Origin of the sequence: Haloarcula terrestris (assembly GCF_031624315.1) — an archaeon.
GTDB lineage: Archaea > Halobacteriota > Halobacteria > Halobacteriales > Haloarculaceae > Haloarcula > Haloarcula terrestris.
Genome location: NZ_JAMQOM010000009.1, coordinates 57,672 through 115,342 on the forward strand (window position 1 = coordinate 57,672; position 57,671 = coordinate 115,342).

At 61.4% G+C, this 57,671-nt stretch carries 49 protein-coding genes (2 of these 49 cut by a window edge); 21 read left to right on the forward strand and 28 right to left on the reverse strand.

What is annotated here, in order from left to right; translation table 11 throughout:
• Both NDI54_RS17110 and NDI54_RS17115 read left to right on the forward strand, forming a co-directional pair.
• On the forward strand, nt 1–918 hold the 3' portion of the coding sequence (locus NDI54_RS17110) for a hypothetical protein (protein ID WP_310897656.1). 603 nt of this gene lie to the left of the window's left edge; only the last 918 of its 1,521 coding nucleotides appear in the window; its start codon lies beyond the left edge, outside the window; it ends in the stop codon at nt 916–918.
• A gap of 81 nt (nt 919–999) precedes the next feature.
• The gene (locus NDI54_RS17115; protein WP_310897657.1) at nt 1,000–2,244 is read left to right on the forward strand and encodes a mandelate racemase/muconate lactonizing enzyme family protein; all 1,245 of its coding nucleotides are present in this window, start codon (nt 1,000–1,002) and stop codon (nt 2,242–2,244) included.
• 433 nt (nt 2,245–2,677) lie between these two features.
• Here the strand turns inward: NDI54_RS17115 and NDI54_RS17120 are convergent, their stop codons facing one another.
• On the reverse strand, nt 2,678–3,448 hold the full coding sequence (locus NDI54_RS17120) for an IclR family transcriptional regulator (protein ID WP_310897658.1): 771 nt from the start codon (nt 3,446–3,448) through the stop codon (nt 2,678–2,680).
• A gap of 528 nt (nt 3,449–3,976) precedes the next feature.
• On the opposite strand from NDI54_RS17120, the gene rdfA reads away from it, so the two are divergent.
• From rdfA to NDI54_RS17135, 3 genes are all read left to right on the forward strand, one after another.
• Nucleotides 3,977–4,615 (forward strand): rod-determining factor RdfA, encoded by a 639-nt coding sequence (gene rdfA / locus NDI54_RS17125; RefSeq protein WP_310897659.1) that lies wholly within the window; start codon nt 3,977–3,979, stop codon nt 4,613–4,615.
• 625 nt (nt 4,616–5,240) lie between these two features.
• Nucleotides 5,241–6,668, forward strand: a complete 1,428-nt coding sequence (locus tag NDI54_RS17130; RefSeq protein WP_406600198.1) for a family 4 glycosyl hydrolase — start codon at nt 5,241–5,243, stop codon at nt 6,666–6,668.
• 139 nt (nt 6,669–6,807) lie between these two features.
• Complete coding sequence (locus NDI54_RS17135; protein WP_406600199.1) at nt 6,808–7,836, forward strand: SGNH/GDSL hydrolase family protein; 1,029 nt, start codon at nt 6,808–6,810, stop codon at nt 7,834–7,836.
• Nucleotides 7,837–8,418: 582 nt separating this feature from the next.
• Here NDI54_RS17135 and NDI54_RS17140 read toward each other — a convergent pair.
• The 3 genes from NDI54_RS17140 to NDI54_RS17150 form a co-directional block, all read right to left on the reverse strand.
• On the reverse strand, nt 8,419–9,186 hold the full coding sequence (locus tag NDI54_RS17140; protein ID WP_310897662.1) for an IclR family transcriptional regulator: 768 nt from the start codon (nt 9,184–9,186) through the stop codon (nt 8,419–8,421).
• 212 nt (nt 9,187–9,398) lie between these two features.
• Nucleotides 9,399–10,202: a class I fructose-bisphosphate aldolase gene (locus NDI54_RS17145; protein ID WP_310897663.1), complete on the reverse strand. Its 804-nt coding sequence runs from the start codon at nt 10,200–10,202 to the stop codon at nt 9,399–9,401.
• Complete coding sequence (locus NDI54_RS17150; protein ID WP_310897664.1) at nt 10,199–11,233, reverse strand: galactitol-1-phosphate 5-dehydrogenase; 1,035 nt, start codon at nt 11,231–11,233, stop codon at nt 10,199–10,201. The genes NDI54_RS17145 and NDI54_RS17150 overlap by 4 nt, the downstream gene beginning before the upstream one ends.
• 351 nt (nt 11,234–11,584) lie before the next feature.
• Here NDI54_RS17150 and NDI54_RS17155 point away from each other — a divergent pair, with 351 nt between their 5' ends.
• The 6 genes from NDI54_RS17155 (at nt 11,585) to NDI54_RS17180 (ending at nt 18,328) form a co-directional block, all read left to right on the forward strand.
• On the forward strand, nt 11,585–13,009 hold the full coding sequence (locus NDI54_RS17155) for an ABC transporter substrate-binding protein (RefSeq protein WP_310897665.1): 1,425 nt from the start codon (nt 11,585–11,587) through the stop codon (nt 13,007–13,009).
• 36 nt (nt 13,010–13,045) lie between these two features.
• The gene (locus NDI54_RS17160) at nt 13,046–13,978 is read left to right on the forward strand and encodes a carbohydrate ABC transporter permease (RefSeq protein WP_310897666.1); all 933 of its coding nucleotides are present in this window, start codon (nt 13,046–13,048) and stop codon (nt 13,976–13,978) included.
• On the forward strand, nt 13,978–14,856 hold the full coding sequence (locus tag NDI54_RS17165) for a carbohydrate ABC transporter permease (RefSeq protein WP_310897667.1): 879 nt from the start codon (nt 13,978–13,980) through the stop codon (nt 14,854–14,856). Before NDI54_RS17160 ends, NDI54_RS17165 begins: the two co-directional genes overlap by 1 nt.
• Nucleotides 14,857–14,941: 85 nt before the next feature.
• Nucleotides 14,942–16,102: an ABC transporter ATP-binding protein gene (locus tag NDI54_RS17170; protein ID WP_310897668.1), complete on the forward strand. Its 1,161-nt coding sequence runs from the start codon at nt 14,942–14,944 to the stop codon at nt 16,100–16,102.
• A 61-nt stretch (nt 16,103–16,163) separates the two neighbouring features.
• Nucleotides 16,164–16,817 (forward strand): class II aldolase/adducin family protein, encoded by a 654-nt coding sequence (locus NDI54_RS17175; RefSeq protein WP_310897669.1) that lies wholly within the window; start codon nt 16,164–16,166, stop codon nt 16,815–16,817.
• Between the two features lie 35 nt (nt 16,818–16,852).
• On the forward strand, nt 16,853–18,328 hold the full coding sequence (locus tag NDI54_RS17180) for a rhamnulokinase (protein WP_310897670.1): 1,476 nt from the start codon (nt 16,853–16,855) through the stop codon (nt 18,326–18,328).
• 4 nt (nt 18,329–18,332) lie between these two features.
• Here NDI54_RS17180 and NDI54_RS17185 read toward each other — a convergent pair whose 3' ends face one another.
• Entirely contained in the window at nt 18,333–19,106 is a 774-nt protein-coding gene (locus NDI54_RS17185) for an SDR family NAD(P)-dependent oxidoreductase (protein ID WP_310897671.1), read from the reverse strand.
• A gap of 120 nt (nt 19,107–19,226) precedes the next feature.
• Here NDI54_RS17185 and dgoD point away from each other — a divergent pair, with 120 nt between their 5' ends.
• The 3 genes from dgoD to NDI54_RS17200 all read left to right on the forward strand — a co-directional run bounded on the left by dgoD (nt 19,227) and on the right by NDI54_RS17200 (nt 22,920).
• The gene (gene dgoD, locus NDI54_RS17190; RefSeq protein ID WP_310897672.1) at nt 19,227–20,378 is read left to right on the forward strand and encodes a galactonate dehydratase; all 1,152 of its coding nucleotides are present in this window, start codon (nt 19,227–19,229) and stop codon (nt 20,376–20,378) included.
• A gap of 69 nt (nt 20,379–20,447) precedes the next feature.
• Entirely contained in the window at nt 20,448–21,479 is a 1,032-nt protein-coding gene (locus tag NDI54_RS17195; RefSeq protein WP_310897673.1) for an NAD(P)-dependent alcohol dehydrogenase, read from the forward strand.
• Nucleotides 21,480–21,891: 412 nt separating this feature from the next.
• Complete coding sequence (locus tag NDI54_RS17200) at nt 21,892–22,920, forward strand: LLM class flavin-dependent oxidoreductase (RefSeq protein WP_310897674.1); 1,029 nt, start codon at nt 21,892–21,894, stop codon at nt 22,918–22,920.
• Between the two features lie 198 nt (nt 22,921–23,118).
• On the opposite strand, the gene NDI54_RS17205 is transcribed toward NDI54_RS17200, so the two are convergent.
• The 3 genes from NDI54_RS17205 to NDI54_RS17215 all read right to left on the reverse strand — a co-directional run bounded on the left by NDI54_RS17205 (nt 23,119) and on the right by NDI54_RS17215 (nt 27,967).
• Nucleotides 23,119–25,524: a DUF2309 domain-containing protein gene (locus tag NDI54_RS17205; protein WP_310897675.1), complete on the reverse strand. Its 2,406-nt coding sequence runs from the start codon at nt 25,522–25,524 to the stop codon at nt 23,119–23,121.
• Nucleotides 25,514–27,010 carry a proton-conducting transporter transmembrane domain-containing protein gene (locus NDI54_RS17210; protein WP_310897676.1) on the reverse strand — a complete coding sequence of 499 codons (1,497 nt, stop codon included), beginning with the start codon at nt 27,008–27,010 and terminating at the stop codon, nt 25,514–25,516. The genes NDI54_RS17205 and NDI54_RS17210 overlap by 11 nt, the downstream gene beginning before the upstream one ends.
• A gap of 483 nt (nt 27,011–27,493) precedes the next feature.
• Nucleotides 27,494–27,967 (reverse strand): Lrp/AsnC family transcriptional regulator, encoded by a 474-nt coding sequence (locus NDI54_RS17215; RefSeq protein WP_310897677.1) that lies wholly within the window; start codon nt 27,965–27,967, stop codon nt 27,494–27,496.
• Between the two features lie 171 nt (nt 27,968–28,138).
• Here NDI54_RS17215 and NDI54_RS17220 point away from each other — a divergent pair, with 171 nt between their 5' ends.
• Both NDI54_RS17220 and NDI54_RS17225 read left to right on the forward strand, forming a co-directional pair.
• A complete protein-coding gene (locus NDI54_RS17220; RefSeq protein WP_310897678.1) occupies nt 28,139–29,326 on the forward strand; it encodes an ABC transporter substrate-binding protein in 1,188 nt (395 codons plus the stop codon).
• Entirely contained in the window at nt 29,323–30,528 is a 1,206-nt protein-coding gene (locus tag NDI54_RS17225; protein WP_310897679.1) for an ABC transporter substrate-binding protein, read from the forward strand. The genes NDI54_RS17220 and NDI54_RS17225 overlap by 4 nt, the downstream gene beginning before the upstream one ends.
• 319 nt (nt 30,529–30,847) lie before the next feature.
• Here NDI54_RS17225 and NDI54_RS17230 read toward each other — a convergent pair whose 3' ends face one another.
• Together NDI54_RS17230 and NDI54_RS17235 are read right to left on the reverse strand one after the other, a co-directional pair.
• A complete protein-coding gene (locus tag NDI54_RS17230) occupies nt 30,848–31,723 on the reverse strand; it encodes a fructosamine kinase family protein (RefSeq protein WP_310897680.1) in 876 nt (291 codons plus the stop codon).
• A gap of 120 nt (nt 31,724–31,843) precedes the next feature.
• The gene (locus tag NDI54_RS17235; protein WP_310897681.1) at nt 31,844–32,197 is read right to left on the reverse strand and encodes an ArsR/SmtB family transcription factor; all 354 of its coding nucleotides are present in this window, start codon (nt 32,195–32,197) and stop codon (nt 31,844–31,846) included.
• A gap of 148 nt (nt 32,198–32,345) precedes the next feature.
• Here NDI54_RS17235 and NDI54_RS17240 point away from each other — a divergent pair, with 148 nt between their 5' ends.
• Nucleotides 32,346–32,849, forward strand: coding sequence for a GbsR/MarR family transcriptional regulator (locus tag NDI54_RS17240; protein WP_310897682.1), 504 nt, complete (start codon nt 32,346–32,348; stop codon nt 32,847–32,849).
• Nucleotides 32,850–32,874: 25 nt separating this feature from the next.
• On the opposite strand, the gene NDI54_RS17245 is transcribed toward NDI54_RS17240, so the two are convergent.
• From NDI54_RS17245 to NDI54_RS17280, 8 genes are all read right to left on the reverse strand, one after another.
• Nucleotides 32,875–33,426, reverse strand: coding sequence for a hypothetical protein (locus NDI54_RS17245; protein ID WP_310897683.1), 552 nt, complete (start codon nt 33,424–33,426; stop codon nt 32,875–32,877).
• Nucleotides 33,427–33,546: 120 nt separating this feature from the next.
• Entirely contained in the window at nt 33,547–34,590 is a 1,044-nt protein-coding gene (locus tag NDI54_RS17250; RefSeq protein WP_310897684.1) for an ABC transporter permease, read from the reverse strand.
• Complete coding sequence (locus NDI54_RS17255) at nt 34,590–35,663, reverse strand: ABC transporter permease (RefSeq protein WP_406600200.1); 1,074 nt, start codon at nt 35,661–35,663, stop codon at nt 34,590–34,592. Before NDI54_RS17255 ends, NDI54_RS17250 begins: the two co-directional genes overlap by 1 nt.
• A 53-nt stretch (nt 35,664–35,716) precedes the next feature.
• The gene (locus NDI54_RS17260; protein ID WP_310897686.1) at nt 35,717–37,339 is read right to left on the reverse strand and encodes an ABC transporter ATP-binding protein; all 1,623 of its coding nucleotides are present in this window, start codon (nt 37,337–37,339) and stop codon (nt 35,717–35,719) included.
• A 38-nt stretch (nt 37,340–37,377) separates the two neighbouring features.
• Entirely contained in the window at nt 37,378–38,490 is a 1,113-nt protein-coding gene (locus tag NDI54_RS17265) for a BMP family lipoprotein (protein WP_406600201.1), read from the reverse strand.
• A 197-nt stretch (nt 38,491–38,687) separates the two neighbouring features.
• Entirely contained in the window at nt 38,688–39,512 is an 825-nt protein-coding gene (locus NDI54_RS17270; protein ID WP_310897688.1) for a hypothetical protein, read from the reverse strand.
• A 118-nt stretch (nt 39,513–39,630) separates the two neighbouring features.
• A complete protein-coding gene (locus NDI54_RS17275) occupies nt 39,631–41,064 on the reverse strand; it encodes a hypothetical protein (RefSeq protein ID WP_310897689.1) in 1,434 nt (477 codons plus the stop codon).
• Nucleotides 41,057–41,803, reverse strand: a complete 747-nt coding sequence (locus NDI54_RS17280; RefSeq protein WP_310897690.1) for an ABC transporter ATP-binding protein — start codon at nt 41,801–41,803, stop codon at nt 41,057–41,059. Before NDI54_RS17280 ends, NDI54_RS17275 begins: the two co-directional genes overlap by 8 nt.
• A gap of 505 nt (nt 41,804–42,308) precedes the next feature.
• Between NDI54_RS17280 and NDI54_RS17285 the strand changes: the two genes are divergently transcribed.
• Entirely contained in the window at nt 42,309–43,775 is a 1,467-nt protein-coding gene (locus NDI54_RS17285; RefSeq protein WP_310897691.1) for a methyl-accepting chemotaxis protein, read from the forward strand.
• A gap of 93 nt (nt 43,776–43,868) precedes the next feature.
• Nucleotides 43,869–45,197, forward strand: a complete 1,329-nt coding sequence (locus NDI54_RS17290) for a hypothetical protein (protein WP_310897692.1) — start codon at nt 43,869–43,871, stop codon at nt 45,195–45,197.
• Between the two features lie 229 nt (nt 45,198–45,426).
• Here the strand turns inward: NDI54_RS17290 and NDI54_RS17295 are convergent, their stop codons facing one another.
• The 10 genes from NDI54_RS17295 to NDI54_RS17340 form a co-directional block, all read right to left on the reverse strand.
• On the reverse strand, nt 45,427–46,428 hold the full coding sequence (locus NDI54_RS17295; RefSeq protein WP_310897693.1) for a HEAT repeat domain-containing protein: 1,002 nt from the start codon (nt 46,426–46,428) through the stop codon (nt 45,427–45,429).
• A 220-nt stretch (nt 46,429–46,648) separates the two neighbouring features.
• Nucleotides 46,649–47,491, reverse strand: a complete 843-nt coding sequence (gene rhcF / locus NDI54_RS17300) for a 2,4-diketo-3-deoxy-L-rhamnonate hydrolase (protein WP_310897694.1) — start codon at nt 47,489–47,491, stop codon at nt 46,649–46,651.
• Between the two features lie 46 nt (nt 47,492–47,537).
• Nucleotides 47,538–48,296, reverse strand: coding sequence for an IclR family transcriptional regulator (locus NDI54_RS17305; RefSeq protein WP_310897695.1), 759 nt, complete (start codon nt 48,294–48,296; stop codon nt 47,538–47,540).
• 146 nt (nt 48,297–48,442) lie between these two features.
• On the reverse strand, nt 48,443–49,474 hold the full coding sequence (locus NDI54_RS17310) for an LLM class flavin-dependent oxidoreductase (protein ID WP_310897696.1): 1,032 nt from the start codon (nt 49,472–49,474) through the stop codon (nt 48,443–48,445).
• 2 nt (nt 49,475–49,476) lie between these two features.
• Nucleotides 49,477–50,682: an L-rhamnonate dehydratase gene (gene rhcD / locus NDI54_RS17315; protein WP_310897697.1), complete on the reverse strand. Its 1,206-nt coding sequence runs from the start codon at nt 50,680–50,682 to the stop codon at nt 49,477–49,479.
• Between the two features lie 127 nt (nt 50,683–50,809).
• A complete protein-coding gene (gene rhcE, locus NDI54_RS17320) occupies nt 50,810–51,841 on the reverse strand; it encodes a 2-keto-3-deoxy-L-rhamnonate dehydrogenase (RefSeq protein ID WP_310897698.1) in 1,032 nt (343 codons plus the stop codon).
• 30 nt (nt 51,842–51,871) lie between these two features.
• Nucleotides 51,872–53,038 carry an ABC transporter ATP-binding protein gene (locus tag NDI54_RS17325; RefSeq protein WP_310897699.1) on the reverse strand — a complete coding sequence of 389 codons (1,167 nt, stop codon included), beginning with the start codon at nt 53,036–53,038 and terminating at the stop codon, nt 51,872–51,874.
• Between the two features lie 64 nt (nt 53,039–53,102).
• Entirely contained in the window at nt 53,103–54,068 is a 966-nt protein-coding gene (locus NDI54_RS17330; protein WP_310897700.1) for a carbohydrate ABC transporter permease, read from the reverse strand.
• Nucleotides 54,068–54,994, reverse strand: a complete 927-nt coding sequence (locus NDI54_RS17335) for a carbohydrate ABC transporter permease (protein WP_310897701.1) — start codon at nt 54,992–54,994, stop codon at nt 54,068–54,070. The genes NDI54_RS17330 and NDI54_RS17335 overlap by 1 nt, the downstream gene beginning before the upstream one ends.
• A 54-nt stretch (nt 54,995–55,048) precedes the next feature.
• Nucleotides 55,049–56,497: an ABC transporter substrate-binding protein gene (locus NDI54_RS17340; protein WP_310897702.1), complete on the reverse strand. Its 1,449-nt coding sequence runs from the start codon at nt 56,495–56,497 to the stop codon at nt 55,049–55,051.
• Between the two features lie 205 nt (nt 56,498–56,702).
• On the opposite strand from NDI54_RS17340, the gene NDI54_RS17345 reads away from it, so the two are divergent.
• Complete coding sequence (locus NDI54_RS17345; RefSeq protein WP_310897703.1) at nt 56,703–57,224, forward strand: LUD domain-containing protein; 522 nt, start codon at nt 56,703–56,705, stop codon at nt 57,222–57,224.
• A 2-nt stretch (nt 57,225–57,226) separates the two neighbouring features.
• Nucleotides 57,227–57,671 carry the 5' portion of an LUD domain-containing protein gene (locus tag NDI54_RS17350; RefSeq protein ID WP_310897704.1) on the forward strand. It continues 1,736 nt past the right edge of the window, so only the first 445 of its 2,181 coding nucleotides appear in the window; its start codon is at nt 57,227–57,229; its stop codon lies beyond the right edge, outside the window.

Below are 57,671 nucleotides of genomic sequence, written 5' to 3' on the forward strand. Positions count from 1 at the left end.
GTTAACACCGGGAGCGACCTCTACTACGCCGCCGGGGTGCTCGCCGACCTTGCCGAGGAGGACGAGCCCCTGACGTGGGCGAAACGCCTCGCTCGCCGATACATCGAGACCAGACAGGAGCCCGGAATCAGTGGCTACCAGTTCAGCCAGCATGCGAGTTACTGCAAGGGCCCGGAAATCCGCGGAGACCGAGCGCAGTACCAGTTCGCGCCGTACATCCACGGAGACCACCGTATCTTCGAGGGGACGCTGTTCCGCCCGCGGCCAATCGTCCAGCGGCAGCAGCTAGCGCTCGCAGAGCGGTTGGGTGAGCGCGGGTCGGCGTTCGCTCAGTGGGCAATGGAGGAACTTCGGGCCTGGCGGGAGGCGGCGTACCATCCCGACGAGAACGAGTTCGTCCCGATGCTCACGGACGGACTGAGCCTCGAAGGCTTTGTCATCAGACGGGAGGGGTACTTCGGTCCGAAAGGGCGCGTCATCGGTCCTATCGAGGCCGGCCCGGACTTCTTGTGGACGTACGCCCGCGCGTACCGAGTTACCGGGGACGACCTGTGCTATGCGACCACACGGGATATCGCCGCAGGCCTCGGCCTCGGGGACATCGGCACGCCGGAAGAGCGCCCCACTATGGACTTTGACATGGACCCTGTCGCCGTGGGGCCGGAACTGCTGTCTGCACTCCTCGAACTGTATCGGGCGAGCGGAGACGACAGGTATCTCAACGCCGCATCCCGGATCGGTGGTCGCCTGCTCGACAATCGGGAGAGCGGACTGTTTACCGACACCGACGGGATGGCAGTGCTGGACAATCCGACGCCCCTTGCCCTCCTTCGGTTGGCGTCCGCGCGTAAGGGGGACCCCCTCGATACGCTCCCGAAACCCGTTGGAAAACGGCGGTCGCCGAACGGCGGGATATAGCGACAGTTTGCTGGTCGAGTCAGATGAGAGAGCTATCGACAGGGCGGGAGTCTTTATGTGTTTGCGCCCCCCTGGTGACATATGCGCATAACTGATGTCAGTGGCTTCGCCCTCTCCTCTCCGATTGAGCCGGCACAGGACAGACAGTTCCACGGGGGTACCCGTCGCCTGCTGAAACGCGACGTTGTCCTCGCCGTCGTTGAGACCGCCGATGGGCTCCGAGGGGCCGCAACCGCCGGCGCGACGAGTTCCGCAATGCGGGAGTACTTCCAGGGAGACTCGCAAGGAACGTTCGCCGACGTGCTTGAAAACGAGGCCGCGTCCGCTCTCGAAGGCGAGGAGATCTCCGAGATCACCGACGCGCACGACCGGATCGAAGCGACGGATCTCTCGGACCGTCTCAAGACGAAGGTCATCTCAGCGCTCGACGTGGCGCTGTACGACATCCGAGGAAAGGAACTCGGGGCGCCAGTGTACGAACTGCTTCACGATCGGTACGACGATCCGCCGGCACCCACGACCGACCTCCCGCTGTACGCGAGCTCCGGGATGTACATGGAGCCAGAGGGGTTCGCCGAGCAGGCCCGTTCCGTCGAGGAAGCCGGGTTCTTCGGATACAAGTACCGTCCGGGAATCGGTCCCGATGGCGATCGTCGGACCATCGACCTCGTCTCGGACGCGCTTGGAGACACCGAGATGATGCTCGATTCACATACCTGGTGGAAGCTCGAAGACAGCTACACCATCGAAACGGTCGACGACATCGTTTCCTATGCCGCGCAGAACGGTGCGTACTGGGTGGAAGAACCCGTCGCCCCGGACGACTACGCGGGCTATCGACGCCTCGCCGAAACCGGTGCTGCACTCGCCGGTGGGGAAAGCGAGGACTCGCCAGACGGGCTGCTTGCACTCGGTGAGACCGGTGCTGTCGACTTCCTCCAGGGAGATGTGCGTCACCACCGCGGATTCACCGGCTGTCACCGCGCTATCGAGTTCTGCCGCGGTCGAAACGTCGAATTTGTCCCACACAACTTCGGGACGTGGCTCGGCTTGCTCGCGAACGCGCACCTCGTCGCCGCCGCACCGGAGGTCAGCCTAGTGGAATATCCCATCTTCGAGGAAGACCCGCTCGTCGAGGCCTCCGGCGACCCGGGAATGTATCCGTTCGATCTCGCGTTCGACATAGTCGAGGGACAGCCACCGGTCGAGAACGGTCGGCTCCAGGTCCTCGACAAGCCCGGTCTCGGTCTCGAGGTCAACCTCGATGTCATCGAGGAGTACCCGTTCATCGAGGGCCCCTGGACGGAGTTCCATTACGAGACGTAGCCCGGTCCTGGAGCCTCCTCTCCCCAATTATTCTATTGTACCACGCAATTTCGTCACTGTCCCGACAGTAATCGTTCCCCTTGGGGGAACGGAATTGCAAGCCTGATCTCCCCATTAGTTCGTCGGCGCCACCGGTTCGTTTTCGTTAGAAACTGCGAAAATCGGTGCAAGACAGCCGATAAGAGCTTGTCGGGCTTGTGAAACCATCTCGCCAACCATTACCAAGAAAAAACCGGAGTTAACTTCGGTAGAAATTCGTTCCGCCCAGCCGAAAAAATCGGTTAGAGGGGCTCTATCAGCCCACTGGGTATATATTCAGAAGACAGATATTGAATAATATACCTCTAATCAAATACAGAGTTTCGCAAGGAGGAACAGAGACCAAAGCGGAGATACAGCATACGTGCCGGGATAATAGCGTGTGCGCGGGCTCTCAGCCCGAGAACTTCGTATTCAGTTCGATGACGTTTGCTGCGCCGATGGCAAGGTCCGATAGTTCACCGTGGATTCGGTCGTCTGTGAACCGGCTCAGCGGTCCCGTAATACTGATAGCCCCTAAGACGGTGTCGCCGTTCTCGACGGGCGCAGAAACGCATCGGAGTCCCCCGATATTCTCTTCGTCGTCGATCCCGTAACCGCGTTGTCTGATCTCTTCGAGTTCGGATCTGAGTTCCGCGGTACTCGTGATGGTGTTCGAGGTGAACTGTTCGAGGTCCATCGACTCGATGAGCCGGTCGGTCCGGTCTTCCGAGAGATACGCGAGAATCGTCTTCCCCAGCGAAGTCGAGTGCATCGGCTGTTGTTTACCGACGCGGGAGAGCGTCTCGACGGCCTGCTCGCCGGTGGCCTTGTAGAGGTAGGACACTTTCCCGTGTTCCTCTATGCCGAACTGAATGATTTCACCTGTTTCCGCCGCCAGCGCGTCGGCTTCGTTTCGGATGACCTCGTAATTCCCGATCTGTTCGCGGACGTGCATCGCCATATCGAGGATTCGCAGGCTCAGCCGGTACTCGCCGTCTTCCCGTACGATCAGTTGCTGGTCTTCGAGCGTATGGAGGTGATTGTGAATCGTACTCTTGGAATGGCCGAGCTGATTTGCGAGTTCAGTGACGCTGGTAGCGTCCTGTGTTTGCAGTTCACCGATGATGTTGAGCGTGATATCTGCTGATTGTATCGTCCGTCCGGGGCCTTCGTTTGTTGTCATAGTGCACAGATGTATCCGTCCGATTATAAGTTTGTTCCCGTGGCAGGAACGAAACGACCAGTTTGATACAGAGCGGCATGTGGATTGGCCGTAGCAATTTACGAAAGTACGTTTGTAAATATATCCGTTTCGGACGGCTCTCTCTAGTTTGCACTCGAGCCAGATTCCATCCACGGCTGCAGACCTCTGTACGGTATTATCGGATTGAGAGTCAGTATATACAGTACGAAGCGATGTCTATTACAGTAGCACTTTTGTAAAATACTTCGGCCTTACAAGGATTACTCCAGCTACTGCATAGCGCAGTTCAACCAATACTGTCATTGAACGATATCTCTTCGACAAGACCGGATCAATTGGCGCTAGTCTAGATCATTCGGTATACCTCGTCCATCCATTGGTCGGAGGCGTCGTCAACGATCAGTCCATCCGTTCCTTGGCCCAGCGAGCCTGCGCTTCGCTCGAATCCATTACCTCTTGTAGCATTGCGGTCGAAACTCCTTTTAAATCCGAGTTACAGATTACTCTATGGTTGATTCCGACGACGCGCCGTCATCACCCGGCCCCTGTGATTGTAAACTAGGCCGGGTAGCGGACTCGTACGAGCTTACTGAACTCGACGAGGACCTGATCGCGTACTGGACCGGTGAGACCGGCGAACAATACAGTACACGGTCGCTCGCAACGGTTGTTAATCAGCGGGTACTCAAAGCAGCACTTCAAGCGGCGAACGTCTCCTTCAAAGAGGGCGAAATCGAGAACACGTATCGGTTGCTCACTGACGATGACGTGAGTAGCGGCGCGCGGGTCGAAACCCGGACTGAACTGCAACACGGCGGCGTCCCTATCGAGCAAGTCGAATCCGATTTCGTCTCCCATCAAACGGTTTACAATCATCTGACGGACTGTCTCGATACCGCACTCGACTCACCAAGCGACGAGGAACGACTCACGAAGAGCCAGGAGAAACTGGGAGCGCTGCAGAGCCGCACTGCGGCCGTGACGACGGACACGATAGAGCAACTCGACCGAAACGGAATCGTGGATATCGGCGAATTCAACGTCGTCATTTCGGCCACAGTCACCTGTGAAGACTGTTATCGACAATATACCGTACAGGAATTTCTCGAAGAGGGAGCCTGCGACTGTGGGGATGCTGAAGCTTGATGTCGCGGCCGTGAGTTCAGATCCGAGTCGACACCAGGATAGCGACACGAGGTCCAGATCCGCTGCCGAGAGACAGCGTTTTGGTGGCAGATCGGTTCTGATCGGGTTGTTCGGGGCCGTCTGCGCGTAAAAGACGGTGCATAATCTCAGTACTAGGTTATTATTATCGAACAGTATTCTCGGATGGAGAACAACCGGTCGCCCATCTAATCGATGTCATTCGGCCCTGGCAAGAAGGGAGACGGTGATACAGGACGTATCACTGGCAGTTGCCGATCTCCGAGACATACAAACACGATAACGACAGCGCTTCGATTCACAGTGTCACAGCCGTCCCGGTGACATCCCCACTCGTTCAACAGTGCGTGATACGCTTTTCTCGCCCATCGCGGCCGAGGTCGGGATACCACTTTTTCAGCGGGAGCAGTAGCGACGTGAGTATCTGCTGATTTGGATTGAGCCCACTACCAGGATCTTGGTGAATTATCTGGCAGGAGTGTCGGATATCGACGATGTTGAACGCAGACATGACGGTTCTAGGTCGCCTGAACCGATCAATGCTGTCTCCCTGAGCTACCGCTGGCACGACGCCAACTACTTTGTCATCCAGTGCCTGTGGTGTCATATGCACCACCTTCGCGGGAATAAGGCATCCAAGTCGACGACGTCTGTGAAAATCGGGTATATCGGCGGCGGTAGTCACGGCTGGGCGCACACGCTCATCAACGATCTCCTCCAGTGTACCGATCTCGCAGGGGACGTTGCACTCTACGATATTGACTACGAGGCGGCCGCGCAAAACGCGGAGTTGGCGAACGGACTGGCAAGCCGGTCGGACGCCGCTGGAAACTGGACCTTTGGGGCGTATCAGGACATGCACGGCGCGCTCGACGGGGCCGACTTTGTCATCTGCTCGATTCAGGATCCGGTCGGAGAGACGTTCGTTCACGACATCGACGTGCCTCAGGAGTACGGTATCTATCAGACCGTCGGGGATACAGTCGGTCCCGGCGGTATCTTCCGTTCGCTCCGAGCGATCCCTCAGTACCGCGAGATCGCCGCCGCGGTCCGCGAACAGTGTCCGAGCGCGTGGGTCATCAACTGCACGAACCCGATGACAGTATGTACGCGGACGCTGTACGAGGAATTCCCCGACATCAACGCTATCGGACTCTGTCACGAAGTGTTCGAAATACAGCGGCTGCTCGCCGACATCGCTGAGTCGTACATCGAAGCCGCCGATAACGTCTCGGCCGACGAGATTAATGTGAACGTCAAGGGCATCAATCACTTCACGTGGGTCGACGAAGCCTACTGGTACGATCATGATCTCTTCCGATATCTCGACCGCGAACTCGAAGCACGAAAGCCCCTTCCACAGTTCGAACCCGGAGAACTACGCGAGGAGTCCTACTGGATAAACCACCATCAGATCGCCTTCGACCTGTACGACCGATTCGGGCTGCTCGGCGCGGCAGGTGATCGACATCTCGCCGAGTTCGTTCCCTGGTATCTCGACATCGACGACCCCGAGGAGATTCACCGCTGGGGCATCCGGCTGACGCCCAGCTCCGCCCGTACCGCGGGCGGTGAGGGGCCAGCGAAGATGAAACGACACATTACCGACGAAGCAGGGTTCGAGTTCGTCGACTCCGGCGAGGAAGTCGTGGATATTATGCGGGCGCTGGTCGGCATCGAACCGATCAAAACACACGTCAACTATCCGAATCAGGGCCAGGTACCCGACCTGACGATGGGGGCCGTCGTCGAAACGAATGCCGTCATAACCGGTGGTGGAGTCGCCCCGATCACTGCGGGGGAGCTACCGCGTGAAGTCCGGTCAATGGTCATGCGGGCCGTGAATAACCAGGAAACGCTCGTTGAAGCCGGCTTTGCCGGCGATCTCGATCTCGCGTTCCAGGCGTTTCTCAACGATCCGCTCGTCACCATCGGGCGCGAATCGGCCCACGAACTGTTCGCCGACCTCGTGGACATCGAACGCGAGTATCTACAGGCATATAACCACGACAGTATTGCCGGACTTAAAGGGTGACACCACCGTGTCCGGAGTTATCAGTCCCCTCGACCGCGATCAAATCGCCCGAATGCGGCTTCTGTTCGCTCGACGGGGAAACTGGACTACGGGCAGATGTACCCAATAATTGATGATGCTGTCGCGCCACAGTCCTGTCATGCACCACGACCGCATCCAGTTCCACAATGTCGGCGACGTTCGGTCCGTTGAGGACCGAGACGGAAAGGCACTCCAACGAGTACCGGAGGCGATACGGACGGCCCTCAATGAGGGTGCGCAGTCACGCATGCGCCACCCCGCAGGCGTCGAACTCCGGTTCGTCCCGGAAGGCCCTGTGAAAGTGACGCTCTCGACGCTCCCGGGTGGAAGCGCCAGCGTTGGAACCGTTCGGGTCTTCTGGGGACCGATTCAGGGTACGACCGAAGTTCAGGTCGGACAGTCGCCGACGGCAGTCGAGGTTTCGATGCCTGAGAAACTGACCGACCTCGATCCGTCAGCCCGTCAAGACCTCGCGTTCGATCCGCGGGTCTGTCGAATCCAGTTACCCGGCGAACACCGCGGCGGGCCGATGGTCTACCACGGGCTCGACGGCAATGTCCGCCCGCCACGCGAGGGCGAACTCCCCGACCGGCGTTACCTCGCCTACGGAACCTCGATAACAGAGGGGGAGGCCCCGCTGGGCGAGCACCTGAACTACGTCAGCCAGACGGCCCGGCGGCTCAACGCCGACCTGCTCAACCTGGGCTCGTGTGGCACGGCCTACTGCGATAGCGCGATGGCGGACCACATCGCCGAACGCGAAGACTGGGACATCGCGACGCTCTCGCTCTCGGTGAACATGGTAGGGACCTTCCCCCCTGAAGAGTTCCGCAAGCGCGCTGAGGAGATGATCGACCGGATTGCGAGCGCTCACCCCGACAAGCCAGTCGTGGCAATCACTATCTTCCGTAACGCCCGGGACGTTTGTCAGAGCGAAGACCCCGAGGCGATGTGTGAGCGGTTCCGCGAGGAGCTCCGCGAGATAGTTGCCGAATCATCCCACGAGAACGTCTCTCTCCTCGAAGGGCCGGAACTGCTTCCCACTATCGAGGGACTCACAACCGATCTGGTCCATCCTGGAGACAACGCCATGATTACGATGGGTGAAAATCTCGCGTCGGAACTGCAGCCGCTCCTCGAAGACTGATACTGTTGGCTGTAACTATTTTAAGATCTTCGCCACCCGGGGTGGCGAATTTCTTCACAGACTTACAGCCGACAGTATGAGTAGGGGAGCGCCGTCGTTCCCATCCCGTGGTACTCGCTGGTGTTGCTGGCTTCATCGTTGTTCTATTGTATAGAACAGGACTGCATCTCAACGCTTGGGACTCCAGAGGTGATCCTGTCACCATCTCCCAGCAAGACTGGATTTTAGACCTTCACGCGTTTACCGGGATATCTGGCCGTTCAGTAGAAAGGCTGTAACACATTGTATATCATGCCAGGAAACACTGTAGAGTGTGTCAGTACCGGCAGTCAAAACACTGTTCTTTGGCAGGCGATTCCACCGGATACGTGTTCGAATGTCTGACTGGGAGGGCAGAGATGATTCTATGCCCATTGGGCGGTCCGTCAAGCGTATCACTTCAACTGTCCCGTACCCGAGCAAACTCTCTCGAAGACATGACTGCCACTCCGAACTTGACCCGGACAGATGAGCGCGGGTGATAGACATAGGGAATAACAGCCGTACATCTGTTATGAAAACGGGCCTGAGCGTTCGGTCACATCAGTTCGCCGTGAGGTTGACCTGTATGGACTTCGTCGTGCTGAGAACTTGCCCGGTGATATCCTCCCGAAGATAGCGACCGTTCAGGCGTTCAACGGGACCGCAGACCCCCAGCGCGGCAATACGGCTCCCGCTAATTTGGGCAAGCGGGGCGGCAACACCGATAATGCCCTCATACTGTTCACCTCTGCAGAACGCGATACCGTCATCGCGGATCCGACGGAGTTCCTCGGTGAGCTCGTCCGGTTCCGCGATAGTCGCGCTCGTCGGTGCAACAAGGTCTGTCTCGTCGAGAATCGAATCCACGCGGTCACTCGGGAGTGCCGACAGAATCGCCTTTCCAGGGGCGTTAACGTGTAGGGGGAGCCGTTCGCCCGCATGGAACGGGACAGACCAGCCGTCCTCGGGTTCGGAGATCGACACCGGGACACCGCCCGTTTCTTCGAGGACGAACAGTATCGCTGTTTCCCCTGTCGCCGCCGCAAGATTGTCCAGTTGCTCTTTCGCCGCCGCATAGAAACTGAGTCCCTCACGCGTTCGTTCACCAAGAGCCAGTGGGCGGAGTGATGGCTCGTATTGCTCCGCGCGCTTGACCACGTACCCGGCCGCACGCAACGTCGAGAGGTGGTTGTGGGCGACACTCTTGGAGACACCGACAGTATCTGCAAGCTCGGTGACGCCGATAGGCCCGGATGCGTCGACGAGGGCTTCGAGGATAGCCAGCGATGTCTGGGTCGCATCAACCGCATATCGTGGTTCGTCAGTCATGATACCAGTCATACGCCCGCCGGTGTGAAAAGTATGTTCACTAGAGCAGAACAGCATTGGTCATGAGACACACTCACACGCCATATCTTACATAATTTATTGTCCGGAGAACCCTTTCTCCCGTTCTTACTCACCGAAATTTATTCGTTCTTCTCTACAGAACAACTCCAAACAACTCAAAGCGAGTTGGCTAGGGAACAGAAACAGCCGATTCAGGCCGGCCAGACAGCTTCAGGTGCGGCTGAATCGTGAACAATTCGATGCAGTGCGGACACGACAGCGGCCGGGTCCTCCGTCTGCCAGATGCTTCGCCCGATCACGAGACCGCGAGCGCCCGACGCCATCGCACCCGCAACGTCGTCGAGCATCGCCCGGACAGACCCGGACGACGGGCCACCCAGAATCATCACCGGAACTGGGGCGTTCTCGACGATGGGTTCGAACGAATCACGGTCGCCGGTGTACGGGGCCTTGAGTATGTCTGCACCCAGTTCCCAGCCGATCCGACAGGCGTTTGCGACGTACTCTCTGTCCGTTTCGAAGCGGTCTGGAACGTCGTTCCCCCACATAACGGTCTCGACGATGTGGGGGACACCGGTGCCACGCAGGGATTCGGTGATGTCGGTGATGTAGTCGACGTTTCGCTCGAAGGACTGACTGTCCTGCCGGCCGAAGGCGAGTACCGACTTGACGCCGACAGGGTCACACGCCAGCAAGCGGTCGGTATCAAACGCGTGCTGTTGCACCCACGGCCCGATATCCTCGCCGGGTCGGCTCGACGGCGACACGAAGTCGGCGGTCACGAGGACATCTGTAGACGATGCGGCGAACGTATCGGCGAATCGCTCGGCGAAGTACGGTCCGACGAGCACGCCGTCCGGTTCGCCAGCAAGCACCGCCTCAAGCGTGGCCTGTGGGTCCTCGAATCCGTCCATTGCGCCCATCCCGATACCGTGGTCGAGCGCCACGACGACGGCGTTTCCGGAGTCGGTGTCGAGGAGGTCGAACTCGCTCATTCGTGGTCGCCCGGGATGACAACCTTCTTCAGTCCCTCAGCGTTGCCCATCCGTTCGAACGCCGTCGGCAGGTCATCGAGGCCGATGCGCTCGGTGATGAGTGTCTCGGCGTCGATCCGGTCGTGCTGGAGCATCGTCACCGCTCGCTCGAAGTCCTCAGTCGTCAGCGAGAACGAACCGCGGTAGTCGATCTCGTCGAAGAACACGTCGAACGGGCTGATCTCCATCGTCGCCTCCTGATCGGGGACGCCGAAGATGAGTGTCGAACCGCCGGGCGCTGTCACGGCGTTGGCCTGCTTGATTGTCGGGACGAGCCCGATAGCTTCAGCGCCGACATCGACCGGGCCGCCGGCCGCTTCGGGAATCGCTTTCTCCGGGTCTTCCTCGTTGGGATCAACGACCGCGTCTGCGCCGAGGTCGGCGGCCAGTTCGCGCCGTTCGTCGTCGAGCTCGGAGACGACGATTGGCGAAGCGCCCGCGTTGTGGAACGCCTGCAGGAGCAACAGGCCGATGGGTCCGGCACCGATAATCCCCACGCTGTCGCCCGGCTTGATGTCAGCCTGCTCGACGCCGTGCACACAGCAGGCGAGCGGCTCGGCGAGTGCGGCCCGCTCGAAGGACATCTCGCCGATATCCTCGACGTTGATCGCCGGGACGCGAACGTACTCGGCGAAGGCCCCGTCGAGGATGGTTTCACCGGCACCGCCGATGCTCGTGTTGTTCTCACAGAGGTGCGTCTCCCCCTTTTTGCAGTATGAACAGGCGTTGCAGGGTACGGTGGGGTTGATGGCGACGCGGTCACCGACGGCGAAGCTGTCGACATCGGACCCGACTTCGGCGACAGTTCCGGCCCCTTCGTGGCCTAAGACCAGCGGCGTTTCGGCGGCGAAGGTGCCGTGGTACATGTGGTAGTCGGTCATACAGACGCTGCAGGCACCGACCTGAACGAGAACCTCGTCGTCTGCCGGCTCCGGTCGGTCCCGCTCTTCGACGGTGATCTCGCCGATATCAGTCAGTGTGCTGGCGCGCATCAGGCATCCCCCCTGTGCCGGAGTGTGGTCGTCACTGCAACGGTACTTCGGTCGTGCTTTGGTGTGGCTCGGGTCATGAGTAGGTCGTGCCGTCGTCCGCAGTCAGCGCCCGCATCGTCGGCTTGAACGGCGAGCGTAGACGGCGGACTCGGCACCGATCCGTACTATCGGTATTTTCGGACCGCATATTAAAATCTTGCCACGATCCCCCGTACGCGGTCCGAAACCGACTGCTCGGGGCTTCGACCGCTGCTTTGCACCTTTCTGCTCCAGTCGGGATGGGTATTCTACGTTACAGATGATTACCTTTATTATCCATCGGTAATTCGGTAGGTGGTGAGGCCAACTGACATGACCAAACCCAACAGGCGGAAATTTCTGAAAGCGACAGGTGTCGGACTACTCGGCGGTCTCGCGGGCTGTACGCGAGGCGGCGATGGAGGGAGCGGCGACGGCTCCGATGGCGGAAGCGACGGCGGGACCGGCACCACCAGCGGCGACGGTGAACTGGCGATTCCTCTGAGCGAGTACGAGGATGCCGATATCGACTGGGGGCAGTTCGAGGGGTCCTCGATCAATATCGGTGCCGTCCAGCACCCATGGGTTTCGGCGATCAAGCCCGCGATCCCGGTCTTCGAGGAACTGACCGGCATCGACGTGGTCTGGAACGTCCTGCCCGAACAGCAGTTCCGAACCAAGCGCCAGACCGACGTGAGCACTGGGGCCGGGCAGTTCGATGTCTTCTACATGGACCAGGTCGTCAACCAGTTCCGCGAGGAAGGTTGGATTCAGCCACTCGATCCGTTCTTCGAGGACGACAGCCTCTTCGATGAGGACTGGTACAACACCGACGATCTCTTCGAGGCGTCACGGTGGCAGGCCCACGGTGGTGGCTACAGCGATACCTGGACAGGAATGCCGATCACGGTCGAAGTCCAGACGCAGTTCTACCGCACGGACCTCTACGAGAAACACGACCTTGAGGTCGCGGAGACGCTCGAACAGTTCCGCCAGAACGCACAGACCATCCACGAGAACGAGTCGGATGTCGTCGGTACCGTCGGCCGTGGTGACAAAGGATACGGGATGAACATCTACGTCCTGAACACGTTCCTGCGCCAGAACGGCGCAGAGCTCTGGGACAGTTTCCCGGACGATTCCGGTCTCGACTCCGATGGCGTCATCAACGCGGCCGAGTGGTACGTCAGCCTGCTGCAGGACTACGGTCCCGAAGGGGCCTCGACCCAGACCTGGTCTGACGTGCTCTCGACGATGCAGGAAGGACGTGCCGGCCACATCGTCTCCGACGCGAACCTCTTCTGGCCCGGACTCACCGGCTCTGACTCCTCTGTCGCGGACAACATCGGTATCGCGAAGGTGCCCAGCCCGGCCGACGGAACCTTCTCGCCCAACGCGTTCAACTGGCAGATCTCCACGTCCAAGAACGCCCAGAACTCCGAGCAGGCGTTCCTGTTCATGGTCTGGGCCTCCTCGCAGCCGACCAACACCTGGATGCACGTCGAGGGCGACGCCGCCTTCTCCGTCCGGCAGTCCGTCTGGGAGAACGACGAGTTCCGTTCTCAAGTGGGCGAGAACTTCGCACAGGTCACGCTCGAATCCCTGCAGGAAGCCGCGCCGGACCCGTTCGACCGGAAGTATCCGGAATGGGGTCAGCGCTACTCCGAGGAACTGCAGCGCGCCATCGCCGGCCAGAAGTCCGCCGAGGAAGCGATGACGCAGGCAGCATCGATCGCCGAGGATATCTACAGTAATTAAACCTACGCCTTCCCCGAGACTCAATACATCCCACAAATGAGCACACCAACGCAAACGGAAACGGCATCCAAATCGACCTTCGCCAGGCTTCGGGACCTGTGGAACGACTACCTCCCGTACTGGTTCATGGCACCGATGGTGGCGGTAATGGTGATGATCACCTTCTTCCCCGGTGCCTACGACCTGTATCTCAGCCTGATCGCGGAGCCGACACTCGACGTGTTCGCGGCCGATTTCGTCGGACTGTCCAACTTCGAGACGGCCTTTACCCGCGGCGGCGCGATCCACTCGTTCGTCATCACGATTACCGTCGTCGCCAGCGCCTTGCTCCTCGAAACTGTCCTCGGGTTCGTCCTGGCCGCGCTCGTGGCCGGCGTCGGCTCCGACCGGACGAAGTCGTTCTACCGGGTGTTGTTCATCATTCCCATGGCCGTCGCACCCGTCTCGCTGGCGACCATCGGCCGGATCATGCTGAACAGCGAGATCGGCATTATCCCCTACGTCATAAACACCGGCACGCCGTTCGCAGCGCCGAATTTCCTCTCGGACATTCCGCTGCTGACGGTAATTCTCCTTGATGCGTGGAACTGGACGCCGTTCATGTTCATCATCTTCTACGCCGGCCTCTCGTCGGTGCCGAAGACGCTCATCGAGGCATCACGTGTCGACGGTGCGCCGATGTGGCGACGGTACGTCCACGTCATCATCCCCTACATGAAGCCGGTCGTCTTCGTGGCGACCCTCATCCGGCTGATCGACCTGTTCCGGACGTTCGGCGTGGTGTACGGGCTCACTGGCGGCGGACCGGGGACGGCGACCCAGCTCGTGAGCATCAATATCTACGAACAGATGTTCATCAACAACCAGATCACCGTGGCCGCAGCCATAGCCATCGTCTACCTCGTCCTCGTCGTTGCACTGTGTAACGTCATCATTGCGAAGGTCGGCTTCGAGGGGGTGTGGGACTGATGGCAACGACAGACGGCGACTCCGCGACCGCGTCACAGCGACTCGACAAGGACACGCGGGAGAAACTCGTCACGGCCGTTCGCCACACCATCCTGCTGACGTGGTCGTTCATCGTGCTGTTCCCGCTGTACTGGCTCGCTTCGATGTCGTTGAAGCCGCCCGGAACAGCGAACGCGCTCCCGCCGGACTGGATCTTCCTGCCGACGGTGTACAACTACATCCAGCTGTTCCAGGACTCCGGCTTCGTCGCGGCCTTCGCCAACAGCCTCATTATGGTGTCGGCGTCGGTCGTCCTCGTGCTGTTGATCGGCGTTCCCGCCGCGTACGTCCTCTCGCGGTACGACATCCCGATGGAGCGGGACGTGCTCGTGTGGATTCTCTCCTCACGGATGCTCCCGCCCATCGCCGTTGTGCTCCCCTTCTTCATCATCTTCCGGGAGCTCAATCTGTTCGATACGCGAATCGGGATGGTCCTGATGTACGTCAGTATCAACCTCTCGCTCGTGGTTTGGGTGATGAAAGCGTTCTTCGACGGCATCCCCGAGACACTGGAGGAAGCGGCTCGGGTCGACGGCGCGACCCAGTTCCAGGGCTTCAGGAAGGTCGTCCTTCCGGCGGCCAAGCCCGGGATTTTCTCGGTCGCGATCATCAGCTTCATCTTCGCGTGGATCGAGCTGCTGTTCGGGCTCGTGCTGACGAGTTTCGAGGCCGTGCCGGTGACGCTGTTCGTCTACTCGTTCATCGGCTCCCGTTCGATAGAGTGGGGGATGCTTGCAGCCGCCTCGACGGCGATGATCGTTCCGGTCGTCATCTTCCTCATCGCGGTGAACAAGTACCTCGCCGCCGGACTCAGCTTCGGTGTGGTGATCAAAGAATGACTCCACGACCCGCACCGCGACAGGTATCGCTCGCAAACCACACCCCTGCGGCGGGGAGCAGTCGCCGCGACACGGAGGCACGCTAATGGCTCGTATCACAATCGACGACGTTACGAAACGGTTCGGAGACGGAGATGAATCGATAGTCGCTGTCGACGACGTTTCCCTGGACATCCGCGACGGCGAGTTCATCGTCTTCGTCGGGCCGTCCGGGAGCGGGAAGTCGACGCTCATGCGCATCGTCGCGGGACTGGAGACGCAAACCGAAGGCGACATCCGCATCGGCGACGACGTAGTCAACCAACTCGGCCCGCGCGCCCGGGACATCGCGATGGTGTTCCAGAACTACGCGCTATACCCGAACATGACGGTTGAGGAGAACATGTCCTTCGGGCTGAAGATGTCCACGGACATGTCCTCCGACGAGATAGAAGAGGCCGTCACCTCTGCCGCCGAGATGATGGACATCGACATGCTGTTGGACGACACACCCGGCGAACTCTCCGGCGGGCAACAGCAGCGCGTCGCGCTCGGGCGGGCCATCGTCCGGGACCCGAACGTCTTCCTGATGGACGAGCCGCTGTCGAACCTGGACGCGAAGCTCCGGGCGGAGATGCGGACCGAAATCAACCGGCTCCAGAACGAACTCGACGTGACGACGTTGTACGTCACCCACGATCAGACGGAGGCGATGACGATGGGCGACCGGCTCGTCGTCCTCAACTACGGTGAGCTTCAGCAGGTCGGAACCCCGCTGGAGTGCTTCTACCGGCCGTCCAACCAGTTCGTCGCCGGCTTCCTCGGCTCGCCGTCGATGAACTTCTTCGAGGGATCGGTCGAAGGCGGCACGCTCCGCGCGGACGGGTTCGACTTCGACCTGACCGAACAGATGCAGTCCGCGGTCGGGAGCCGGAACGAACTGGTCCTCGGGATCCGGCCGGAGGACATGACGCTTCACGACCGGGCGAACTCGGGCCACGAGTTCGAGGCCGTCGTCGATGTCGTCGAACCGATGGGGAGCATCTCCTACGTCTACCTGCAGGCGAAGGCACAGAGCCACGAGCAGACGTTTATCGTGGAGACGGACGGCCAGCGCCCGATCAGTGAAGGACAGCAGGTCTACGTGGAGATTCCGGATCGAGACGTGCACCTGTTCGACGCCGCCAGCGGGGAGACGATCCACCAGCGCCAGCTCGGTGACGACGCGGAGATGGCCCTCGAAGAGCAGATGAAGCCCGCCGAGTGACGACGAGCGCCGTCATCACCCTACTCGCCGCAGTCAACCAACTAGCAACTATACACGACATATGACCGATCAAGACATTTCACACTACGAGACGCGTACCGCTATCTGTGAGTACGGCCGCAGCCTGCTCGACGACGACCTGACGACCGGCACCGGGGGGAACCTCAGTGCCCGGCTCGACGAGGACCACATCGCCATCAGCCCCTCTGGAGTTCCGTACGGGGAGATCGAGCCAGAAGACGTTCCGGTCGTCCACACGGACGGCACTGTCGTCGAGGGCGACATCGAGCCGTCGACGGAGCTGCCGATGCACCTGGCCGTCTACCGCGAGCGACCGGCGGTCGGTGGCGTCGTCCACACCCATTCCCCGTACGCGACGACGTTCGCCTCGCTCGGCGAGGCAATCCCGGCCTCCCACTATCTCCTCTCCTTTACCGGAACGGAGGTACCCGTCGCTGAATACCGGACACACGCAACGGAGGAACTCGGTGAAGCCGCCGTTGACGCGCTGGGTGAGTCGTTCAACGCCACGCTGTTGCGAAACCACGGCGTCCTGACGGCTGACGAGTCGCTGGACGATGCCTATACGGTCGCGCTGATGGTCGAGTACTGCGCCCGCATCCATCACCAGGCCCGAGCCATCGGCGAGCCGGAAATCCTCCCGGACGAGGAGATCGACCGGTTGGCCGATAAGCTCGACAGCTACGGGCAGTGACCACCCATGCGAACGATATTTGAGAGCATCAGCGCATGAAGCACGTCGCTATCGACATCGGCGCGAGCGGCGGGACGGTGTTCCTCGGCGAAGTGACCCAGTCGTCGTTCGCCGTGCGAGAGGTGCACCGGTTCGACAATCGACCCGTCGAACGGGACGGCCGCTACGTCTGGGACGTTGCCGCGCTGGTCGATCATATCGGGGACGGAATCCGGGCTGCCGATGACCACGCCAACGGCGTCGATACGGTCGGTATTGACACGTGGGGGCTCGACTTCGGGCTCCTGGCCGACGGCGAACTGCTCCGGGACCCGGTCTCCTACCGCGACCCAGAGTCGACGGCCACGCGCGAGGAAGTGTTCGATGCCGTCGGGAAGCGGCGGCTGTTCGATGCGACCGGCATCACGAACTGGAACACGCCGAACACGCTGTGGCAACTCCACACTATTGCCGAGCGCGAGCCCGAACTCCTCGAAGCGAGCGATGGCCTGCTCATGATGCCACAGCTCCTCTCTGCACGGATTGGGGGGGAGCCGGCGGGCGAGATGACGATAGCATCGACCACACAGATGGTCGACCCGGAGCGGCGGGCTTGGGCGACCGACCTGCTCGACGAGCTATCGGTACCGACGGATATCCTTCCACCGCTATCTGAAGCCGGGCAGCGCCTCGGGACTGTGGACGACGATGTCGTCTCGGGGCTGTCCTCGACGCCCGAAATCGTGACGCCGGCGAGCCACGACACCGCGGCGGCCGTCGCCGGCCTCCCGCTTGTCGAGGACGCCGCCTTCCTCAACACGGGGTCGTGGTTCGTCCTCGGCGTCGAGCGCGACGAGCCAGTCCGGACAGACGCAGCGTTCGAACACGCTGTCTCGAATGAACTCGGCGTCGACGGAACCGTTCGCCTCCTGAAGAACATCAACGGCTTCTTCATGCTCGAAGAGTGCCGCGAGGCGTGGCGCGAGGCGGGCCAGCCGGTCGACTACGAGACACTGCTGTCGGCCGCCGAAAAGGCCCAACCACGGACCGCGCTCGTTGATACGGATGCCGAGGCTTTCGGCATCGACGAGCCGATGCCCGACCAGATTCGGACCTACTGCCGCCAAACGGACCAGCCCGTTCCGACAGGCCAGGGCGGTATCGTCCGCTGTCTCCTCGACAGCCTGGCGGCGAAGACGGCGCTGGAACTCGACGCGCTCGCGGCAGTCGTCGACGAGCCCCCGGCGCGAATCGTCCTCGGTGGCGGCGGCGTCAGAAACGAACTGTTCTGTCAGTTACTCGCAGACGCGACCGATCGCCCGGTCTCCACCGGGCCGATTGAGGCGACGGCCGTCGGTAACGTCCTCACACAGGCCGTCGCCGCCGGAACCGTTCCGGATATCGAGACCGGACGACAGTTGGTCGAGTCGGCGTTCGAGACGACGACCTACGAACCACGCGCCGCTGGCGAATGGGCCGAGACAAAAGACCGGTTGGCCGCACTGACCGGCGATCCGTCGTCCGAAGCCTGATCCCTCACCGCGAGGTGTAGCCGCCGTCCATCACGACGGTCGATCCCGTCATGTACGACGACGCGTCAGACGCGAGATACACCACGAGTTCTTTCAGCTCTTCTGGTCGACCGAGTCGGCCAATCGGCGTGTTTTCCAGCCACGTTTCCTCCATCTCCGGGTTCTCTTCGAGCACCTCATCGACGAGTTCGGTCCGCATGTAGCCGGGCGCGATGGCGTTGACGCGAACCCCCTGATCGCCCCACTCGACGGCCAGTGACTGGGTCAGCATTCTGACGCCGGCTTTGGTCGTGTTGTAGCTGGCCTGTTTCTGCGGGACGTTCACGTCAAAGCCCGACATCGAGGAGATGTTGATGATGCGGCCTTCACCCCGGTCGAGCATCTGTTGGCCGACGTGCTTGGCACAGAGGAAGACGCCGTCGAGGTTGACCGACACGACACGCCGCCAGGACTCGATGCTCGTCTCCTCCGCGGGTGAGTTCTCGACGATACCGGCGTTGTTGACCAGCACGTCAATCGGCCCGAGGCGGTCGGTCACGTCCTCGACCATCGCCTCGACCGAGGTTTCGTCCGTCACGTCGACCTCCGTCGCGATTACGTCCGTCTCGCCGTCGAGTTCCGACGCCGTTTGCTCTGCTTTCTCGATGTTTACGTCCGCGATAGCGACATCGGCCCCCATCTCCACCAGACCGGTCGCCATCTGTTTGCCGAGACCCTGTGCTGCACCGGTGACGATAGCTGTCTCTCCGTCGAGGGAGAAACTCTCCAGTACACTCATGCGTACACTCACTGCTCCGGCAGCCTCCAGCATAAATGTACGCCTCTCTCTGTCACACTCCCTGGTGACCCGATATCAGTAGCCAGTCATTACAAGTACTCCCTCGCAGATAACATAGCTATGCAAATCACCGACTTCGAACTGTTCGCCGTGCCGCCGCGGTGGTTGCTCCTGAAGTTGGAGACCGACGAGGGGATCGTCGGGTGGGGCGAGCCGATTGTTCAGGGTCGGCTTGAGACGGTTCGGGCTGCGGTTACCGAACTCGTCGAGGCGTATCTACTGGGGGCGGACCCGCTCCGAACCGAGTATCACTGGCGAAAGCTCTATCAGAGCGGCTACTTCCGTGGCGGGCCGATACTCATGAGCGCGCTCGCCGGCATCGACCACGCGCTCTGGGACATCAAGGGACGGCACTACGGTGCACCGGTGCACGAACTACTCGGCGGTCACGTCCGTAATAAGCTACTCGTCTACCAGTGGCTCGGTGGCGACGATCCCGAAGACGTGGCCGCGGCCGCGAAAGAGGACCGGGAACGCGGGTACAAAGCCTTCAAGTTCAACTTCGCCAGGGAGTTTCGGCCGATTGAAACGCCCAACGCTGTCGACCATGCGGTCGAACGTGTGGCGGCAATCCGCGACGCTGTCGGTGACGATGCCTTCGTGGGCGTCGACTTCCACGGCCGCGTCTCCAAACCGATGGCCGCCGATCTGGTCCAACGTCTCGAACAGTTCGATCTGATGTTTATCGACCAGCCGCTGCTTCCCGAGCAGGACGCGTCGTTTGCTGGCATCGCCGAGCAAACCACTGTGCCGATAGCTACCGGCGAACGGTTCTACTCGCGCTATGATTTCAAACAGCTCCTCGTCGACGACGGAGTGTCGATAATCCAGCCCGACGTGACTCACGTCGGTGGCATTAGCGAGATGCGCAAGATCGCGTCGATGGCGGAGGCGTTCGACGTGGCCGTCGTGCCCCACTGCCCGCTCGGCCCAATCGCGTTCGCGGCCAGTCTGCAGGTCGGCTTTTGCGCACAGAACGTCGTGATGCACGAGCAGGATCTCGATCTGCATGATCCGACGACGAGCCAGCGGCTCAAGGTCCTGGAAGACCCAGAAACGTTCCGCTTCGAGGACGGTTACGTCAAACGACCGACCGGTCCCGGCCTCGGTATCGAGATCGACGAGGCCCACATCCGCGAACTTTCACAGACGGAGGTTAACTGGTACAACCCGGTCTGGCATCACGAAGACGGGAGCGTCGCGGAGTGGTGACCGGTCGCGGCAACAGCACGGCACGACTCACCCTGTGTATTTTTATGGTTTTGTCACGTGCGCCCACGTATGCGAAGCGCTGTACTGGTAGAAACGACTGAGTTCGAACTGCAGGACCGCCCCAGACCGTCGCCCGGGCCGGACGACGTACTCGTTGCCGTCCGAGACGTAGGGATCTGTGGCTCCGATGTCCACTACTACGAGCACGGCCGTATCGGTGACTACGTCGTCGAAGACCCGCTCGTTCTGGGTCACGAGAGCGCCGGTGAAGTCGTCGAAGTCGGCGAGAACGTTACCGACCACGAACCCGGCGACCGTGTCGCGCTCGAACCCGGCGTTCCTTGCCGCCGGTGTGCCCACTGCAAACACGGCGACTACCACCTCTGTGAGGATGTTCGGTTCATGGCGACACCGCCACACGACGGCGCGTTCACGGAGTACGTCTCGTGGCCGGCCGACTTCGCCTACGAGCTTCCGGACTCCGTCTCCACAGCGGAAGGGGCGCTGTGTGAGCCGCTGTCCGTCGGCATCCACGCGTGCCGCCGTGGCGGCGTCGGAACCGGCGATACGGTGCTGATAACCGGTGCCGGGCCCATTGGACTGATGGTGATGGAGGCCGCGCGTGCCGCCGGCGCGACGGACATTATTCTGACCGATGTCGTCGAAGAAAAACTGGACTTCGCCGACAAACGGGGCGCAGACCTGACTGTCAACGTCACCGAAACGGATCTCGAAGCGGCAGTCGACGAGTACACGGACGGCGTCGGTGCCGATGTCGTCGTCGAAGCCTCTGGCGCGGAGCCGTCGATCCAGTCCACGATTGACGTGGTCTGTCGGGGCGGCACAGTTGTTCTGGTCGGCCTCGCAAGCGAGGCGGAAGTTCCTTTCGACGTGCTGGAAGTCATCGACAACGAGATCGATGTCCACGGATCGTTCCGGTACAAGAACACCTACGAGGCAGCTGTCGACCTACTGGCCGACGACGAAGTCGATGTCGAAGGCATCATCGACTTCGAATCCCAACTCGAAGACATCGATGATGCGTTCCGCCGAGCCATGGAACCGACTGTGGTCAAGGGCATGATATCCCTGGATTCGTAACAGGCACTGCGCCAGGCGTAAGCCCTGAGGGAATTAATAAAAGAAATATCGGTATTATGGAATACTGATATTTAGGATGGTGGTATTCAATGATTTTCACAAGCATAGAGATAGCTTGCCAGTAACTGTTCGCTCACTCTGATGACTGATAGCGGTTTAGAGCGTCTACAGACGAGTTTGTTCTATTTAGTGATTTTCTGGCAGTGTCGTACATTGACCTTCCCCCTTTACTCTGGTATGGCTCTTGTACTGGTGGAGAAATATATAGTATAGAATATTTACGCAGAAATAAACATAAGAGAACATGTTGATGGACCTGGGAAAAGGCCGTCCAATCGAGAAGACACCGCGTGACCGATAGCCGGTGTGCTGCTAGCCAAACGGTTATACCCTGCAACCGTTGTGGACCGATATGGACCTCTCTATCGTCGATCTCTCTCCGGTCCCCGATGACGGCACCGCGAACGATGCCTATGCGAACACTGTCGAAGCCGCACAGCAAGCCGAGCGACTCGGGTATTCCCGGTTCTGGGTGGCTGAACACCACGGGATGGGTGATTCCTTGGCAGGGACAACCCCCGAGGTGCTGCTCGGAAATCTCGCTGCCGAAACCGACTCGATCCGGCTCGGCTCGGGGGCGGTCCTGCTCAATCACTACAGCCCGTTCAAAGTCGCGGAGCTGTTTGGCTCCCTCGACGGGCTCGCTCCCGGACGAATCGACGCGGGGCTGGGGCGGGCGAACGGCTCGCCGGCCGTCGACCGCGCGCTCGGGACTGACCGCCGCGTCCGAAACCCCGACGAAGACCACGCCGAGAAAATCGAGGCTGTCGTCTCGCATCTCTACGACAGCTACCCCGACGGACACGCGTACAGCGATATAGAGATTCCCCGCTCAGATGCGGAGACGCCCGTCCCGTGGGTTCTCGGGTCGAGTCCATCAAGTGCCGCCCTGGCTGGGGAACTCGGCTTGCGCTACTGTTTCGCCGCGTTCATTCGACCGGAACTGGCCACTCGCTCCTTCGAGGCGTATCGGAACCGTTTCGAATCGTCGCAGCTGGCCGGCGGCGTCGACGAGCCACAGGGGATGGTCGCCGTCAACGCCGTCTGCGCCGAGACAGACGAAGCGGCGGCCCGGCTCCGTGCCGTTGCCGAAGCGTCGTTCAAACGAATGGAACGGGGGGTCGTCGGCACGACCCCGTCGGTCGAGGAGGCTATCGACGAACTCGGGGCCGTCCCCGAACCGACGCCCGCAACACTGGATGCCGGGGAGTGGCCGCGAGCGATCTCCGGCAGCCCGGAGACACTCAACGGCCTGCTCGAACAACTCGCTGACCGCGTCGGGGCCGACGAAGTGATGATCCAGCACGTCGTCGGCGACCACGCCGACGGGCTCCGATCCCACGAGTTGCTCGCTGACGGTGTCGGTCTCACACCGCGCTAACCGGTATCGGACTATATTACATCATCTGGAAGTATCTGATCCGGTATAACTCCTGTATAGGCTCGTATCTACCGGTCTATAAATTGTTTTGCAGGACAAATTGTCAAACACTCCGAGTTCTACGCTGAACTACCACCAACGAGACAGAAGCAGAGAGAAGTGGAAGCAAGTTCCGGATACCGCCTGTTCACACTCGCCCTAGTCGTCCGCAACCGCGGGAGCGGTCGGTGACACTGCGCTGGCTTCGGCGCGTTCGGACAGGTGCGTCCACTCCAGATCGTGTTCGTACTGGAACGCGCCGTGGTCCTGCGTCGGGTCGACGACCGTCAGCGAGAGCCAGTTGTTGTCGAGTAGTTCCGCCAACTCCTCGTTGGCGGCCAGAACCTCGGTAACATGGTCGACCGGCGCATGGATGACCGTCGAGAGGCGGAGCGGCTGGTGGTACGGTTCGTCGTCGGCGGCCATGAGCGACTGCTGGGGCAGTCCGGTCATCAAGTCGCCGCCGTTGCCCTGGTAGACGCCGATGTTGCCGACGGGGTTGTGCGTCACCTTCGACCCGCTCCCGTAGACGGCGTTGTCGACCGTCGAAAAGTAGTACTGGGTGTTGATCCACTGGGTGACGACCATCGGGCCGGTGAGTATCGCTTCGAGCGCGTCGCCGTCGGGATCGGTCGACCAGTCATACGAGTGGAGGAACGCGCGGCCGTCGAGGTCGAGGTCGCTCGTCAGTTCGCGGGGACCGATGACGAAGCCGGCGTTGCCGGCCAGCCCCCACTCGGGACGGGTTTCTGCCCAGTCGGCGGCGCGGCGTTCGGTCTCGCTGACCGCCGCGGAACCGTCAGCACCCATCGATTCGGCGCGCTCGGCGGCCGCCTCTTCGCGGGCGGTGGCGAGATCGGACCGCAACTGTGCAAGCTCCGCAACGTGGCTTTCGGGCACGTCGCTATCGTATAGCTCCACTTCGTCGGTCGTAGTGTTGTGTTCGCCGGCGAGGAAGACGGTATCGTCGGGAATCTCGAAGCCGCGGTCGCGGAGTTCGGCCCTGACCGCCTCGTTGTTACAGATCTTCGCCAGCACGCGGGCGTTCGGGCCGCCGGGGTTGCCGGCGCAGGCACCACAGTCCAGGCTCGCATCGTAGGGGTTGTTGGCCGTCTGGCTGGCGTGTCCGGTAAAGACGACGAGGCGACTGAACGTCTCCCAGCCCATCAGGTCGAACGCGGTGGCGGCGTACTCGACTTTCTCCTCGGTGGTCAGTCCCACCGGCAGGTCGCCGGCGTAGGTGTGCTGGTGGTGGACGAGCGGCTCACAGAACTCGTGTTCGTCGGGCACCTGGCCATCGGCTGCGTCGAGCAGGTCGGACACGCGCCCGGGGACGAGCGTGCGGGCCGCGAGCGCGAGACTGTAGCCGCTCCCGGCAGTTTCGACGAAGCCGTAGGCGGTGGCGGCGTTGGCCTCTAGGGTCTCGATTATTTCGTCGGCGGTTTCACGGAGGCCCGACCAGCGGTCGTGGCTCGCCTGGGTCTCGTCGTCGGTCGGCATGTCGGTGACGTGGTGCTGGGGGTCGAGAATCGGCGGGCACGCGTCGACCGACACGTCGGCGTCGTACCCCTGGTATTCCATTGGGATGCCGAAGAAGCCGGCGTACCCGTAGGTCTCGTAGTCGCCCGTTGCCTCGATGTGGCGGCGGATGATCTCGGAGCGGGTGTCGATACAGAAAACCAACTGCGCGTCCGGGCGGCTCGGGGTGTCGTTGTCAGCCAGCGACTGACTCTCCGTCGCGACGCTCTCGACGAGATCACTGCGGTAGGTCGCTTCCCAGGCACGCAGGAACGCCCCGGCGAGTTCGGCGGTCGGGTCGGGATCGATGCTGTCGTTCGAGGGGGAGATGTCCGCATCGACGGCATCCAACAGCGCCAGCCGCGCGGCGAGATACCCCGCCAGTGAAATCGGGTGCGCCGACTGCCACTCGCCTTCGGCATCGGCACGCTGCTTGATGAGTCCCGTCCAGCCAGGGAGGGCAGCCAATTGGTCCTCGAAAATAGAGTCCCACTGGCGCTCCGGATACGGCGCAAGCACCGCCTCGATGGCCTCGGTCGGGGTCTCGGGCAAGTCAGCGACGACCCCTTCGTCGGGGATTTCGCTGTCGTACCCGACCACCTCGCGAAAGGCGGTGTAGAACCCTGCCTCGCGGTTGGGCATCGACCAGTGGGCGCTCCCTTCGTCGAGGAACGCCGACAGCCATTTCGTCAGCACCTTCTCGGCGCGGTCCGTCGCGGCGTGGGCGTCCCCATCCGTCGCGTCGGACGCGTTAGCCATGTGGTCCAGCAGTATCTCGGGATCATCGTCGTAGCCGAGTTCGGAGAGTTCTGCGTCGAGGATCTCCGGGTCTATCTGGCCACGCTGGAGCGCCGCACGGAACGTCTCGGCACTGGGGTAGCCACGGCCACCCAGCAAGTCGGCTGCCTGTGTGACCGCTTCACTGAACGGCCGGTCCTCGAACCCCGCGAGGGGATTTGCGGTCACGAACGAGTGGATCGGCCAGAGAGCGCCGACGGTGGTCGCTGCGGAGTCGATACTGTCGTGGATGGCGGCTTCAGTACTCATTGTAGTCCTCCGTCGTAGTCAGTACGGTGTCGGCTGCCGGCTGCCCGGCGTTCAAAAGCGCCACGTAGAGACGCTGACTGCGCTCGTGAACCCCAGTCTCGATACCGATGTAGATGCCGGCGAAGGCGACCGCGATGGCGGCGTGGAGCAGGGTTAGCTCGGTCGGTGCCGTGACCATCGGGAGCTCTGCCAGGAGCCCTGATATCGCCTCGTACACCACCGCGTAGACGGTGATCGCCGGGAAGAAAACCAGCGGGACGGCCCCGTATCGGACCGCCGTCGAAAGCGAGGCGTGTTGGACCGCGTCGCGAGCCGCGTGGAGCGTAGTAAAGACCACAAAGAAGGTCAGCAAGAGCCCGGCGTCGATTTTCAGACCCTTCCCGGTCAGCATCGCGAACAGCGCACCGCCAGCCAGTCCGGTCAGCAGCGTCACGATGAGACCGACGACGCTTTGCAGGCGCCCCACCGTGTGCGGTGTCTGCTCACTCGGCGCGGTGTGTTCGACCTGTCCGCCCGCGCTGAGGAACTGATAGGCTTTGTAGAACCCATGCAGGATGAGGTGGGTGATAGCGGCCCCAAAAAAGCCCAGGCCCGCCTGCATGATCATAAAGCCCATCTGGCCGACTGTCGAGCAGCCGAGTTTGCCCTTGATGTCCGTCTGGACCGACTTCAGGAGCTTCCCACCGATGGCGCTGGCTCCACCGACGGCGACGACTGCGAGCATGAGCGTTGCGTCGACAGTGATGACCGGCGCGAAGCGAGTCAGCAGGATGCCCCCGGCGTTGACGAACCCGGCGTGCATCAGGGCCGAGGCGGGCGTCGGTGCGGTCATCGAGGAGAGGAGCCAGCCGTGGAACGGAATCAGGGCCGACTGGATCATCGCCGCGAGTACGAGCGCGCCAGCGGCGACCAGCCACACCGGGCCACCGAGCGTGTCGGCGGCCCCAGCAACGCCGGAAACCGTTGTCGCACCGGTTGTCCACCACAGCGTTGCCAACGCGACACCGAGGAGCGCACTACTGCCGAGAAAGTACGTGCGGGCGACCGTCGCGGCCGCCTGTGCCTGGTCCCAGCCGCTGATGATACCGATGAGCTTCGCCATCAGCAGGCCCATGGACAGCCACAGCAGTCCGAACAGGGCGAGGTGGTCGGCTGCGACCAGCCCCATCACGACCACCGTGAAGCCGAACACGGTGGCGAAAAAGGTCGTTTTGACGCGACTGCCCGCCATGTATCGGCGAGAGTAGCTGTGAACGATACCGCTGAAGAAGGTGACGACCACCCACATCAGGACAGTCAGCCCATCGATTGCGATCACACCGGGGACCTCCCACGTGACCCCTGTCCGGACTCGGACAGCAAGCACAGCGATGCTCGCGGCCAACATCGACCACACGAGCCATGTGAGTACAGCGGGCACGAGCGGTAACTCCTCCGTCGTGTCCGGGAGTGATCCAACCGGCGTAGTTGAGTTGCGTCCTGACATCGTTTTCGTGTCTGACCCATCACGGCGACCCGGTACGGGTAACCGCTATTGGTCGTGTTCACCCATAGAACGAACAGACTGGTTATTAAAGATTTCTATACTACCAAATCGTTCCTAAAATAGTGTATTATAGAACATTATGTTTTATACAATGACATTCGGTGCGAGGTCCTGCACGAAAACTACGGCCTCGGAGATGCGTGCTATCGGCTGATACACTGTCAAACGGTGATCTGTGGGGCCGGTGTCGAAGTCACTCGGGGCGACTCTGCGTCCAAAACTGAGAGCGGCCTGAAACGGAGTCTGCTACCGAACTGTTCGATATGATTGCAGAAACGACCGAATCAGTATGCAAACCGTCCTGAAGCTATACCCTTGCGATACATCGCCTGGGGCAGGCGCCCGAACCGAGCAATCGGCTCTCTCCGTTGGCGTGGTGGCGGCGTGACGGACGGGATCGCTGAGACAGACCTGGACGGTCGGTTAGTCGCTTTCCTCGGAGTTGAACTTCCCGAACGGCGTCGTCTCGTGGCTCCGGACGAGTACTTCGTCGGCGACCGTCAGCCCCATATCGAGCAGGGCCTGTGCGACCGGCGTGATATCGCTGTCGGACTCACCGACGGCCGTCACCAGCAGGTTCTGTTCGCCGGTGACCAGTTCCTGGACGGAAATGACGCCGTCTATAGCCAGGATATCGGGGATCAACTCGCCGCGATCCGCTATCGATGCGGTGCAGTACAGCAACATTCGAAGCGGATACCCCGCCTGCTGATAGTCGACATCGGCGCTGTACCCTTTGATGATTTCGCTGGATTCGAGGCGGTTGATGCGTTTGCGGACGGTGCTGTCCGATGTTCCGGTTCGCTCAGCGATATCTCCGGACGACATGTTACGTGCGTCCTCCTGTAACGCGTACAGAATCGCCTTGTCCACGTCGTCAATCTCCTCGTCAGTCATACTAGTGCATCCACAGCAAGGGCACTTTACTGTTGTACGTTCCCCCGATACCACTGTTGTTGTGGCTTCCGTCAAGAACCGAGCGCCTGTGCTGAGTTCGTCATCGTGCATCATTTTCAGGCGCGCCTAAAATCCGAAGCAGTTATATTGTTTTAGGGAGGCCTAATTTCTATGACGAAAGATGACATGAACCGCGAGTCACCGACGAGACGAGACTACATGAAGTACGGCGGCGCGGTCGTCGGCGGGAGCTTCTTCGCCGGCTGTTCGAGCAATTCCGCCACGGACGCCACCGCAACCGAGTCAGAGACGACAACCGGGACCCCAACAACGACCGAGGATGAATCGTACTCCGTCACGATGGAACCAGTGGGTGACGTTCCGTTCCAGACGGTGCCCGAACGATGGACCCCTTACGGCGGCGACTACGCCGATATGGGCGTGGCTCTCGGGCAAGCTGACGGCCTTGCAGGTATCGGGGGTGGGGACCGCTACTACACGTCCGTCTACGACGATCTCCCTGGCGTCTCCGTCGATCAAGAGACGATCGACGCGAATCCGGAGGTCCGAACGAAAGAGGAGTTCTACGAACTCGACAGCGACGTACACCTCTATGATCCAGGGATGCTCATCAACTGGTTCGACTGGTCCCGGTCGGATGTCGATGAAATCGCCGACAACGTCGCCCCGTTCGTTGGGAATCTGATCTTCCGTCGCTCCGACGAGTGGCACGATTATCGGTACTACACGCTCTATCAGGCCTTCGAAAAAGTCGCCGAGGTCTTTCAGGAACGGCAGCGATACGAGGCGTTCAAACAGCTACACGACGACTACATCGCGGAGCTACAGAGTCACCTCCCGCCAGCCGAGGAGCGCCCGAACGTCCTCCTTACGTTCGAGGGGACCGACGAACCGGAGTCGTTCTCGCCCTATCGACTCAACGACAACGGGACGAGCAAGAAGCAATGGCGTGACCTCGGCGTGACTGATGCGCTCGCCGGAACCGATATCGAGAATCTCAGTACAACAAACCGCGGCGAGTACGACTACGAGACGCTTCTGGAGGTCGATCCGGACGTGATCCTCATCCGCGGCCACGAGCGAAAATCCGCCGCGGAGTTCCGCGCGACCGTCCTGCAGTTCATGCGGGAGCACACTGTCGGCAGCCAACTGACTGCGGTGCAGAACGGACGCGTGTACCGCGGAGGCTACCTCCGGCAAGGTCCGATTCACAACCTCTTTTTGACCGAACGGGCGGCCAAACAGCTCTATCCCGATATCTTCGGTGCCGTAACCTCCGATACCGAACTCTTTGACCGCCAGCGAGTCGTCGACATCGTCACGGGTGAGTTCGCATGAGCTACCCGAACAAACTGTCGTTCGAGCGGCCGACGCGGAGAGAAGTCGTGAAAGGCGCCGGAACACTCGTCAGTGGTGGCTTGCTCGCTGGCTGTTCGGGCGAGAGCGGCCAACAGTCCCAAACAACCGACACCGCTGACGCCGGGGCTGACACCGCGTCGAGCGCAACTGACACCGGGGTTGTGACTTCCGACGGCTCGTATTCGGTGACCATGGAGCCGGTCGGGACAGTCGAGTTCGAATCGGTTCCCGAGACGATTGCGCCGTTCACCGCGGACTACATCGATATGCTTGTGGCTCTCGGTCACGGCGACGCAGTGCAGTCGATCTGGTACCGTGGACGGTACAAGACACTGCACTACGAGGAACTCGATGGGGTGTCTATCGACCTTGAGGACCTCACACAGCTCTGGAACGACGGCGTCTCGAAGGAACCGTTCTACGAGATGGACGCCGATCTGCATCTCATCGATCCGCACGCCCTCACCGTCTGGCTCGGAGCGTGGGACCAGTCTGACCTCCGGGAAGTCCGGGAGAACGTCGCGCCGTTTCTCGGCAACCTCATCTTCCGACGGACTGATGACTGGCACAATTACCGGTACTATAGCCTGTACGAGGCATTCGAAAAGGTCGCCGAAATGGTCCATGAACGGGCGCGCTTCGAGGCGATCCGCTCGATACACGACGAGATGGTCACGACGATCCAGTCTCGTTTGCCGGCACCCGAAGACCGGCCGAACGCCGCGCTCATGTTCGCCGGCGAGGAGCCCGAAGAGTTCACGCCGTACCGGATCAGCGGGAGCGGGGCCAACAAGGAGCACTTCCACACCCTCGGTATCTCCGACGCGTTCTCGGACACCGGAATCGAGGGGTACTCCGGATCACAGTCACTCGACTACGAGACGCTGTTGGAGATCGACCCGGACTCGCTCCTGTTGCGCTATCATCGTGAGGGGAAGACCCGCGAGGAGTTCGAAAATTCGGTCCTCGCGTCCATGAAAGACCACGAAGTAGGAAGCCAGTTGACGGCCGTCCAGAACGACAGGGTGTTCCGCGGCGGGCCGATCTACGCCGGCCCGCTGCACAACCTCTTCATGATCGAGCGGTATGCAAAACGGTACTTCCCCGATGAGTTCACCGAGGCACAACTGTTCGACCGCGAGCAGCTCGCGACGATCATCACCGACGGGGTAAACGAGTAGCGGGGTCCTGCACCTTCTGGTTCGGTTCTGCATGTACTGATGGCGGCCAGCAGCGGTTGCGAACGCGAGCTATTGCGGGATATAGATAATTACTATAATTATAGTAAATACCTAGTAACTTCTTTTTATTTCGGCAGCGAACCGTCGCCGCGATGACTGACGGGGTCGGCACGTCCGCGACGGTCTGGCTGTTCGGCATCTGCAGTCTCGTGGGGGTAATTTTCGTCCCCGAGACCAAGGGCCGGACGCTGGAGGCAACCGAAAACGACCTCCGAAGAACGTCTCGCTCATCGACTGACACGGAGCGCAACGCCTCTTTTCACAGTCCGAGTCGGTCCAACGCGCTGTCGAGGCGCGGAACCACATCGTCGCCGAAAAACCGCACGTTCTCCAGGGCGTGAAAGGCGGCGTATACGTCGCGCCGTTCCGCGAAGTACCCCTCCGAGATAGTACGGTGGCGGCGGTACTCATCGTAGAACGCGTCACCGATAGACGCCGAGAGCTCCAGATACGCCAGGTCGACTTCGTCGTGACCGAAATAGATCGCGGGGTCAAGCACGGCCTCCACGGCCCCGTCCGCTACGATGACGTTTCCGGGGTGGATGTCGCCGTGCAACAGCGACGGTGAGTCCGGTTCGACGAGTCGCTCGTCGAGCGTGTCCGCCAGTCGCCGCACTCTGTTGAATACGGTTGCCGGGAGGCTCCCGTCGTCTCGCGCAGCCGTCGCGAAGGGAAGCAGTCGTCGCTCGCGGAAGAAATCGGTCCACGAACCCGTCCAAGGATTGGGTTGGTTGTACGGCCCAGAGAGGGTATCGAACGGGAATCCGAACGCCCTAGCCGAGGTGTCGTGAAGCGCCGCGACGTGGCGTGCCAGGTCGCGTTCGGCCCGTTCGCCGAACTGTCTCTCGCCACTGATGAAGGGCATCACGAGGAGGCCTGGCTCGACGTAGCGCACGGTCGGAACGGGGAGCGGCGTTTCACGGTCGAGATACTGCAACATCGCCGCCTCGATACCGAGGGGCGAATCGTCGACTTTCGCCGCAACGTCCGGACGATCACCGAACGACACGCGGTAGACCGACCCGACTTGCCCACCATCGAGTTCCGTGGCGTCAGTGGCGTCGGCATCGAGCGCATTCGATACTCGATTCAGCACTGCATTCGTCTTCTGTTCCATGCCCCGGTCCTCGTCCATATTCGGCGTACGGGAAGGATTCGAATAGGTCTGTTCGTCTCCGCCACCAACGAGTAGACAGCTGCCACAAATCCGGTGGAAAGGACCTGTTCCAGACGGCGCTCGTCACGGCCTGTGGGCTTAGACGGACCGGTCGGCTCTGTCACCGAACTGTACGACGAGTCGTTCCGTGGCGAGAGCGTACACAGTCATTTCCGTCCCCTTCTCCGAGTACCACGTCTCAGCGGGTTCGATGAGGTCGGCCTCGCAGAGACGGTTGAGGTGGTATGAGACACTCTGGAGGGAGCGGTCGACAGCGTCAGCGATATCCGATGCGGTCCGCGGTTCGTCCTTGAGCGCCCCCAGTATCTCCTGGGCGGTCTCAGATGAGAGAATCTGCAGGACATCAGTCGGTTCGGTCCCGTTGACCACGACGTTCGTCTGCTTCCGGGGCGCGTAGTCAACCGGCGGGTGGTGGGGGAAGACGCTTGCCATGGTTCGTGTAGAGGTGATAATGACTGCTGGTTTTGTTTGTTCGGCTCGTTCCGAACAAATCAATCAAACAATTTAATACTTACGGAATCCATAGGCGAAGATATGACGGAGCAGGGCATGTGGCAAACAGGGCAGTTATCTCGGACACATGAGTGACGACGACAGCGCGGTTGCCCGCGAGCGGATCATCGAGTCGATGGAGCAATCAGCGGAAGTTTACGGGCTCAGTCGAAGCGCCGGACGTATCTACGGTGTGCTGTACTTCGCTGCGGCCCCCCTCTCAATCCCGGAGCTCGTCACGGAAACTGGCTATGCGAAATCGACGGTTAGTAACGTCACACGGACGCTGTCACGTATTGGACTCATCCATCGCCGGTCGTCGGACGGGGGCGGAAGGCGTGTCCAGTTCGAGGCCGAACGCGAGGTCTGGCTCATCCTGCAGGATGTGTTCCAGCAGTACATTCAGCGGGAAGTCCAGACGACGCTCCGGACGATTCGTCGAGCGGAAGAGCAGATGCCGGCGGAAGCCCGCGAGCAAGAGCACGTTCGGGACCTCCGTGAGACGTATGAGGACTTAGAGGAAATCGTCCGGCTCACGTCAAGGTACTCCACTTCGGAACTCCGTGAGGCGCTGGAAACCTACGAGCGCTAGGGCCAATGGATCCCGCCGCGATGGCCTACCAGTACACTGTGTAGGTACACGTATCGGCCCCGTTCCGCCGACACGTCTCGCCCGTTTCTTCGATGAAGACGAACGCGTCGACAGAGGCGTACTGCTTGGCGACACCGCGAATGAGCCCACGGTCGAACGGACAGGGATAGGGATTCTTGCAGGTGATTTCACCAGTCTGCTCGCCCACGGATTCGAATCGATAAAACCCGATTTCTCCACCCCGGTGATTGCGCTGGTAGGCCTCGTCAATCGACTGCAGGCCCTCCGGAACGGTATCGAAATTGTTCGGCCAGTCGGCGACGCCTGGGATCTGTTCGCCGAGTCGGTCAAGCACGTGTGGTTGCAGGTCCTCGGCAATCGTTTCGAACGCGTTCAGCCAGGCCTGCTGTGGATACCACTCGTCAGCCGTTGGGTCGGTGATTCCTTCCTGGGCGAGGGCCGCCAGCGCCCGGTCACGGTACTCCTCGGAAAAGGTCCCCATCGCCTCCTCGACTATCGTGAGGACCGTTTGACCGTTGACTTCGACGGCCCGGTCAAACGCGTCGTAGGATGCCATTCTATCGGACCGTTCGCGGCAACGGAAATAAAACCGGCCATACACACCACACATGACACTCTCCGCCCGTCACCGAACCGCCGAGACTCGCCACCCCGCATCGCCCGGTCCGTCCACCGCTTAGTCTTCGCTCTCGTATGGTTCGCCCAGCGCCGACGGCATCCGTGTCGAACTCCAGACCGTAAGGACGACGACGACAGCGGCATAGGGGAACAGATTGACGAGACGGTTCGGGAACTGGATGCCGACGGTCTGGAACTGGATCTGGAGCATGTCGAGGCCGCCAAAGAGCAGTGCAGCGGCGGCCGCCCCGAGCGGGTTGTAGTTGCCGAACAGATAGGCGACGATACCGATCCAGCCACGGCCGTTGACCATCGTCTGGCCGGTCCCAGTGAACGACCCCGCGTGCGCGAGCAGGACGGCCCCGGCGAGTCCGGCCATCGCGCCCGAGAATATGACTGCCGCGTACCGGACCCGGTTGACATTGACGCCAGCGGTGTCCAGTGCTTCCGGGTTCTCGCCGGCGGCCTGCAGCCAGTAGCCATAGCGGGTCCGATACAGGAACACCCAGGCCGCGACGACGACGAGCACAGTGAGCATTACGAGCGGTGACGTGTCGAACAGGACCGGGCCGGCGACCGGTACCTCGGCGAGAACCGGCACAGTAACGTCGGTCATACTCACCAGTCCGGGACTGTTGCGGTTCCCCCAGACAAGTACCGCTGTGAAGGGGCCAAAGCCCAACCCGATGAACCAGACGGCCAGTCCCGCGACAATCTGATTGGCCTTGTAACGGATGAGCAGTACGGCGAACAGAACCGTGTACGCGATACTGAGCGCGACAGCGAGACCCATCGCCACCCACAGGTCCGCTTGCGTGGGCGACTGGCCACCGATGAGCCACACGAGCGCGCCGGTGTTGGCCGCGCCGAATATCATGAACCCTTCGAGGCCGATGTTGAACACGCCGCTCTTTTCGGCGTACAGGCCGCCGATGGCCGCCAGCGCGATCGGCGTCGCTGCTTGTAGCGTCCGGTCGATGAACCCGACGGTCACGATATCCGCGAGCGGCCAGTCGAGCGCCAGCGTTGCCGCGAGCGCCAGGACGACTGTCGCGACCGCTGCTCCGAGGCGTCGTCGCGTCCCGGGGTCAGATAGGTCCATCAGTTCTCACCACCCAGGCCAGTGCGCGCGGCGGCCATGCGGAACAGTTCCGGCACGGCGACGAACAGGACGACGAGACCGATGATACCGTCGATCAACTGGACCGGCACGTCGCTGTTGATCCGGATGTGGCTCCCGGCCGAATCGAGTGCGCCGAAGAGGAAGCCCGCAGGTACGACTCCGAGTGGATTGTTGGCTGCGAGCAGGCTCACGGCGATGGCGTCGAACCCGTACGTCCCGATCCCGGCGGGGTCGCTGTAGTACCCCTGTATCATGATGGCAAACAGCGCGCCAGCGACGCCGGCGACCATCCCGGAGAGAGCCATTGTCGCGACGACGGTCTGTTTCGCGTTCACCCCCGAGAACGCCGCGGCGGCTACCTGATGGCCGCTGGTGACCATGTCGTACCCGAACCGCGTCCGTGCCAGAAGCCACGCGATGCCGACCACAACCGCAAGCGTCACCGCGAGGCCGACGACCGAGAAGTCGGGCACGTCGAAGACGATCCGCGGGAGCGAGACGTATTCGGGAATCCGGGCCGTGTTCGGCGCGCGGTTCCCCTCGCCGCGGAACGGGCCGTCGACGAGATAGCCCACGACGCCGGTCGCGATGAAATTCAGCATGATGGTCGTGACGATCTCGTTTGCGTCGCCGTAGGCCTTCAGAATCCCGGGGAGCGCGCCGTAAGCACCGCCGGCGACGATCCCCGCAACAGTCCCAAACAGCATCAGCAGCACGCCGCCGGTGGCCCCCGTCGGGAGAAACGGGGCTAGCTGGAGAATGGCGACGACGGTCGCGAACCCGCCGACGACGAACTGGCCCTGGACGCCGATATTGAACACGCCCGCCCTGAACGCGATAGCGACTGCGACCCCCGTCAGGATGAACAGCGTCGTAAACTTCAGCGTCCGTGCGAGCGCGTTCGCGTCCCCGAACGCACCGACGGCAACGTTCCCGAGGAACTGTACCGGGTCATAGCCCGCAAGGGCGACGACGAGCAGGCCGATCAGTATCGCCAGCGTCGTCGACGCGGCCGCGATGACGATGCGTTCACCGACTGAGGCGTCTAGCAGCCGGGCAGCAATTCGATCCACGAATGCACGGGCGGGATTCGAGCCGGCACCGCTCACGACCCATCACCTCGGTCCTCAGTCGGGGTGCCGCCGTCGCTCCAGCCACCCCTGGCGGCCTGCTGGTCTGCCGCCGTTTCGGGCTCGGACCCGGTCATCAGCAGACCGAGGTCCTCCTCCGTGACGGCCTCGGGGTCAACGATGTCGACGAACTCCCCCTCGTACATGACGGCGATGCGGTCAGAGAGCTTCTGGACCTCCTCTAGCTTCGAGGAGACGAACGCGACCGCGAGACCCGCGTCTCGCAGCTCCAGCAGACGGTCGTGGATAAACTCTATGGATCCGATGTCGACGCCCCGCGTGGGGTGGGAGGCGACCATCACCGTCGGCTCGTGCTCTATCTCTCTGCCGACGACGAACTTCTGCTGGTTACCGCCCGACAACGACGCTGCCTCCGTTGTCGCGTCCGGGGGCTGGACATCGTACTCCTCGACGATTCCCTCGGCGTGGTCTCGGACGGCCGCCCAGTCGATGATGCCCCGTTCGACGTACGGTTCCGTCGTCTGGAAGCCAAGCAGCGAGTTCCGGATCAGGTCGTAGTCCATCACGATGCCCTCCTCCTGGCGGTCCTCGGGAATGTAGGCGATGCCCTTCTCGATGCGGTCACGGCGACTTGTCCCGGTGATGTCCGCCCCGTCAAACCGGACTTGCCCGGACTCGACCGGTCGCAGTCCGGTCAGCGCCTCGACCAGCTCGGTCTGTCCGTTGCCCTGGACGCCCGCAACCCCCAGTATCTCGCCCTCACGGACGGTGAAGTCGACGCCGCGGACCTGTTTGAGTCCCCGGTCGCCGCTGACATGGAGGTCGGTGATTTCGAGGACCGGGTCGCCGATAGTGGTTTCCCGGGGCTTCCTGTCGAAGTCGATCTCGCGGCCGACCATCAGCCGCGCCAGCTCCTGTTCGGTCGCGTCCGCGGCATCGACGGTACCGGCGACTTCGCCGTCACGCAACACCGTAATATCGTCGGCGGCAGTCAGTGCCTCGTCGAGCTTGTGCGTGATGAAGATGAGCGAGTGGCCCGAGGCCGTCAGTTCCGCCATCACGTCGAACAGCCCCTCGACTTCCTGGGGCGTGAGGACAGCCGTCGGTTCGTCCAGAACCAGGATTTCCGCGCCACGATAGAGGCTCTTGACGATTTCGACGCGCTGCTGGACCCCCACGTCGAGGTCCCGGACGGGCACGTCGAGATACTCGTCGATGTCGAACCCGTAGCGGTCGGTTATCGCCTCGACATCCGCGCGGGCGCTTTCGATGTCGACCAGCCCGCGCTCGGTTGGCTCGTGGCCGAGGACGATGTTCTGGAGAACGGTCATCGGCTCGACCAGCTGGAAGTGCTGGTGTATCATGCCGATACCGGCGTCCATGGCGTCCCGGGGCGAGTTGAACTCCTGACGGTCCCCGCGAACGTAGATGTCGCCATCGTCCTGATCGTACAGCCCGTAGAGGACGCTCATCAGCGTCGTCTTGCCCGAGCCGTTCTCGCCGAGCAGGGCATGGACGGACCCCGTTTCGAGCGTGAGGTCGACACCGTCGTTGGCGACGACATCGCCGAACCGCTTGGTTATCCCGCTCAGTCGGACATCCGGCACTGCCCCGTCGTCCCGCTCACTCTCGGCCATGGGTAAAATGGATAGACATCGGATGGGAGACGGTGTAATTAGTTACAGCCGGCGGCGGTACAGGGCACCTCGATATCGCCGTCGATGATGGCCTGCTTGGCCTCTGAGATGTTCTGATCGACGGCGTCCGGCAGTTGGTCCTGGAACGCCTGCCCGATGACACAGTCGACGGCCTCGGCTTCGAGACCTAGCGTGTTTGCGCCCGAGACCTCCGACCAGTTGTCCTCGGCGACGCCGATGGCCACCTCGCGGGTCCCCTCGTTGATGTACTTGACCGCCGAGCCCAGAATAACGTCCTGGAAGTCAGGCAGTGTCTGTGACTGGTCGGCGTCGACACCGATAGCGAAGCGGCCGTTCTCCTGAGCGGACTCAAACACGCCCCGGCCAGCAGCGGCCGCCGCGTGATAGACGATATCCGCCCCATCGTTGTACTGTGAACTGGCGATATCCGCCGCGGTGTCGGTGTCGGTGTAGTTGCCGATGTACCCGACGTTCACGTCGACGTTTTCGTTGACCCACTCTGCGCCGGCGACGTACGACCGTTCGAAGGCGTTGATGAGCGACCCGTCGACGCCGCCCACGAAGCCGACCTGTGCACTGTCCGGGGTGGTCGAACTGTCGGCGTTGGACAGTTCTTCGGTGGTCATCGTCCCTGCGAGCACACCGGCGAGGTAGGACATCTGGTGGTTCGCCCAGGTGTACCCCGCCACGTTCGGCTCGTCGACGTGGTCGTTGATGAGCATCCAGTACTGGTCGTCGTATTCGGGTGCGTTCTGGGACAGTGCCTCCGTGTGGTTGTACGACACCAGCACGATGAGGTCGTAATCGCCGCTCTGTGCCAGTTCGGCCTGAACGGACTGGTACTGGGACTGCTCGGTCTCCTCGACCTGATTGATGCTGATATCGTACTCCTCGGCGGCCGTCTGGAGGCCTTCGAGCGCGAGGTCGTTGAACGCGTTGTCGTCGAACCCTGCCGGACTCGATACGATCGCGACGTTCGTCGTTTCGCTGCCGCCGCCGTCGCCATCACCCCCATCGCTGTCGGTGCTCCCGCCATCGCCATCGGTACCGCCGCCGTCGCCGCCGTCACCGCCACCGCTACAGCCTGACAGCATCGTACTGCCGACGATGGCAGACCCCGACGCGAGCAGGGTCCGTCGGTCCATGGTCGCTGTCCCGCCGCGAGACTCATCGGACGTGTCGTGGTTTCCAGATCTATTTGACATAATTGAATCTAATGTTTATCTATATATGATAAAAAGATTTCGCAGGCCCCGGTCGCCGCCGAACCGCACGTCTCGTGGCGTTTTCAGGACACACAACACAGTACAGTTTTGCAAGACCTGTCTCACTGCCTGACTCGTTGCGATTCGGGTCCCGTGTTGGGGACCCATGCAGGCTCCTGCACTGTCGTCTCGCCGGGAGCGAACTCGAAGGAGAGAGCGTACGACTGCGGGGCGTTGCTGGTCAGTCTGACCAGGGCAAACTCCGCGTACGTCCCCGCGGGAATCGTCTGGTCCCACGTGACTGTCGCCGAGCGAACGGCAGTCGTGTCCGAGGCCGTCCGCACCTCGCCCGTAGCTGCCGTTACGCGATACGGCTCTGTCCCTTCGTACCAGCCGCCTTTCGGTTCGTAGACGCCCGCTCCCGATTGTTCGACCCCTGTACGTTCGTATCCGGTCACGTACAGGCTCCCGACGACCACCGACGCCGTGCCGGCGATACCGTCCGCCATATTCTCGGCATCTCCCCTGACGATGAACGTGACGGTTCCCTCACTCCGGTTCTCTCGCAGGAGTTTGTGGTCGGTGTCGGTCCGGATCTCCTCCCGTCGTTGGTCGATACGACCGTCAGCTTCGACGACAATCCGACTGTACACCGGGCTGTCCGGCGACGCCTGGTACTGCTCGGTTCGCATGTCACCCTCGTCCACGAACTGGTAGCGCCCACCGTCACGGGTCACAGCGCCCTCGAATCCGAACGCTGTCTCTCCGTCCACTACGATCGATCCGGTCGCCCGGTATTCGTCGGACTCCGGCACCGTGAACCGGCTGTCGGATGGGTTTGCCGCGTGCGGGCTCGCCGTGGTGAACGGGTACACGGCGGCGAAGACGAGCGTGAGACAGCACAGTGCCAGCAGGCCGTTCAGTAACCTCGCGGTCCGCTGATCCATATCCCAGTACCGATACTGGTCAGCAAAAGCTGTTCGGAAACCAAGAGAGCATATTTGCGCTCAATCGGAGTCCCGCAGGCGAGGAGACAGCACCCACACGAGCGCTGGCGTTGTCAGTTCACGCCTGTTGATACCGCCTGGACCACTTCGGCAGCGACCGGCGGTAGAGGCCGACACCGACACTGCCGAGGACGCTCCCGAACACACCGAGTGCGGCGAGGAGAGTTCCGGACACGGGTGAGACGGCGAACCCGACGATCAGGACCGGTACCAGCGGCACGACCAGCGCCGCGCCGAAGACAGCGAAGAGGGCCGTATCGAAGAGGAACTCGTTCGGGGAAAGCCCGGTGAGATACACCGTCGTTCCGAAGATGTAGCAGGCAACACCGACGAGCAGGACAGCCCCGACGGCCGCTTCGATAAGCGGTCCGCCGCGCCAGGCGAGTGCCAGTCCGTAGAATACGAGTCCGACCAGCGGCCCGAGCAGGAGGAACGCCCGGAACTTCCCCGCGAACACGGCTTTCACGGCGAGGGGATGGGCGAAATACAGATCTACGTCGTCGGATTGGGTGAGCCAGTTGTAGGTCGTAAATCCCGAGAGGCCGAGTATCGCACCGAACGAGATTCCGGGAGATGGTCCCGCACCTGTGATCTGTCCGGCGAAATCGACGAGCGCCGCGGTGACACCGAACAGCACCGCCGCCGAGAACAGCACTTTCCCGAACCCGCCGGCGCTCCGGTGGATGTCAAGCAGGCTCTTTGCTGCAACGGGGTCGCCGATCCGCCGCCACCAGCGGCGGAAAGCCGGTTCGACCGTCCGAGCGGGGGTGGGCGCGGTCGCGTCGAACGTCGCCGCGCCGACCAGGAAAACGCCGAGGATACTGATAGCCGTCGCACCGATTCGCGGAAGCGTCGGTTCGAGAAACAGCCCATATGGGGTGTAGGCCGGGAGATTGAGGCCACCGGCAACCGCTGCGCCGATAGCCACGACCGGGACTGCGAGCAGCGCCAGCCCGGGGACGCCTCGACCGGCGAGTCCGAGCGCCGTAATCGTCGTTCCCATTCCGAGGACGAACGTCAGCGTCAGCGTGGTCCACAGCAGGAGGACTGTCTTGGCCGCGACGACCGGATTCGAGAATCCAAGGACCGCTACTACCGTTCCGAGGGCAAACGGCAACAGAAACAGCACTGCGTAGTACAGCCCGTCCTTGACGACAAACAGCCCGAGTAGCCGCCGCTGGGAAAGCGGGAGTGTCCGGGCCGAAAAGACCAGCAGCGTTACGTCACCGATGAGGTTCCGGAGGGCATCCCGCCCGACGAAGCCGATTGAGCCCGTGTGCAGGCCGAAGACGAACACGAGGGCGTGAAGGCCGGCAAACACTGTCCCCGGCGCAGTCCCGGTGACAGTAAGCAGCCTCGCTGCGCCGCCGACGAGGAGACAGATAAGCACCGGAAACAGCGAGAAGTGACTGCCGCGAAAGAGCCGGCTGTGGAGCCGCCACTCCTCGCGGAGCATCTCGACGAACACTCTCCGCGTCCGACCGTCACTCATGGTTTGCCAGGGGTTTGTCGTCGACGCTTGCATCGACGTGGTCCAGAAACACGTCCAGCAGCGACACGCCGGCATCGAGTTCCGCCGGCCGGACATCTGCCACGAGGTCGCCGCCGTACATGATGCCGACCCGGGAACAGACCTCGGCGGCTACGTCCACGTCATGTGTTGTGACGACGACCGTGTTGCCGGCCGCCTGGTACGACAGCAGGAACTGCTTGACCCGCTCCTGAACGATGGGATCGAGGTTCGCCAGGGGTTCGTCGATGAACACGACGGCGGGTTCGTGGAAGAACGCGGCGGCGATCATCACTTTCTGCTGTTGGCCCCGTGAGAGGTCCGACGACAGCGTATCGAGCTTTGCCCGAAAGCCGAGGCGCTCGGCCCACGACTCGGTGCGCTCGGTCACCGTCTCGTCTGGCATGCCCCGGATCGCACCGACGAAGTCGAAGTACTCCCGCGGGGTCATGAAACTTGGCGGGGACTCCTTCTCGGGGAGGATTCCGACCCGTTCCCGGACCGCCGTCGGGCGCGTCGCGGGGTCGACATCCAACACCGCTACGCGGCCACTCTCCGGCACAATCTGCCCGGTGAGTATCTCCATCGTCGTGGTCTTCCCGGCCCCGTTCGGGCCGAGCAATCCGAACAGTTCGCCGTCAGCAATGGACAGCGAGAGGTCCGTTATCGCGGTTACATCGCCGTACGACTTTCCGAGCGACTCGATTTCGATTGCTGGCACGTGATTCTCCCTACCATCGACGTTCCGTGAATATAAGTTGTTTTACTGGGCGAGTACATACCAAGTAGATACATCGATGACGGACACTATCGACTTTCATCGCCATCCAGATGCTGTGGTTGCGTAGGGCGCTGCAGTGAATGATGACACGCCCCCAGTCACCATGTAGCAATCACACCGACGCTGAAGCGAAGTGCACACTGGACGGCCAGATCGGTCGGTTGCCGACCGCTCATACCGGCTTTGGCCTCTCTCGTTCTATATCCCTTCAGAGACAGGGCGCTTCGCGGGAAAATCCAGGCATGAACGGGATTCTGGAAGCGTGGGTTCAATTGTTAAAAGTTGGTAAGGGAAATAGGGCAGACAGAATCAGCTGTTTAAATCTATTATACTGTGATCAAGAAATAAAATCAGTGGATTTTCACAGATATACACGTCCATTTTCGAATATCATCTGTGATTCTGTAAGAGTATGTCTTAATACCCCGTCACGGAAAGTGGGATTATGACAGATCGGTATGCCAAGAGCCACCGAGATGGGAGCTCACCTGATGTCCGTCCGGACGGAGGGTCGGTTGTAAGCGATTCACAGACCGAGTACACATCCGCCGGGGCCATCCAGCCCGAGTCGGAAGCAACAGACGAACAGGAACGACTCCGGTACGAGCGAGACTACTGGCGAGGGCTGTTCGAACAGGTAATCGAGGAGTATCCCGAGGTTGGGTTCGTCGTCGACGACGACGACACGGTAGCGTATTTCAACTCAGCAGCCGAAGCCGGACTGGGATTCGAGAAAGACAACGTTCTCGGGAAGAAGACCCACGAAGCCTTCCCGATATCTGAAGACGACGAAACCTTCGCACAGACCATCGCCCGCGAAGGGGAGAGTCGCCGTGAAGCGAACTACCGGAAGATCCCCACAACGGACGGTGAACGCTGGGTCCGTTCGAGCGGTGTCCCGCTCAGAAACCCGGAAGGTGACGTTGTTGGCGGGTTCGAGACGACATCGGATGTCACTGGACTCGTCGAACAGCAACAGGCGATTACCGACGCACAGTCACAGGTTTCCAACGAAGTCGCAGCGCTCACGAAAGAAGCCGTCGAGACGACCGAACGCGTCAGGGATGCTATCGACACCGCCGATTCGCTCGCCGACGACCAGGTCGACAACATGGAGGAGGTGTCGAGTGAAGTCGGAGCGCTCTCGGCAACGGTCGAGGAGATAGCCGCGTCAGCAAAGGAACTCAACGAGCGAGCACAGAAGGCAGAGCAACTCGCAATCGAGAGTACGGAATCCGGGACGGATGTCGTCGACCGGATGGAAGACGTGGCCGGGAGCAGCGACGAAGTGGCCGAGCGGACGCATACGCTCGCCGAACAGGTCGCCGAGATCGACGACATCGTCGAGGTGATTAACGATATCGCCGACCAGACGAACATTCTCGCGCTGAACGCGAATATCGAGGCCGCACGCGCCGGCGAATCCGGAAGCGGATTCACCGTCGTTGCCAACGAGGTCAAGAGCCTCGCCGAGGAGGTCCAGGCCGAGTCGGAACGCATCGAAGACATCATCCGCGAAACGCGTGAGGAGGCCAACGAAACCATCGAAAGCATCGAAGCGGTGACGGCCGAGATCCACGACAGCACCGGCGCGATCCGCACACTGGTCGACAACCAGGAACAGATCGTCGAGGTCGTAAACGACACGTCGACCGGGATGGAAGACATCGTCGAGGCCACGGACGACCAGGCGGTTCGGACCGAGGAAGTGGCGAGTATCATCGATTCGGCCGCCGACCGGGCAAAACAGGTCTCCGAAGAAATCGAAACGGTCGACGAGGCAAACGTGACACAGTCACAGCTCGTTTCCGACATCGAGACCGCTATCGAAGAGCTTGAAGAGACCGTCGCACAGATAGACACGACCGGGACAGAAGACTCAGTGGTCATCGAGCGGGACGACACTCGGTGAGTATCTCCTGACAGATCCCTCCTCGTTTGTGTTGGTGTGACCGTCGTTTGAGTTATCGGTACTTCTTAAGACATGACAGAATGAGTATGCTATATGGCCCCGCATCGACTGTCCTCCCTTGTCCTCCTCTGTTTCGTCTGCATGCCGCTTCTGGGCGTTGTCGCGCCGGCTGGCGCAGCGCCGCCGCCGCGGCCGCTGTGTGACGCCTGCGGCGACTCGTTCGAATCGACGGCCGAAGCGCATGGCGTTTCGGTCAGTGTCACCCACAGCAACGCGACCCTCTCCGTCCACGGGAACGGCAGCGCAACGTGGGTCGTTCACAACCATCTGGCCGAATCTGAGAGCGCAACACGTCTCCGGACAAACGAGACCCTTCGGACCGCCATCGCGCAGAGAGCGATGTGGGACACCGAGTTGGTGGACGCGAACGTGTCCACCAGCGGTGTCGTTACGCTACGCTACCGCGAGGCTGACTTTGCCGCACAGTCCGTCGGCGGTGCGGTCCGCACTGGCGAGTTCACCGAAGCGTACGGCTACCGGAACCTCGACGGTCTCGGGGCTGACCGGCTGGTCGTCACCGCGCCCGATGGAATGCGAGTCGGGTGGGCCATCGACGGTGCGACCGTCTCAGACGACGGCCGTCGGATGACGCTAACGGGACTCGATAACGGGAGTATCGTCACGTTCGTTCCCCACGATACGTCGCTTGGGCCACTGTTGAGCCTCGTCGCCGCCGGGTCGCTTCTCGGCCCCGTGATGGCGGTGAAGGCACTCGCCTATATGACACTCCCGACAGCGGTGTTTACACTCGCTATCGGTGCTGCGGCCGGCGGGGTTGGATGGCTCAACTGGGACCTGCGACAACATCGGGACTCGGTCGGCAGTGTCGTCGCTGGTATCGGCACAGTGGCGACAGTGCTGTCGCTGCTGTCGGTCGCCGGTGTGTTTCGGTTCGGTGCTACCGCCGCAGCGCTGTTCGGTGGCGGCAGTGCGTTGCTCTGCTGTGGCATCGCTCTCTCGCGCCAACAGGTCCGCGAACGCGTGACTTACAGGACACTCCTCGGTGGTGCAGCAATCGGGGCGAGCATCGCTATCGGCGCAACTATCGCGGCGGCGTCACTGTTCGGTGCAAACGGGTCAACGCTCCCGCTGTTGGCTAGTGGGGTGGTTCTAGGCCCGTTGTTCACTCTCCTCCCAGTCGGATACGCAGTCGGGAACGGACGCCGAGGACTCGCGATCAAAACGGCCGCGGTCGGGTTCGTGGTTTCGATCCTGCTTGTATTGCCAGTCCTGCCAGCACCGTTTGGGTTGGGTGTGCTCTTTGTTCCTATCGCCGCTGCGTATGCTGTCGCAACTGCTGTCGCCGGCATGCCGATTTTCCTGGCTGGTGTCTCCCTTGGTGTCCCCACGGCTGCGCACTGATCTATCTTTAGCATCTGTGGAACAGATACCTGGCCATAACTATACTAATTCCAAAACCAAACGATATAGTAATATAATCGAGCATTCTATAACTATATCTGGTTTTCAAATAGCGCCAATAGAAAATTTGGCACTGGAGATTACCTGTCCAACAGTTCGTACATATCTGACAGCTGTTATGTCATATGTCCTTCTGGACGAGTCAATTACCGGTGAGTCAGCCCTCCGTTCACAGCGGTGTTCCACAACTCGGACAGAACGGCGGGCCGGATTCGGGAACCGACAGTCCACATTGGGGACACTCACCATCGGCATCTGGTGTCCGGATTTCAGCGGCAATAGCACTCGTCTGTGTTCGAATCGCGTCTATCGTGGCTATGTCTGCACTATCATCGGGTGTGTCCGAACGACACTGAGACAGTGCAAACTGAACTCGGTCCGCGACGAACTCCTCGTCCGTGGCGAGCGCTTCAAGTCGGTCAACTGGAACTGACGTTTCGGCATCAGCGCCGGCAAGCAGACCCAGCGCTTCGGCTGCTCGGCCGCGAACGTACCGGTTTTCGTCGTCGAGAGAGTCCAGGAGTGTCTCCTTTACATCCATGAGCCGTTCTGGACGGGCACAGCCGATCACGACGATGGCGGTGCTCAGGTGATAGCGGACCAGTTCGTTATCCCCTCGGAGGTGGTCGGCGAGCGAGGCGACTTGATGGCGGAGCCTGTCAGGATCGCCGAGTGCGACGTGGGACAGGGCCTTGGCCAGTTTCTCCGTTACTTCGGGTTCGTCGAACTCCAGGCCGACACGCAGGTCCGCTATGATCTCGGGCGAGGCGACCGCCTCGGGGTGGTCGACGGCGATATAGCCAAGCGCCTCCGCACATCGAGCGCGAACGTAGTAGAACTCGGATTCGTCCGCCAGTCGCTCGGCAAGCCTCGGGATGACCGGAACCACGATCCCTGGTGCGCCCTCGCTGACCGCGACGAACAACTTCGCCGTCGTGAGTCTCGTTGGCCGCTCACTGTCCTCCAAAAACTCGGTAAGCGGTGCCAGTACGTCCTCGAATAGCGTCGGCCGGTCGTCGGCGGTCGCCTTCAGCGACCGGAGACACGCCTGTCGGTCGGCGGACGCTGCCGTGGAGAGCTGTTCGAGGGCTTCCAGCGCGTCGGCCGTCCGCCCTTGCTCAAGCAGTGACGCGATCTCCGTCTCAGGAGTTGCACTGGTTCGGTCGTCCATCGGTCCGTTGGTGGCGTTACTCGGAGAACTCACAAAACGTCTTGCCTCCCGGGGATTGGACCACCAGATCGCGAGCGACCTGGGCGAACGTAGCGAGACTGCGGTCTGCGACGCCGCTCAGGATATAGGTCTATCTCCTCAGATACACTACCATGTACGCGGTAAGTGAATACATATAATTGTCGAGTATGCCGAAAGCCTAGAATGTAGCTATATTTTCCTATTCGCCGATCACTGGGTTCGTCAAGGTTCCGATCCCTTCGATCTCTACGTCGACGGAGTCTCCGGGTTCGAGTAGTTCCGGCGGGTCGCGGAAGATACCGACGCCGCCTGGCGTCCCTGTCGAGATGACATCACCGGGACGAAGTGTGGTGATACCGCTGATGTACTCGACGACCTCCGGCACGTCGAAGATGAATTCCTCGGTGTTTGAGGACTGCTTGGTCTCGCCGTTCACGCGGCAGGCCACGTCCAGGCTCGACGGGTCCAGTTCGCTGTCGGGGACCAGCGTCGGTCCCATCGGGGCGAACGTGTCGTAGCTCTTCCCGCGGAAGAACTGCTCGTCCTCGAACTGCGCGTCACGCCCGCTCACGTCGTTGATCGCGGTGTAGCCGGCGACGTAGTCCCGGGCGTCCGCCGCGGAGACATCCTTCGCGGTCCGACCGATGACGACGCCGAGTTCGACTTCGTAGTCGACTTCATCGATGGCCGCCGGATGGACGATCGGGTCGCCGGGGTTCGTGACCGCGGTGCCGGCCTTTCCGAACAACAGCGGCCGCTCCGGGACCTCCTCGTTCTGTTCCTCGGCGTGGTCGTGGTAGTTCAGCCCGACACAGACGATCTTCCCGGGCTGGGGAACGGGCGCGAGTAGTTTGGCGTCTTCGACGGGAATCGCTCGGTCTTCCGCCGCGTCGACGGCGTCTTCGACGACTCGGAGGAAGCCGGGGTCGGTCAGCTGCTGGTACGTTATCTCCTCTCTGAGGCCGTTGAGCGGCACGATCTCGTCGTCTTGACGGATTCCCCATTGGGGAGTCCCATCAGTCGTATACCGGGTGAATTGCATCACCGGACACTGCAGTGGCCGGCTACCTAACTGTTGTGCTTGGGCGTCACGAGTACGTCAGGTTCACCTCGATGACGTTCGCACTGCGGAGGATCTGTTCCGGGACCTCGTTGGAGAACCGATCTCCTTGCATTCGGCTCTTCGGACCGGAGACGCTGACGGCGGCGATCGCCCGGTCGTCCTGGTCCGTAATCGGTGCTGCGAGACAGCGCATTCCTTTGACCCGCTCTTCGTCGTCGTACGCGTAGCCGCGCTCCCGAACTTGATTGAGCGTTTCGAACAGCTCTTCCCTGTCAGTGATACTCTGTTCCGTTATCTCCGGCAGGCCGTGTCTGTCAAGATACGACTCGACTTCCGAGCGTGGACGGAACGCCATGATTGTCTTTCCGAGCGCGGTCGTCTGCAGCGGGACGCGCATCCCGGCGTGGGTATCCAGTTGGACGGCATCAGGCCCGCGAGCCTTGTACAGAAACACCCCGAGGCCGTGTTCTTCGATCATCAGGTTCGCGTGTTCGCCGGTCTTTTCGGCCAACTCGTCGACCTCCGGACGAGCGATCTCGTACACTTTCTTGCGCGACCGGGCCTGGTTTCCCAACTGGAGGAACCGAGTACTGACGTGATACTGGGTCCCTTCCTTAACGAGGTACTCCTCCTGCTCAAGCGTCTGCAGGTGATCGTGGACGGTGCTAGTCGGCTTGTCCACTGCCCGAGCGATCTCGGACACGCCAGCGCCGTTTCGCTCCCGCAGTATCTCGACGATTTCGAGGGAGATCTTCGCCGCCTTGACCGGCACTGTGGTGCTCATATAACGTACAGTGTGGGCGCTCTGAGATAAACCTTTCCGGTATTATCGGAAAACCTCGGAAGCAACCACGAGGGCACTAGCTACTATCGAATGGATAACACAAAAATTGAACGGCCGCTGAAACAAGCTAAGAAGTTCGTTCAGTATTACTGGAACTGCGGCATGACTTCGTCGGCGAACAGTTCCATCCCGCTCGTGTCGGGGAAGTCGATGAACCAACACTGGAACTTGGTCACGCCGGCTTCGATTCGGCGTTCGATTGCTTCCGCACACTCCTCGGGCGTTCCCATGATGAAGTACTCGCGGGCGTCCGCTTCGGTTTCAATCGGTGCCTGGTCCTGGTACTCCTCCTCGAACTGGATGGGCGTCATCAGGTCGACGAGCCGGTCGAACTTCTCCTCGTCCCGCGTACAGATGATGTGGCCGTCCCAGGAGTACTCTATCTCGTCGGAGTCCCGGCCGACAGTCTCGCAGTGGTCTTCGATGACACCGGTCTTGTGTTTGAGCGTCTCGACATCGCCGTTGAACACGTCCGTGTTCCACACGTCGGCGTGTTTGGCGACGAGTTTGAGCGTCACCTGCTCACCCTGACCGCCGACCAGAATCTCCGGATGGGGGTCCTGAACGGGCGTGGGCGCACACGGTGCGTCAGTGATCTGGTAGTGGTCGCCGTCGAAACTCGCGCCGTCGCCGCCGGCGTCCCACATCCGCTTGATGAGTCGGATGGACTCATCGAGTCGCATCAGCCGCTCGAACCCGTCGCGGTACTCCCAGTCGTAGGCCTCGTACTCCGGTTCGTGCCAGCCGGCACCGAGGCCGAGTTCGAGACGGCCCTCAGAGATGACATCCAGCGTCGCGGCCATCTTCGCGACCAGCGCCGGGTTCCGGTAGTCGTTACACAGCACCAGCGAGCCGATGTTGATGTCGTCGGTGAACCCGGCCATCGCCGACAGCAGCGTCCAGCACTCATACTCGGCGCGGTCCCGACCGAGCATCAGGTGATCGGGTGCCCAGGCGGCGTCGAAGCCGAGTTCCTCGGCCAGCAGGACGCCCGCCTTGGTTGTCTCCCAGTCCAGCGCCTCGTACTCCGGCGTGTCTCGGTGGACGGGTTCGTCGTCGCCGGCATCGGGTGCGCCCGCGAACACCGGCACGTTGTACTCGAATTTGATGTCCGTCATTGTCACTCCACGGCGAAGTGTTCCAGCGCCTCGTGGTTCAGTTGCGTGCTGATGCCGGGCTCGTCAGGCAGCGGAATCGAGCCGTTCTCGGGCGAGGGCGGGTTCTCGAAAATGGCGTCGGCGTAGGTCGACTCCTGCTCTTCTTGCTGTTCCTGGAACCACTCGGGCGTCGGGAAGTACTCCGCCATCGGCATGTTCGTGTGCCCCGCGATGGCGTGGAGCGTGGGGTTCGTTCCGGCGTGGGGGATGACCGGCACGTCGTGAACTTCCGCCATGTCCGCGACCTTCTGCAGTTCCGTGATACCGCCGACGCGGCCTACGTCGGGCTGGAGGATGTCGACGGCATCGCGTTCGAGCAGGTCCTCATGGCCCCAGCGCGTGAACTCGTGTTCGCCGCCGGAGATCGGCATCGGGGCGGCCTCGCGGACCTCGGCGTAGCCGTCGATGTCGTCGGCGATGACCGGCTCCTCGACCCACGCCATGTCGTATTTCGCCAGGCGCTGGGTCATCTTCTTCGCGTACTTGACCGACCAGCCCATGTAGGCGTCGCCCGCGATGTCGATTTCGTGACCGACGGCGTCTCGGACGGTCTTGACGATTTCCTCGTTTTTCTCCATGCCGGAACGACCGTCCTCGGGGCCGTGGAGGAACCGCAGTTTCATCGCGTCGAAGCCCGCCTCGGCGTACTCTTGGGCCTCGCGCTCTAGCTTCTCCATGTCGACGGGGTGGAGATTCGACGCGTAGGCGGGGATCTCGTCGGTAGTGGGACCGCCGAGCAGTTCGTATACCGGTTTCCCGGCTTCTTTCCCGGCGATGTCCCACAGCGCCTGATCGACGGCACTGATTGCCATAACGGCGACGCCTTTTCGCCCGAAGGGGAGTGTCGCGCGGTACATCTGCTCCCAGAGGTGCTCGCGTCGGATCGGGTCCTCACCGACGACGATCTTCGAGAGCGTCTCCTCGACGACGGTGGCGATGGCCCCGGTTCCCCAGTTGCCGACGCCGACGCCGGTGATGCCGGCGTCCGTCTCTACTTCGACGACCACGTCGCCGACCGGCCCCATCCACTTCCGTCGGGCCTGCGGGTTCTCGCCGTCGACGTTGCGGTACTCGTCGTACTTCGACATGATCGTGACGAGGGGGAACTCGATGAACTCGCCCCACGACTCGTTGCTGACTTTCGTCGCTGAAATGTCTGTGATTTCCATAGGTCAGTCGCGTACGTAGACGTGTTCCCGGCAGCAGTAAAACCTTTTCTGTCACCGCCTCACGCCGTCTCTAAGGTGGATAGGAGTCTCGCCAGTAGTCGACCGCGGCCGCGCGTGGGCGAAGCGATCAGTTGCTGAACTGGAAGACTGGTTTGCACGTTTCGGACGCGAGAAACGCCTCGAATGCCGCCGTCGGGTCGTCCATGCTGTAGGACGTATCCAGTATTTCGTCGACGGCGATTTCGCCCCGCTCTAGCAGCCGAAGCGCCTGTTCGAAGTTCGTCCATGTCGAGCCGTAGGAGGTGTTGACATCGACTTCGCCGCGGACGGCTGACGTGAACGCGACTTCGCTGGTGTCGTTTGGAATCCCGACCATGACGACCTGTCCGCCCTTCCGGATGTGGTCGACCGCCGTGCCGATGCCGGTGTGGTGTCCGGTCGAGTCGAATACGACATCGAATCCGATACCGTCCGTCTGGGTTTCGGCCAGGGCTTCGAGATCATCGGACTGAGCGTTCACCGTTTCGATACCGAGGTCGTTGAGGAGCGGGAGCCGATACACCGCGTCCTGGTCGAGGCCGGACACGAGGACGTTCGCACCCAGCGAATCAGCGACGGCGGCGACCAGAACCCCGATCGGACCGGGGCCTTCGACCAGCACGTTGTCGCCGGGCGTCGTCACTGACTGTTCGAGGACTGCCCGCGTGGCGATGCTTATCGGCTCCGTGACGGCCGCTTGCCGTAACGGAACACTCTCGGGGACCGCATGGAGGTGTTCCGGTGCGACCGTGACGTACTCCGCGTACGCGCCGTCGCGGTGCATTCCCGTAATTGAGAAGTTCTGGCAGACGTTGGGCTGGCCGTTCTTGCACTGAAAACAGTGCCCACAGTCGTGTATCGGTTCCTCGATGACTTTGTCGCCCGCCGCGAATCCCTCCACGGCGTCGCCGACTTCGACGACCTCGCCGGAGTACTCGTGGCCCATAATCCGTGGAATCGGGATCCACTCATACCCGCCATCGTACTTGTAGGCGTGTGCATCGCTCCCACACAGTCCTGCCGTGTGGACCTTGACGAGTACCTCGTCGGGTTCTACTGTCGGTTTCTCTCTGTCCTGTGTCTCGACTTCCCGTGGGCCGGTTTGAACGATTGCTTTCATGATTGGTGGTGGTGTCGCTAAGTTTGCTGGTTACGCTTCGACGCTGTCGGCCGACGCCCCGCCCTCCGCTCGCTCGGTGACGAGGCGACCTTTCAGCAATGACTCAGTGGTCGGATCAAATAAATAGACGTGTTCCGGTGCGATAGTTAGTTCCATCTGGTCTTCCGGTTCGAGGTCATGGAAACGGCCGATTTTCGCGGTCAGATCGCCGAGGGCCGACGTGCCGTGGACGACCGCTTCGGTCCCGACCGGTTCGACCACGCGAACCTGAGTATCAAGCTCGGGACCGTTCGTCGCTCGGGTGCGTGCCTGATAGAGGTCCTGTGGACGGAAGCCGACGAGCACGTCATCGCTATCGATCTCTGAATCGACGAGTCGCTTCGGGATGTCGAAGGACGCGGCGTCCATCTCGATACGGTACGAGTCACCCCGTTCGCTGAGCGCGCCCTCGAACAGGTTCATATCCGGGCTGCCGACGAACTGCGCGACGAACAGGTTCGTCGGCTCGTTGAACACCTGGTCGGGCGTCCCGAGTTGCTGGAGCTCCCCGTCGTTGAGGACCGCGATCTTGTCCGCGATAGTCATCGCCTCCTCCTGGTTGTGCGTGACGTACGCCGACGTGATGCCGACCTCCGACTGGAGTTCGTCGATCTCCGTCCGCATCGTCTTTCGGAGTTTCGCGTCGAGGTTGGCCAGCGGTTCGTCGAAGAGGAACAGCCGCGGTTCCCGAATAATCGCCCGGCCGAGCGCGACACGCTGTTTCTGGCCGCCCGACAGTTGGGCCGGCTTGTTGTTCAGCAGCTCTTCGATTTCGAGCATCTCCGCCACTTCAGTGACGCGCTCCTTGATATCCGCGTCGGTCATGCCGTTGTTCTCCCGACGGAGACCGAACCCGAGATTCTCCCGAACGGTCATGTGCGGGTACAGCGCGAAGTCCTGGAACACCATCGCCACGTCGCGGTTCCGCGCCTTAACGTCGTTGACAACGGTCCCGTCGAACCGGACTTCGCCTTCCGTCGGGTCTTCAAGCCCGCCGATCATCCGGAGCGTCGTCGTCTTTCCGCACCCGCTGGGGCCAAGCAGAACGAGGAAGTCGCCATCCGGCACGTCGATGTCCAGGTCGTTGACCGCAACGACCCCCTCTTTCTCCGGGTCTCCGAACACTTTTTTGACACTATCAAGTTCGAGGTGTGTCATTGCAAACAGCTACCGTCCACCGCATCATAAAGGTAGCCCCTGTCAGAACGAGAATTGCGGGGAATTACCCCTTGATTGCGCCGCCAGTCAGTCCCTGCACGAAGTACCGCTGGATGTAGGCCAGGCCGGCCAGCACTGGGATCGAGATGATAATCGACGCCGCAGCGACGACGTTCCACTGCGTGTTGAACCCCTGGACGAACGTGAGCAGGCCGGGGGGGACGGTGAACTTCGAGCTGTCGAGCAGGGTGAGCGCGAACACCAGTTCGTTCCAGGCAAGCAGGAACGCGAAGATGAACGACGCGATGAGCGAGTTCCGCGCCATCGGGACCAGCACGTACCAGAACGTCTCGAATGGGGTACACTGGTCGATCTGCGAGGCCTCGATGATCGAGTCCGGGAAGTCGTCAAAGAAGCCCTTCATCAGCCAGACGACGAACGGCGCGGTCATCGCACCGTAGATGAGGATGAGCGCGAGGTGGGTGTTGAACAGGCCAAGCGTCGAGATGAGCTCCCACTCTGGGACCATGATGGCGGTCCCGGGGAACATCAGCGACGCGAGCAGGAGCGACATCAGCAGATTCTTGCCCCGGAAATCGCGCCGCGAGAGCACGTACGACGCCCCGGTTCCAAGGACGACGGCGATGAGCCCCGCGCCCACAGCGACTTTCAGACTGTTGACGATAAGGCCGAGCAGATTGATGTCGATGGCAGAACTGACCGTAACCCCGAACAGGTCGTTCACCAGCCCGGTGTAGCCGCCGGCCTGGATGGAGGACTCGATGACGAGCCTGAACCCCTCAAGTGACGGGTTCACCGGAAACACCGTCGGCGGGATCTGCTGTATCTCGGCCGTCGTCTTGAACGCTGTAACGACCATCCAGTACAGCGGGAACAGGACGAACACGCTGATGACGAGCGTCAGCAGCCCGATCGCCGTCTTCCTGACGTACCCGCCTGTCTTCGAGTCGTAGAGCCACGACTGGTTCTTTCGATACTCCGCCGTCGGGTCTGTGTTGTCTGTCGCCATTATATGTCACCTCGGACTTTGTCGTAGAACTTCACGTAGTAGTAGGAGAACACGAGCAACACGACGAACAGCAACACCGACAGGGCTGAGGCGAATCCGACCTCGAAGTCGATGAACGCCGCCCGGTAAATCATCACCGGTAGTGTGCTGCTTGAGACGCCGGGGCCACCCTTGGTCATCACCCAGACCATCGAGAAGTTCCGGATGTTGTAGATGAGCATCAGGAGGAAGCCGATGGCGAGGTTGTACTTCATCATCGGGATGGTGATGTAGCGGAACTGCTCCCAGGGTGTCGCCCCGTCCATCCGCGCGGCCTCGTAGAGGTGTTCGTCGATGCCCTGCAGCGACGTGAGCGTCAGCAGGGCAAACAGCGGTGCGAGTCGCCAGATCATCCCGACAATCGGCGGCCACAGGGAGTACTCGGTCGCGCCGAGCATGACGATGTACTCATCGATGACACCCATCTGGACGAGGAGTTCGTTGACGATGCCCTGGGACCCGCCGAACATGAACTGCCAGATCGAGGCCCCGACGACCCGCGGAAGGACCCACGGAATCAGGACGATAGCGCTGGCGACGCTCGTGTAGGGAAGCTTTTCGTCGAGGAGCCAGCCCATCAGGAACCCGAGGACGATAGCGGCCAGACTGCCGACAGTCACCCAGACGAACGTGTTCCAGAGCACCTGGTGGATGTCCGGGTCCGTCCAGATCTCGACGTAGTTCGCCATGCCCACGAACTCGGCTTCGCTGGGCGCGAGGAGGCTTTTGGTGAAGAAACTCGAATAGATGGCCTGTGCGATGGGGTAGAGGATGAACAGCCCGACAAGTGCCATCACGGGCAGGATGGGGAGATACACCCGCAGATTCTCGGGGATGTATCTGGTCACGTTGCGGTACGACGATTGGGCTTGGTCTGCGTAACTCATAGATGTGGGGCGCGTCCGCCGGATGGTGTAGTCTCGGGCACTGGCATCCCTCTCTCAGGCGATCTGTTCGTCGACGACTTCCTGCACCTGGGAGTTGGCGTTGCGACAGGCCTCCTCGGCGGTCGCGTTCCCGAGGACAACCGGCTGGATGACCTGCGTATTGATGACGCTCTGAATAGAGGCGATGCCGGAAAAGGAGGGGAACCGTGAGGTCCGCGTGAACAGATCGTCGTTCTCGTACAGCGTGACGAGGTCGCCGAACTGGCTCATGAACAGGTCGCTGGGCTCTTCGAACGCGCTTTCGAGTGTCGGGACCCGACCGCGGATGCCCACGTCCGACTCGGACGCGTAGGTCCAGGGAGCCAACTGCTCTGGCTGGTTCCACCAGCCCGTGTAGTCGAAGGCGGCCTGTCGCTCCGCGTCGCTCTCGGTTCCGTTGCCGAGCATGAACCCCTGTGCGTTCTGCAACAGGAGGTCCCGTGGCTGGAAGTCGCCCGACGGGTTCTCCGGCAGCGGGGCGCGGGTGACGGTGTGGCCCTCGCCGTCGAGCCACTCCTGTGGCGCACCGGTCGTCTGGTACACCGCGTTCGCGTGCGAGTACGTGATGAAAATGCCCGACTCTCCCTCTCGGAGGAGCCGACCGGCGTCGATGTGGTTGTTCTCCGCCATCGAGTCCGGGAACAGGCCGGCCTCGGCGATGTCCTGGTAGAGCTTCACCGCGTCGACGAAGCCCGGCTGGTCGACCGTCGCCTCCATCGACTCGGGATCGAAGTACCGGCCGCCGTTCGCGTACACGAACCCGATGAAGTAGCCGGTCGTTAGCCCGAAGTCGGTTCCGGGTGCGGTGATGGCGGCAGAGACCTCGTCGATCTCCTGCATCTCCTCGCCCAGTTGTATCAGTTCGGGCCAGTTCCGTGGCGGCTGGTCGAAGCTTGTCTGTTCGAGGTAGTCCGTCCGGATGTCGATAAACGGCCCGAGGTCGGCGTAGCCGCCGGGAAGCCCCCACTGGCGCTCACCGCTGGTATCACCGAGCCCCTCGTAGACCACCGTGTCGATGTTGGCCTGAATGAAGTGGCTGTTAATCTCTTCGAGCTGGTCCTGAAACTCCTCCTGGTCGAGGGGCTGAATCGCCCGCGCGCCGACGTAATCGGGGATCTGCTGGCACTGCCCCGCCATCACGTCCGGGAGGTTGTCGTTCGCGGCCGCGGAGGCGATGATCTGGTATTTCTGGCCCCATTCCTGGTGTTGATAGTTCACGTTGTGCTCGCCGTAGCTGTCGTAGTGCCCGCTGATGTACTCTCGCTCCGCCGGGATGCCACCGAACAGCCAGAAGTCAAGGTCCTGAGCACCGGAGCCGCCATCGCTCCCGTTCCCTGTTCCGCTATCTCCGTCACCGCCGTCCCCACCGCCGCTACAACCAGCGAAGCCAGCGGCAATCGCCGCGCTGATCCCTGTCAGATACTGCCGCCTGTCGAGTCCGTGTGAGGTATTGCTATCTGTCATGATCCACTATTGCAAAAAGGACAGTCCTATATAATAAATGTACCGGGAATTTCTCTCAGTTGTCGAGCGACTAACTAGCTATAACAGAGCCTCCGCGCGTCGACAGTCGCCGATACGACAACGATAGAATCGGGAAGCCAGTAGGCGGTATCGTGCGATTCAGACACAAACTAAATGACGGTGTAGACTAACCGTTAGAGTACCAATGGCAAACACACGCTCGGCGTTCGAGACATCTCTTGCTGACTTGGGTGTGACAATCACTCGCACAGGAGAATCCGAACTCGCGGCCGCGGTCGAGGAAGCGATCACAGAGCCCGCAGTCGGGGTGGCGCTGGATGAGACAGTCGGGAACGAGACCTTTTCGCTCGCGGAGATGCCGGTAACAGTCGATCCGACGCCGGTCGCGCTCCGGGAGGCAACTACCGGCGTCACCAGCGCTGCACTCGGCGTGGGTGATTACGGGTCACTCGTCCTGACGATGACGGAGCAGGCCAGCGAGCTCGTGAGTCTGTTCGTCGAGCGCCATGTTGCCATTATCTACGAGGCAGACATCCAGCCCGATATGGATGCGGCAATAGCAAAACTGGACGGACAGTTCAACAATACTGGCGGGAGTGCCATTATCGCTACTGGGCCGAGCGCGACGGCCGACATGGGAGCACTCGTTAAAGGTGCACACGGGCCGAAGGAGGTCCACGTCATCGTCGTCGAGGAGGGTGCCTGACGATGGCGACCGCAGACGAACTCCGCGAACTGATGCGGACCGAGGGCGCGGCCATCGCGGAGAACACACAGGGGTTCAACGCCGGCCGGTACGACTCCGTCGCGGATCTGGAGGACTACGAAGATCTCAAGCAGGCGGCCCGCAGTATCAAGGAGGACGCTATTGCCGATCTCCCGAACCTCCTCGACCAGCTGACCGAGACCGTCGAAGCGAACGGCGGGACAGTATACATCGCCGACGACGCCGCCGACGCGAACGAGTATATCCGCGACGTTGTCGACGAGCGGGCTGCTGACCGGGTCGTCAAGAGCAAGTCGATGACGAGCGAGGAGATCGAGGTTAACGACGCGCTCGAAGCCGACGGCGTTGATGTGGTCGAAACGGACCTGGGTGAGTGGGTGTTGCAGGTCGCCGACGAAGCGCCCTCCCACATCGTCGCTCCTGCGA

Coding starts and splice junctions, on each gene's coding strand:
- NDI54_RS17330 (WP_310897700.1), bottom strand. CDS start 54,068: ATGGCGACAGACAACACAGACCCGACGGCGGAGTATCGAAAGAACCAG.
- rhcF (WP_310897694.1), bottom strand. CDS start 47,491: ATGCAATTCACCCGGTATACGACTGATGGGACTCCCCAATGGGGAATC.
- NDI54_RS17240 (WP_310897682.1), top strand. CDS start 32,346: ATGAGTGACGACGACAGCGCGGTTGCCCGCGAGCGGATCATCGAGTCG.
- NDI54_RS17200 (WP_310897674.1), top strand. CDS start 21,892: ATGGACCTCTCTATCGTCGATCTCTCTCCGGTCCCCGATGACGGCACC.
- rhcE (WP_310897698.1), bottom strand. CDS start 51,841: ATGAAAGCAATCGTTCAAACCGGCCCACGGGAAGTCGAGACACAGGAC.
- NDI54_RS17120 (WP_310897658.1), bottom strand. CDS start 3,448: ATGACAACAAACGAAGGCCCCGGACGGACGATACAATCAGCAGATATC.
- NDI54_RS17145 (WP_310897663.1), bottom strand. CDS start 10,202: ATGAGCGAGTTCGACCTCCTCGACACCGACTCCGGAAACGCCGTCGTC.
- dgoD (WP_310897672.1), top strand. CDS start 19,227: ATGCAAATCACCGACTTCGAACTGTTCGCCGTGCCGCCGCGGTGGTTG.
- NDI54_RS17135 (WP_406600199.1), top strand. CDS start 6,808: ATGCACCACGACCGCATCCAGTTCCACAATGTCGGCGACGTTCGGTCC.
- NDI54_RS17345 (WP_310897703.1), top strand. CDS start 56,703: ATGGCAAACACACGCTCGGCGTTCGAGACATCTCTTGCTGACTTGGGT.
- NDI54_RS17220 (WP_310897678.1), top strand. CDS start 28,139: ATGACGAAAGATGACATGAACCGCGAGTCACCGACGAGACGAGACTAC.
- NDI54_RS17225 (WP_310897679.1), top strand. CDS start 29,323: ATGAGCTACCCGAACAAACTGTCGTTCGAGCGGCCGACGCGGAGAGAA.
- NDI54_RS17235 (WP_310897681.1), bottom strand. CDS start 32,197: ATGGCAAGCGTCTTCCCCCACCACCCGCCGGTTGACTACGCGCCCCGG.
- NDI54_RS17115 (WP_310897657.1), top strand. CDS start 1,000: ATGCGCATAACTGATGTCAGTGGCTTCGCCCTCTCCTCTCCGATTGAG.
- NDI54_RS17335 (WP_310897701.1), bottom strand. CDS start 54,994: ATGAGTTACGCAGACCAAGCCCAATCGTCGTACCGCAACGTGACCAGA.
- NDI54_RS17130 (WP_406600198.1), top strand. CDS start 5,241: ATGCACCACCTTCGCGGGAATAAGGCATCCAAGTCGACGACGTCTGTG.
- NDI54_RS17245 (WP_310897683.1), bottom strand. CDS start 33,426: ATGGCATCCTACGACGCGTTTGACCGGGCCGTCGAAGTCAACGGTCAA.
- NDI54_RS17270 (WP_310897688.1), bottom strand. CDS start 39,512: ATGGATCAGCGGACCGCGAGGTTACTGAACGGCCTGCTGGCACTGTGC.
- NDI54_RS17160 (WP_310897666.1), top strand. CDS start 13,046: ATGAGCACACCAACGCAAACGGAAACGGCATCCAAATCGACCTTCGCC.
- NDI54_RS17290 (WP_310897692.1), top strand. CDS start 43,869: ATGGCCCCGCATCGACTGTCCTCCCTTGTCCTCCTCTGTTTCGTCTGC.
- NDI54_RS17340 (WP_310897702.1), bottom strand. CDS start 56,497: ATGACAGATAGCAATACCTCACACGGACTCGACAGGCGGCAGTATCTG.
- NDI54_RS17185 (WP_310897671.1), bottom strand. CDS start 19,106: ATGAGTGTACTGGAGAGTTTCTCCCTCGACGGAGAGACAGCTATCGTC.
- NDI54_RS17285 (WP_310897691.1), top strand. CDS start 42,309: ATGACAGATCGGTATGCCAAGAGCCACCGAGATGGGAGCTCACCTGAT.
- NDI54_RS17215 (WP_310897677.1), bottom strand. CDS start 27,967: ATGACTGACGAGGAGATTGACGACGTGGACAAGGCGATTCTGTACGCG.
- NDI54_RS17155 (WP_310897665.1), top strand. CDS start 11,585: ATGACCAAACCCAACAGGCGGAAATTTCTGAAAGCGACAGGTGTCGGA.
- NDI54_RS17180 (WP_310897670.1), top strand. CDS start 16,853: ATGAAGCACGTCGCTATCGACATCGGCGCGAGCGGCGGGACGGTGTTC.
- NDI54_RS17310 (WP_310897696.1), bottom strand. CDS start 49,474: ATGACGGACATCAAATTCGAGTACAACGTGCCGGTGTTCGCGGGCGCA.
- NDI54_RS17205 (WP_310897675.1), bottom strand. CDS start 25,524: ATGAGTACTGAAGCCGCCATCCACGACAGTATCGACTCCGCAGCGACC.
- NDI54_RS17195 (WP_310897673.1), top strand. CDS start 20,448: ATGCGAAGCGCTGTACTGGTAGAAACGACTGAGTTCGAACTGCAGGAC.
- NDI54_RS17250 (WP_310897684.1), bottom strand. CDS start 34,590: ATGGACCTATCTGACCCCGGGACGCGACGACGCCTCGGAGCAGCGGTC.
- NDI54_RS17325 (WP_310897699.1), bottom strand. CDS start 53,038: ATGACACACCTCGAACTTGATAGTGTCAAAAAAGTGTTCGGAGACCCG.
- NDI54_RS17305 (WP_310897695.1), bottom strand. CDS start 48,296: ATGAGCACCACAGTGCCGGTCAAGGCGGCGAAGATCTCCCTCGAAATC.
- rdfA (WP_310897659.1), top strand. CDS start 3,977: ATGGTTGATTCCGACGACGCGCCGTCATCACCCGGCCCCTGTGATTGT.
- NDI54_RS17260 (WP_310897686.1), bottom strand. CDS start 37,339: ATGGCCGAGAGTGAGCGGGACGACGGGGCAGTGCCGGATGTCCGACTG.
- NDI54_RS17165 (WP_310897667.1), top strand. CDS start 13,978: ATGGCAACGACAGACGGCGACTCCGCGACCGCGTCACAGCGACTCGAC.
- NDI54_RS17295 (WP_310897693.1), bottom strand. CDS start 46,428: ATGGACGACCGAACCAGTGCAACTCCTGAGACGGAGATCGCGTCACTG.
- NDI54_RS17140 (WP_310897662.1), bottom strand. CDS start 9,186: ATGACTGACGAACCACGATATGCGGTTGATGCGACCCAGACATCGCTG.
- NDI54_RS17230 (WP_310897680.1), bottom strand. CDS start 31,723: ATGGACGAGGACCGGGGCATGGAACAGAAGACGAATGCAGTGCTGAAT.
- rhcD (WP_310897697.1), bottom strand. CDS start 50,682: ATGGAAATCACAGACATTTCAGCGACGAAAGTCAGCAACGAGTCGTGG.
- NDI54_RS17170 (WP_310897668.1), top strand. CDS start 14,942: ATGGCTCGTATCACAATCGACGACGTTACGAAACGGTTCGGAGACGGA.
- NDI54_RS17210 (WP_310897676.1), bottom strand. CDS start 27,010: ATGTCAGGACGCAACTCAACTACGCCGGTTGGATCACTCCCGGACACG.
- NDI54_RS17275 (WP_310897689.1), bottom strand. CDS start 41,064: ATGAGTGACGGTCGGACGCGGAGAGTGTTCGTCGAGATGCTCCGCGAG.
- NDI54_RS17175 (WP_310897669.1), top strand. CDS start 16,164: ATGACCGATCAAGACATTTCACACTACGAGACGCGTACCGCTATCTGT.
- NDI54_RS17150 (WP_310897664.1), bottom strand. CDS start 11,233: ATGCGCGCCAGCACACTGACTGATATCGGCGAGATCACCGTCGAAGAG.